Annotated in this window: 41 protein-coding genes, 1 tRNA gene and 4 pseudogenes (1 of these 46 running past the window's edge); 22 read left to right on the forward strand and 24 right to left on the reverse strand. The window is 70.5% G+C overall.

Annotated features, from left to right (window positions below):
• Positions 1 to 120 precede the first annotated feature (120 nt).
• Positions 121 to 678, forward strand: coding sequence for an Lrp/AsnC family transcriptional regulator (locus MMA15_RS13405; RefSeq protein ID WP_241059759.1), 558 nt, complete (start codon positions 121 to 123; stop codon positions 676 to 678).
• Positions 679 to 888: 210 nt separating this feature from the next.
• Positions 889 to 2,571, forward strand: coding sequence for an FAD-binding oxidoreductase (locus tag MMA15_RS13410; protein ID WP_241059760.1), 1,683 nt, complete (start codon positions 889 to 891; stop codon positions 2,569 to 2,571).
• Positions 2,572 to 2,670: 99 nt separating this feature from the next.
• On the opposite strand, the gene MMA15_RS13415 is transcribed toward MMA15_RS13410, so the two are convergent.
• Positions 2,671 to 3,264 (reverse strand): TetR/AcrR family transcriptional regulator, encoded by a 594-nt coding sequence (locus MMA15_RS13415; RefSeq protein ID WP_241059761.1) that lies wholly within the window; start codon positions 3,262 to 3,264, stop codon positions 2,671 to 2,673.
• Between the two features lie 357 nt (positions 3,265 to 3,621).
• Here MMA15_RS13415 and paaN point away from each other — a divergent pair.
• Positions 3,622 to 5,347, forward strand: a pseudogene (gene paaN / locus MMA15_RS13420) (phenylacetic acid degradation protein PaaN).
• Between the two features lie 308 nt (positions 5,348 to 5,655).
• On the opposite strand, the gene MMA15_RS13425 reads toward paaN, so the two are convergent.
• Entirely contained in the window at positions 5,656 to 7,326 is a 1,671-nt protein-coding gene (locus MMA15_RS13425) for a protein kinase domain-containing protein (RefSeq protein WP_241059762.1), read from the reverse strand.
• A 519-nt stretch (positions 7,327 to 7,845) separates the two neighbouring features.
• Between MMA15_RS13425 and MMA15_RS13430 the strand changes: the two genes are divergently transcribed.
• Positions 7,846 to 9,429 carry a protein kinase domain-containing protein gene (locus MMA15_RS13430; RefSeq protein WP_241059763.1) on the forward strand — a complete coding sequence of 528 codons (1,584 nt, stop codon included), beginning with the start codon at positions 7,846 to 7,848 and terminating at the stop codon, positions 9,427 to 9,429.
• Between the two features lie 249 nt (positions 9,430 to 9,678).
• Here MMA15_RS13430 and MMA15_RS13435 read toward each other — a convergent pair whose 3' ends face one another.
• Positions 9,679 to 10,374, reverse strand: a complete 696-nt coding sequence (locus MMA15_RS13435; RefSeq protein WP_241059764.1) for a response regulator — start codon at positions 10,372 to 10,374, stop codon at positions 9,679 to 9,681.
• 401 nt (positions 10,375 to 10,775) lie between these two features.
• Between MMA15_RS13435 and pdhA the strand changes: the two genes are divergently transcribed.
• From pdhA to MMA15_RS13450, 3 genes are read left to right on the forward strand one after another with little or no spacing between them, the layout of a single operon-like run.
• The gene (gene pdhA, locus MMA15_RS13440) at positions 10,776 to 12,287 is read left to right on the forward strand and encodes a pyruvate dehydrogenase (acetyl-transferring) E1 component subunit alpha (RefSeq protein ID WP_241059765.1); all 1,512 of its coding nucleotides are present in this window, start codon (positions 10,776 to 10,778) and stop codon (positions 12,285 to 12,287) included.
• 1 nt (position 12,288) lies between these two features.
• The gene (locus tag MMA15_RS13445) at positions 12,289 to 13,317 is read left to right on the forward strand and encodes an alpha-ketoacid dehydrogenase subunit beta (protein ID WP_241059767.1); all 1,029 of its coding nucleotides are present in this window, start codon (positions 12,289 to 12,291) and stop codon (positions 13,315 to 13,317) included.
• A gap of 14 nt (positions 13,318 to 13,331) precedes the next feature.
• A complete protein-coding gene (locus MMA15_RS13450; RefSeq protein WP_241059769.1) occupies positions 13,332 to 14,876 on the forward strand; it encodes a dihydrolipoamide acetyltransferase family protein in 1,545 nt (514 codons plus the stop codon).
• A 181-nt stretch (positions 14,877 to 15,057) separates the two neighbouring features.
• Here the strand turns inward: MMA15_RS13450 and MMA15_RS13455 are convergent, their stop codons facing one another.
• Positions 15,058 to 15,600, reverse strand: a complete 543-nt coding sequence (locus MMA15_RS13455) for a GNAT family N-acetyltransferase (protein WP_241059771.1) — start codon at positions 15,598 to 15,600, stop codon at positions 15,058 to 15,060.
• Positions 15,601 to 15,767: 167 nt separating this feature from the next.
• On the opposite strand from MMA15_RS13455, the pseudogene MMA15_RS13460 reads away from it, so the two are divergent.
• Both MMA15_RS13460 and MMA15_RS13465 read left to right on the forward strand, forming a co-directional pair.
• Positions 15,768 to 16,512 (forward strand): annotated as a pseudogene (locus MMA15_RS13460) (GntR family transcriptional regulator).
• A complete protein-coding gene (locus MMA15_RS13465) occupies positions 16,509 to 17,822 on the forward strand; it encodes an MFS transporter (RefSeq protein WP_241059773.1) in 1,314 nt (437 codons plus the stop codon). The pseudogene MMA15_RS13460 and the gene MMA15_RS13465 overlap by 4 nt, the downstream one beginning before the upstream one ends.
• A gap of 140 nt (positions 17,823 to 17,962) precedes the next feature.
• Here MMA15_RS13465 and MMA15_RS13470 read toward each other — a convergent pair whose 3' ends face one another.
• The 5 genes from MMA15_RS13470 to MMA15_RS13490 form a co-directional block, all read right to left on the reverse strand.
• Positions 17,963 to 18,793 (reverse strand): maleylpyruvate isomerase family mycothiol-dependent enzyme, encoded by an 831-nt coding sequence (locus MMA15_RS13470; RefSeq protein WP_241059774.1) that lies wholly within the window; start codon positions 18,791 to 18,793, stop codon positions 17,963 to 17,965.
• A gap of 418 nt (positions 18,794 to 19,211) precedes the next feature.
• Positions 19,212 to 19,694: an LURP-one-related/scramblase family protein gene (locus tag MMA15_RS13475; protein ID WP_241059775.1), complete on the reverse strand. Its 483-nt coding sequence runs from the start codon at positions 19,692 to 19,694 to the stop codon at positions 19,212 to 19,214.
• A gap of 196 nt (positions 19,695 to 19,890) precedes the next feature.
• Positions 19,891 to 20,118, reverse strand: a complete 228-nt coding sequence (locus tag MMA15_RS13480; protein ID WP_241059777.1) for a hypothetical protein — start codon at positions 20,116 to 20,118, stop codon at positions 19,891 to 19,893.
• Positions 20,119 to 20,392: 274 nt separating this feature from the next.
• A complete protein-coding gene (locus MMA15_RS13485) occupies positions 20,393 to 21,772 on the reverse strand; it encodes a M18 family aminopeptidase (RefSeq protein ID WP_241059779.1) in 1,380 nt (459 codons plus the stop codon).
• Between the two features lie 168 nt (positions 21,773 to 21,940).
• On the reverse strand, positions 21,941 to 23,779 hold the full coding sequence (locus MMA15_RS13490) for an acyl-CoA dehydrogenase (protein ID WP_241059781.1): 1,839 nt from the start codon (positions 23,777 to 23,779) through the stop codon (positions 21,941 to 21,943).
• A gap of 143 nt (positions 23,780 to 23,922) precedes the next feature.
• Here MMA15_RS13490 and MMA15_RS13495 point away from each other — a divergent pair, with 143 nt between their 5' ends.
• On the forward strand, positions 23,923 to 24,456 hold the full coding sequence (locus MMA15_RS13495; protein ID WP_241059783.1) for an SseB family protein: 534 nt from the start codon (positions 23,923 to 23,925) through the stop codon (positions 24,454 to 24,456).
• A gap of 48 nt (positions 24,457 to 24,504) precedes the next feature.
• Here the strand turns inward: MMA15_RS13495 and MMA15_RS13500 are convergent, their stop codons facing one another.
• Positions 24,505 to 26,850 (reverse strand): ATP-binding SpoIIE family protein phosphatase, encoded by a 2,346-nt coding sequence (locus MMA15_RS13500; RefSeq protein WP_241059785.1) that lies wholly within the window; start codon positions 26,848 to 26,850, stop codon positions 24,505 to 24,507.
• A 150-nt stretch (positions 26,851 to 27,000) separates the two neighbouring features.
• Between MMA15_RS13500 and aspS the strand changes: the two genes are divergently transcribed.
• A complete protein-coding gene (gene aspS, locus MMA15_RS13505; protein WP_241059787.1) occupies positions 27,001 to 28,764 on the forward strand; it encodes an aspartate--tRNA ligase in 1,764 nt (587 codons plus the stop codon).
• Positions 28,765 to 28,981: 217 nt separating this feature from the next.
• On the opposite strand, the gene MMA15_RS13510 is transcribed toward aspS, so the two are convergent.
• The 3 genes from MMA15_RS13510 to MMA15_RS13520 all read right to left on the reverse strand — a co-directional run bounded on the left by MMA15_RS13510 (position 28,982) and on the right by MMA15_RS13520 (position 31,006).
• The gene (locus tag MMA15_RS13510; protein WP_241059789.1) at positions 28,982 to 29,323 is read right to left on the reverse strand and encodes a rhodanese-like domain-containing protein; all 342 of its coding nucleotides are present in this window, start codon (positions 29,321 to 29,323) and stop codon (positions 28,982 to 28,984) included.
• A 32-nt stretch (positions 29,324 to 29,355) separates the two neighbouring features.
• A complete protein-coding gene (locus MMA15_RS13515; RefSeq protein ID WP_241059791.1) occupies positions 29,356 to 30,447 on the reverse strand; it encodes a J domain-containing protein in 1,092 nt (363 codons plus the stop codon).
• A gap of 160 nt (positions 30,448 to 30,607) precedes the next feature.
• Positions 30,608 to 31,006 (reverse strand): winged helix-turn-helix transcriptional regulator, encoded by a 399-nt coding sequence (locus MMA15_RS13520; RefSeq protein ID WP_241059792.1) that lies wholly within the window; start codon positions 31,004 to 31,006, stop codon positions 30,608 to 30,610.
• Positions 31,007 to 31,118: 112 nt separating this feature from the next.
• Here MMA15_RS13520 and MMA15_RS13525 point away from each other — a divergent pair, with 112 nt between their 5' ends.
• Entirely contained in the window at positions 31,119 to 31,778 is a 660-nt protein-coding gene (locus tag MMA15_RS13525) for an FMN-dependent NADH-azoreductase (protein WP_241059795.1), read from the forward strand.
• A gap of 21 nt (positions 31,779 to 31,799) precedes the next feature.
• Here MMA15_RS13525 and MMA15_RS13530 read toward each other — a convergent pair whose 3' ends face one another.
• The 4 genes from MMA15_RS13530 to MMA15_RS13545 form a co-directional block, all read right to left on the reverse strand.
• Positions 31,800 to 35,777 (reverse strand): hydantoinase B/oxoprolinase family protein, encoded by a 3,978-nt coding sequence (locus tag MMA15_RS13530; protein ID WP_241059796.1) that lies wholly within the window; start codon positions 35,775 to 35,777, stop codon positions 31,800 to 31,802.
• A gap of 362 nt (positions 35,778 to 36,139) precedes the next feature.
• Positions 36,140 to 36,841: a DUF1775 domain-containing protein gene (locus MMA15_RS13535; protein WP_241059797.1), complete on the reverse strand. Its 702-nt coding sequence runs from the start codon at positions 36,839 to 36,841 to the stop codon at positions 36,140 to 36,142.
• 53 nt (positions 36,842 to 36,894) lie between these two features.
• Complete coding sequence (locus MMA15_RS13540) at positions 36,895 to 37,596, reverse strand: hypothetical protein (protein WP_241059799.1); 702 nt, start codon at positions 37,594 to 37,596, stop codon at positions 36,895 to 36,897.
• 59 nt (positions 37,597 to 37,655) lie between these two features.
• Positions 37,656 to 38,012: an ArsR/SmtB family transcription factor gene (locus tag MMA15_RS13545; RefSeq protein WP_241059801.1), complete on the reverse strand. Its 357-nt coding sequence runs from the start codon at positions 38,010 to 38,012 to the stop codon at positions 37,656 to 37,658.
• 72 nt (positions 38,013 to 38,084) lie between these two features.
• On the opposite strand from MMA15_RS13545, the gene MMA15_RS13550 reads away from it, so the two are divergent.
• Positions 38,085 to 39,293 carry a cation diffusion facilitator family transporter gene (locus tag MMA15_RS13550; RefSeq protein WP_241059803.1) on the forward strand — a complete coding sequence of 403 codons (1,209 nt, stop codon included), beginning with the start codon at positions 38,085 to 38,087 and terminating at the stop codon, positions 39,291 to 39,293.
• 391 nt (positions 39,294 to 39,684) lie between these two features.
• Here the strand turns inward: MMA15_RS13550 and MMA15_RS13555 are convergent, their stop codons facing one another.
• From MMA15_RS13555 to MMA15_RS13570, 4 genes are all read right to left on the reverse strand, one after another.
• Entirely contained in the window at positions 39,685 to 40,251 is a 567-nt protein-coding gene (locus MMA15_RS13555; RefSeq protein WP_241059805.1) for an MTB12 C-terminal domain-containing protein, read from the reverse strand.
• A 399-nt stretch (positions 40,252 to 40,650) separates the two neighbouring features.
• The gene (locus MMA15_RS13560; RefSeq protein ID WP_241059807.1) at positions 40,651 to 41,151 is read right to left on the reverse strand and encodes a DUF4396 domain-containing protein; all 501 of its coding nucleotides are present in this window, start codon (positions 41,149 to 41,151) and stop codon (positions 40,651 to 40,653) included.
• 420 nt (positions 41,152 to 41,571) lie between these two features.
• A complete protein-coding gene (locus MMA15_RS13565; RefSeq protein ID WP_241059808.1) occupies positions 41,572 to 42,072 on the reverse strand; it encodes an anthrone oxygenase family protein in 501 nt (166 codons plus the stop codon).
• Between the two features lie 533 nt (positions 42,073 to 42,605).
• Positions 42,606 to 42,755, reverse strand: a complete 150-nt coding sequence (locus MMA15_RS13570; RefSeq protein ID WP_241059810.1) for a hypothetical protein — start codon at positions 42,753 to 42,755, stop codon at positions 42,606 to 42,608.
• A gap of 900 nt (positions 42,756 to 43,655) precedes the next feature.
• Between MMA15_RS13570 and MMA15_RS13575 the strand changes: the two genes are divergently transcribed.
• Together MMA15_RS13575 and MMA15_RS13580 are read left to right on the forward strand one after the other, a co-directional pair.
• A complete protein-coding gene (locus tag MMA15_RS13575) occupies positions 43,656 to 44,807 on the forward strand; it encodes a PLP-dependent cysteine synthase family protein (RefSeq protein WP_241059812.1) in 1,152 nt (383 codons plus the stop codon).
• Positions 44,808 to 44,829: 22 nt separating this feature from the next.
• The gene (locus MMA15_RS13580; RefSeq protein WP_241059814.1) at positions 44,830 to 46,140 is read left to right on the forward strand and encodes an MFS transporter; all 1,311 of its coding nucleotides are present in this window, start codon (positions 44,830 to 44,832) and stop codon (positions 46,138 to 46,140) included.
• Positions 46,141 to 46,582: 442 nt separating this feature from the next.
• Here the strand turns inward: MMA15_RS13580 and MMA15_RS13585 are convergent.
• Positions 46,583 to 46,666 (reverse strand) — tRNA-Leu (locus tag MMA15_RS13585).
• A gap of 374 nt (positions 46,667 to 47,040) precedes the next feature.
• Between MMA15_RS13585 and MMA15_RS13590 the strand changes: the two genes are divergently transcribed.
• From MMA15_RS13590 to pknB, 7 genes and pseudogenes are all read left to right on the forward strand, one after another.
• Positions 47,041 to 47,859, forward strand: a complete 819-nt coding sequence (locus MMA15_RS13590; protein ID WP_241059816.1) for an FHA domain-containing protein — start codon at positions 47,041 to 47,043, stop codon at positions 47,857 to 47,859.
• Positions 47,860 to 47,868: 9 nt separating this feature from the next.
• Positions 47,869 to 48,377 (forward strand): annotated as a pseudogene (locus MMA15_RS13595) (FHA domain-containing protein FhaB/FipA).
• A gap of 68 nt (positions 48,378 to 48,445) precedes the next feature.
• A pseudogene (locus MMA15_RS13600) lies at positions 48,446 to 49,980 on the forward strand (Stp1/IreP family PP2C-type Ser/Thr phosphatase).
• 16 nt (positions 49,981 to 49,996) lie between these two features.
• On the forward strand, positions 49,997 to 51,391 hold the full coding sequence (locus MMA15_RS13605; protein WP_241059818.1) for an FtsW/RodA/SpoVE family cell cycle protein: 1,395 nt from the start codon (positions 49,997 to 49,999) through the stop codon (positions 51,389 to 51,391).
• Positions 51,388 to 51,561, forward strand: coding sequence for a hypothetical protein (locus MMA15_RS13610; RefSeq protein WP_241059820.1), 174 nt, complete (start codon positions 51,388 to 51,390; stop codon positions 51,559 to 51,561). Before MMA15_RS13605 ends, MMA15_RS13610 begins: the two co-directional genes overlap by 4 nt.
• On the forward strand, positions 51,558 to 53,024 hold the full coding sequence (locus tag MMA15_RS13615) for a peptidoglycan D,D-transpeptidase FtsI family protein (protein ID WP_241059822.1): 1,467 nt from the start codon (positions 51,558 to 51,560) through the stop codon (positions 53,022 to 53,024). The genes MMA15_RS13610 and MMA15_RS13615 overlap by 4 nt, the downstream gene beginning before the upstream one ends.
• A 223-nt stretch (positions 53,025 to 53,247) precedes the next feature.
• Positions 53,248 to 55,254 (forward strand): Stk1 family PASTA domain-containing Ser/Thr kinase, encoded by a 2,007-nt coding sequence (gene pknB / locus MMA15_RS13620; RefSeq protein WP_241059823.1) that lies wholly within the window; start codon positions 53,248 to 53,250, stop codon positions 55,252 to 55,254.
• Positions 55,255 to 55,515: 261 nt separating this feature from the next.
• Here the strand turns inward: pknB and MMA15_RS13625 are convergent, their stop codons facing one another.
• Together MMA15_RS13625 and MMA15_RS27900 are read right to left on the reverse strand one after the other, a co-directional pair.
• Positions 55,516 to 56,283 (reverse strand): class E sortase, encoded by a 768-nt coding sequence (locus MMA15_RS13625; protein WP_308290539.1) that lies wholly within the window; start codon positions 56,281 to 56,283, stop codon positions 55,516 to 55,518.
• Between the two features lie 28 nt (positions 56,284 to 56,311).
• A protein-coding gene (locus MMA15_RS27900) for a class E sortase (protein ID WP_277400227.1) crosses the window boundary here: on the reverse strand, positions 56,312 to 57,671 show its 3' portion. 1,049 nt of this gene lie beyond the right edge of the window; only the last 1,360 of its 2,409 coding nucleotides appear in the window; its start codon lies beyond the right edge, outside the window; the stop codon is at positions 56,312 to 56,314.

The raw sequence follows: 57,671 nt of genomic DNA on the forward strand, positions 1-57,671 counted from the left end.
CCCCTACCGATTGTTCGGTTGTCGGCACAGTTTGGCTACAGGCGGCGAGAGCCTGTGGACAAGTTGAGCGATCGTGCGTTCGATGGGAGCAAGACGTCCAGCGAGGGGAGGCCAGAGGGCATGCCGGACGGACAGATTGCCGAATCGTCCAGCGAACCCGGCGCCCCCGGCGAAGAGGGGGCGGAGACGGCGGAGGGCGCCGCTCCGAGGCCCCTGGACCACCGCCCTCCTGCCCGTCCCCTCGACCCCGTCGACAGGGACATCCTGCGTCTGCTGCGGTCGGACGGCCGCATGTCGGTACGCGCACTGGCCGAACAGGTCCACATCTCCCGCGCCAACGCCTACTCCCGCATCAACCGTCTCGTCGACGACGGCGTCATCCGGGGCTTCAGCGCACGCATCGACGAGGAACGGGCGGGGCAGGGCGCCTCCGCGTACATCACGCTCAAGATCGTCCAGGACTCCTGGCGCAGCGTCCGCGAGAAGCTGCTGCAACTGCCCGGCGCGGCCCATATGGCCCTGGTCAGCGGCGACTTCGACGTACTGCTGCTGGTGCACACCGCGGACAACCAGTCGCTGCGCGACCTGGTGCTCACGCGAATCCACTCCATCCCGGAGGTGATCAGCACCCGCACGCTGCTGGTCTTCGAGGAGACGCATCTCGAACCCGACATCTGACCCCCGCCCCGGGGTCCGCGGGGGCGCATCCGGGAGCGCGCCCGACGGTGTCCGACGGGCGTCCGCGGACTTCCGTACCCGCGTACGGACACGGGCCCGCCCCGCCCGTACTCGGACATGGACACAGGCACGGAAAGAAGCACAGGCCCAGGCCCGGACACACGCTCAGGCCCGGACACACGCTCAGGCCCGGACACGAAAGGCTCCCCCATGACGGACACCCGGCACGCCCCGCGCCGCAAGAGCGCCACCGCCAGGTCCTGGTGGGGCTGGGGCCGTACGGACCAGGCGCTCCCGGACGGCGAGTGCGCCGCCCTCGCCTCGCTGATCCCCGGCCTCCCGGCCGAGCCGCTGCCCGTCCCGGATCTCGGCGGCATCGATCTCGCGCCGCCCCGGATCGCACCGCCCGGCTCACTCGCCCCGCTGTTCTCCCACGACCCGGAGGAACGCGCCGCCCACACCTACGGCAAGGCCTACCGGGACGTCGTACGCGCCCTGCACGGCGATCTGGCCGCCGCCCCCGACCTCGTGGCCTTCCCCCGCACCGAGACGGAGCTGGTGGACCTGCTCGACTGGGCGGCCACGGCGAACGTCGCCGCGATCCCCTTCGGGGGCGGCAGCTCGGTCGTCGGCGGCGTCGAGTACCGCGGCGGCGGCCACGCCGCCGTCCTCTCCCTCGACCTCTCCGCGATGGACCGGGTGCTGGAGGTCGACACCGCGAGCAGGGCCGCCCGTATCCAGGCCGGTGTCCTGGGGCCCGACCTGGAGGAGCAACTACGTGCCCACGGCGGAGGGCTGACGCTGCGGCACTTCCCGCAGAGCTTCGAGTTCTCCACGCTCGGCGGCTGGCTGGCCACCCGCGCGGGCGGCCACTACGCGACGCTGCACACGCACATCGACGACTTCGTGGAGTCGATGCGCGTCGTCACCCCCGCCGGGACGTCGGAGTCCTGGCGGCTGCCCGGCTCGGGCGCCGGCCCGTCCCCGGACCGGCTCTTCCTCGGCTCCGAGGGGACGCTGGGAGTGATCACCGAGGCGTGGATGCGGCTTCAGGACCGTCCGGTGCACAAGGCGTCGGCCGCCGTCCGCTTCACGGACTTCGCGGCGGCTGCCGAGGCCGTACGGGCGGTCTCCCAGTCCGGGCTGCACCCGGCCAACTGCCGCCTGCTGGACCCGGGCGAGGCCGCACTCTCCGGCGCCGCGCACCACGGGGAGAGCGTGCTGGTGCTGGGCGTGGAGTCGGCGCACCGCCCGGTGGACGGGCAGCTCGCCGAACTGCTCGCGCTGGCCGCCGACTTGGGCGGCAGCGTCCCCGCGCCGAGCGGGCCGGATGCGCCGGATACACCGGCGACGGGCCAGAGCGGTGACGGCAGCGCGGCGGCTGGAAGCGGCGACGCCGTGGGCGCCTGGCGCTCCGCCTTCCTGCGCATGCCCTATGTGCGGGACGGGCTGGCGCGGATGAGCGCGATCACCGAGACGTTCGAGACGGCCTGCACCTGGGACCGCTTCCCGGCCCTCTACGAGGAGGTACGGACCGGCATCGGCGCCGCCGTCGAGGAGATCACCGGCAGCGCGGGGCTCGTCAACTGCCGCCTGACGCACGTCTATCCGGACGGCCCGGCCCCGTACTTCACGGTGATCGCCGCCGGGCGACGAGGCCGGGAGGCGGCCATGTGGGACGAGATCAAGACCGCCGCGATGGAGATCCTCGCCCGGCACGGCGCCACGGTCACCCACCATCACGCCGTCGGCAGGGACCACCGGCCCGGCTACGACCGGCAGCGTCCGGAGCCCTTCGCGCTCGCACTGCGGGCGGCAAAGTCGGCGCTCGACCCGCGTGGCATCCTCAATCCGGGCGTACTCGTCGATCCGCTGCCGGGGCCCACGGGCTGAGCCGTACGGGCGGGTGCGGGCGTCACGTGATCGGCACGGGCGACGGCGGGACGGCGACGGCGAGGTGCCGGACGGTGCCTGCCCCTCCCCGCGGGCGGTTCAGTTGCGCAGGCCCGCGAACGCGGTGCGTACGACGGCCTCCGCGACCTCGTCGCTGGTGGCGGCGCCGCCGCGCCCCGCACGCGAGGGCCGGTACCACTCCACGATGGAGTTGATCATGCCGAAGAGCAGCCTGGTCGCCAGCCGCACGTCGACGTCGGCCCGCAGATCGCCGTCCGCCACGGCCTGCTTCAGCAGCTCCGAGACCCGCTGGTCGAACTCGCGGCGACGGGCCATCGCCCACCGCTCGGTGTCGGTGTTGCCCCGCACACGCAGCAGCAGCGTCACATACGGCAGCTCAGCCATCAGCACCTCGACCGTGCGCCGGGTGACGTGCTCCAGCCGGTCGATCGCTCGGCCCTCGCGGGCACGGGGCTCGTCGAGGACGCCGAAGAGCCCGCTGAGCGCGCGGCTTATGGCCCGGCGCAGCAGCTCCTCCTTGCCCCTTACGTGGTGGTAGATCGACGACTTGGAGATGCCGGCGGCCTGAGACAGATGCTCCATCGACGTGCCGTCGTAACCGCGCTCGATGAACACCTCCACGGCCACTTTCAGCAGCGAATCTGGCGTGTAGGTGTCGCGCTTGACCGGCATGCGGCCGATGCTATCGGCGTTTTCCACAGGCTCACCGTCCCCCTTGCACCGACCGATCGTTCGGTAGCAGTATCTACCTGTCGCCGCGCTGACGACAGCCCGCGCAGCCGTGCGGGACCGCACAGCTTCCCAGATCGTGCAGTGGTACGGGGCCGCACGTCCGGCGCCCGCCCGGGCATCGGGCCGGGCGGGCCGGGCAGGGCGGGACAGCGCGGCGCGGCACAGCGTCAGCAAGCCACCATGCCCAGCCCGACGAGGAGTTGGTCTTCCGTGACCGCACCAGTGACCCCGTCCGCGAGCACGTCAGCGACATCGTCCGCGAGCACGCAGGGGCCGGCCGGGGAGGCCGCGCTCCCCGTGGCCCGGCTGATCGAGAGGCATCGGCCCACGCTCGACCGTGCGCTTGAGGCGATCCGCACCCGGGAGTACTGGTCGCCCCACCCCGAGCACCCCAAGGCGTACGGGGAGGATTCGGGCATCGCCGGTTCGCTGAGCGCCGGGCAGGGCCAGGCCGCCTTCGACGCGCTGCGCGGCAGCCGGTTCGAGATCGAGGGCCAGCCGGGCGCCGCGGGCCCCAGCGGCGGCTGGACGGCGACCGAAGTCTCGCCGTACGGCCTGGAGTTGGGCATCGAGTATCCGCGCCCCGACATCGATGTGCTGCTGCCCGAGATGCGCAAGGCGATGCCCGCGTGGCGCGAGGCGGGGCCCGAGGCGAGGGCGGCGGTGTGCCTGGAGATCCTGGCCCGTATCAGCGCCCGTACGCATGAGTTCGCCCACGCGGTGATGCACACCAGCGGGCAGGCGTTCATGATGGCGTTCCAGGCCGGTGGCCCGCATGCGCAGGACCGCGGGATGGAGGCCGTGGCCTACGCCTTCGCGGAGCAGGTGCGCACCCCGGAGGCCGCCGACTGGTCCAAGCCGCAGGGCAAGCGCGATCCGCTGGAGCTGGGCAAGCGGTTCACGGCGGTCGGCCGCGGCGTATCGCTGCTGATCGGCTGCAACACCTTCCCGACGTGGAACGGCTATCCGGGCTTCTTCGCCTCCCTCGCCACCGGCAATCCGGTGCTGGTCAAGCCCCATCCGCGTGCGGTGCTGCCGCTGGCGCTGACGGTGCGCATCGCCCGTGAGGTGCTGACGGAGGCGGGCTTCGAGGCGAATCTCGTCGCGCTGGCCGCCGAGCGCGAAGGCGAGGGCATCGCGAAGGAGCTGGCCGTACGCCCGGAGATCCGCATCATCGACTACACGGGCTCCACGGCCTTCGGCGACTGGCTGGAGAGCAACGCCCGCCAGGCCCGCGTCTTCACGGAGAAGGCGGGGGTCAACACCGTGATCGTCGACTCGACGGACGATTACAAGGGCATGCTCGGCAATCTCGCCTTCTCGCTGTCGCTCTACAGCGGCCAGATGTGCACCACCCCGCAGAATCTGCTGATCCCAAGGAACGGCATCAGCACGGACGCGGGGAGAGAAGTCCTACGACGAGGTGGTCGCCGATCTGGCCACCGCCGTGGGCAAGTTGCTGGGCGACGACGCCCGCGCGAACGCCATCCTGGGCGCCATCGTCAACGAACAGGTGCGTGAGCGCGTGGAGTCGGCGGGCTCGACGGGCGAAGTGGCCCTGGAATCCCGGGCGGTGGAGCATCCCGACTTCCCCGGCGCGACGGTGCGTACGCCCGTGATCGTCAAGCTGGAGTCGGCGAAGCCGGAGTCCGAGGCCGTGTGCTTCTCCGAGTGCTTCGGGCCGGTCTCCTTCGCGGTCGCCGTGGACTCCACCGCCGACGCCGTGGCGCTGCTGCGCAGGACCGTACGGGAGAAGGGCGCGATGACGGTCGGCGCGTATACGACGTCACCGGCCGCCGAGCGCCTGATCGAGGAGGCGTGCCTGGACGAGTGCGCGCAGCTCTCGCTCAACCTCACCGGAGGGGTGTATGTGAACCAGACCGCCGCGTTCTCCGACTTCCACGGCTCGGGCGGCAATCCGGCTGCGAACGCCGCGCTGTGCGACGGTGCGTTCGTCGCCGACCGCTTCCGCACGGTGGAGGTGCGCCGGCCCGCGCAGCCCGCGGCGTCCACCGAGGACTGACACGGCCCCGGGCGATCGCCGCCCGCCAACGTCGACGTCCACGTGCACGCCCGCGCCCGCGCCCGCGCACCGATGAAAACCCGTGGACGACACCCAGTGGACGACAGCCCAGGGACGACAGCCCAGGGACGACGACCCGGCGACAAAAACGGGGCGCCCAACGCGTGCGGTGCGCGTCGGGCGCCCCTGTCTCGGAGACCGGACCAACAGGCCGGTCGGAGGCGGCCGTTCGGCGGCCTCGGCAGGCGGCCGGGCGTCCCGTCGGCCGCGGCGACCGGAAACGCTACGGCCGGGACCGGGCGATGCCGTCAGTCGGCGGGCTTACCGGTGGAGACGGTCAGGTCGATCTTGTCCTTCTCCGGGTCCAGATACTCGATGCCATCGGGGGACTGCTCAAGAACCATGTTCTTGCCCCAGATGTTCTCGTCCTCGTGTGAGATCTCCCCGAGCTTCCAGCCCGCGGCCTTGATGCACTTCTTCACCGAGTCAAGGTTCTTGTAGGTGAAGTCCGGCACGATCTTCTTGCCCGCGTCCGAGTAGCTGTCGGACGCGTCGGTGCAGCGCGTGGTCTCGATCGTCTTGGACTTGTCCTCGGGCTTGAAGCCGCTTACGCCCTCGTCCTCGCCCTCTTCCTCGCTGGTCTCGGGCGCGGGCGCCTCGGTCTCCGGCACCGCCGTGGCAGAGGGCTTGTCGTCCGCCTTCTTGTCTCCGGGGTTCGTCAGCACGAACGCGATGATCACCGCCGTGATCGCCACTAGCACGGCGACCGCCGAGCCCACGATCACTGGGGTGTTGCTCTTACGGCCGCCGCCTCCGCCGGAGGGCTGCGGCGACAGCGTGTACGGCGGCGGGGTGTGCTGGCCCTGGCCCGGCTGCGCCCCGTAAGGCGACGGCGCTCCCGGCGGGTACTGGCCCATCGGCCCGGTGGCGGGCGGCGGAGGCGTCGACGGCCCGAAGCCGTACTGCGGCTGGTACTGCTGCTGCCCCGGCGGCGGCCCGCCCTCCCCGACCTGCGGGAAGACCGCCTGCCCGACGCCGGCGCCGCTCTGCGCGGGCGCCCCGCCCGGGACGATGGACGGGGAGGCACCGGCGGCCGCAGCCTGCCCCGCGACCCGCGTGCACTCGCCGAGCATCGTCTCCGCGGAGGGGAAGCGCTCGTTGGGGTTCTTCCGCAGCGTCCGCGCCACCAGCGCGTCGACGGCGGGCGTCAGCGACTGGTTGATCGCCGACGGCGTGGGCGCCTCCTCCTGGACATGTGCGTATGCGATGGCCAGCGGGGAGTCGGCGTCGAACGGCAGCCGCCCGGTGAGGAGTTCGAAGAGCATGATGCCGACCGAGTAGAGGTCGGAACGGGCGTCGACGCCGCGCCCCAGCGCCTGCTCGGGCGAGAGGTACTGGGGGGTGCCCACGACCATGCCGGTCTGCGTCATCGACGTGACCCCGGACTGCATGGCACGTGCGATGCCGAAGTCCATGACCTTGACGACACCACGCTTGGTGATCATCACGTTGCCGGGTTTGATGTCCCGGTGCACCAGCCCCATCTCATGGCTGACCTCGAGAGCCGCCAGCACATCGCCGGTGATCTTCAGCGCCTTCTCGGCGGGCATCGCGCCGAACTGCGCGATGTCCTCGTCCAGTACGGAGCGCAGCGGCTTGCCCTCGACGTACTCCATGACGATGTACGGCACCATCGAGCCGTCTATCTCGTCCTCGCCGGAGTCGAAGACCGAGACGATGTTGGTGTGTGTGAGCTTCGCGACAGCCTGTGCCTCGCGGCGGAAGCGCTCACGGAAGGACTGCTCGCGTCCCAGCTCGGTGTGGAGGGTCTTGACCGCGACCTTGCGGTCGAGAACGGAGTCGTAAGCGAGATAGACCGAGGCCATGCCGGCGCCGAGCAGGCTCTGCAACTGGAAACGGCCGCCTCCGACCGTGCGGCCCGCGTACTCCGCGGATGCCTGTCCGCCGTCGTCACTCATCTCTGACTGCTCCCCCTCGGCGGCATGCCCCCGCACAGTTCTTGTTTCAGGGCAGATTTTCAGCCCCGGAAGCTCACTGATTCTCGATGACCCAGACACCGGTCCCTACGGTCCCGGTACGCGCTCAAGTCTGCCGGAGGGCTCTCCTACGTCAAGCGCAGTGCCCGTTCCGTAACCCGATGCGCAACCTGTGACCGCAACTGTGGCGGCTCAACCGCTCCGTAACCGTTGCGGACTCTTGTGCCTCTGGCCCCCTTGTGCACCACCCGGCACGGGCGTGACGCGGGGGCGCCTTTCAGCCTGTCCCACGAGGCCCCGGGGCCGTCGCCTGCGAACTTGCCAGCCGGGCACCGCAGCCGATTGGATGGCTGATCCGTCCCCATCCATGCGACTCCCGCGAGCCTGTAGCCTCCAAAGCGATACGGGCCGACTCCGGGGCGTCCGGCATGAGCCGAGAGTCAGGGGGTAGGCACCGCGCGACCCACGGCATGACGGCATTTCGATCCACGGCGAGGACAGATGGCACAGACGCAGGCCGGCGGGGGTCCCTCCGACCCCGACGCCATGGGCGGCTCCATGGCCGAATCGCCGGAGCTGTGGGGCAACAACGGCCTCGTCGGCGACGGCCGTTACCGCCTCACGCACCGCCTCGGCCGTGGCGGCATGGCGGAGGTCTTCGCCGCCGAGGATCTGCGTCTGGGCCGTACGGTCGCGGTGAAGCTGCTGCGTTCCGACCTCGCCGAGGACCCGGTCTCCAAGGCCCGCTTCACGCGCGAGGCACAGTCCGTCGCGGGCCTCAACCACCACGCGGTCGTCGCGGTCTACGACTCCGGCGAGGAGACGATCGGCGGCAACGTCACTCCGTACATCGTGATGGAGCTGGTCGAGGGCCGTACGATCCGCGACCTGCTGATGAACGCCGAGGCGCCGCCGCCCGACCAGGCGCTGATCATCGTCTCCGGCGTCCTGGAGGCCCTGGCCTACAGCCATCAGCACGGCATCGTGCACCGCGACATCAAGCCCGCGAACGTCATCATCACCAACACCGGCGCGGTGAAGGTGATGGACTTCGGCATCGCCCGCGCCCTGCACGGCGCCTCCAACACCATGACGCAGACCGGCATGGTGATGGGCACACCGCAGTACCTCTCCCCGGAGCAGGCGCTCGGCAAGACCGTCGACATCCGCTCCGACCTCTACGCCACGGGCTGCCTCCTCTACGAACTGCTCACGCTCAGACCGCCGTTCACGGGTGAGACCCCGCTGTCGGTCGTCTATCAGCATGTGCAGGACGAGGCCGCGCCCCCTTCGGAGTCCTCCGAGACCGTGCCGCCCGAGCTCGACGGCCTGGTGATGCGGGCGCTCGCGAAGGACCCGGACGACCGCTTCCAGAGCGCGGAGGAGATGCGCGGCCTCGCGCAGTACGCGCTGCGGATGCTGCACGAGCAGGGCAGCCACACCGGCGGCGCATGGAACACCGGCCCTGTGGCTCACGCGGGCGCCTCCACCCCGGCGATGGGCGTCCCCGGCCTCGACGCCCGCCAGCACCCGGCGCACGGAGAGACCTCGCAGCTCGCACCGCCGATGCTGATGGGCGCACCCGACCGCGACGACGGCGGCTTCGAGGGCGGACCGCACCGTAACGGCCGTGGCGGCGGCGGGCTGAAGTACGCCTTCATCGCGTTCGTCGCCGTGATCGCGGTGGCCGCCGGGATCTACTTCGCGGCGACGTACGACGGCAGCGAAGGCGACAACGACACCAAGCCGGACTCCTCCACGTCGGAGCCGAAGGACAAGAAGACCAAGGAGAAGCCGACCCCGACGCCGACGGAGACCGAGCAGGAGCCCGGTACGACCACGGGCGACACCGGCGAGGAGACGCCGAGCGAGACGCCGTCGCAGACGACGCCCAGCGAGACCGAGAGTTCGCCGTCGGACGAGCCGACGGGCTCGCCGAGCGAGACGGAGACCGGCGGCGGCCAGGGCGGCAACACCGGCGGCAACACCGGCGGGCCGACGAACACGCCCACCCAGTCGCCGTCCGGCGACATCGGCGGCGCGGAGACCGGCGGCGAGGGTGGTCCCGGAGGGCCCGAGGAGTGACCGGACGGTCCAAGCCGGTGATCTGAGCACGCCCCGTGACCTGAGCACACCGCGCCAGCCCGAGCCGGGCAGTCCCGGCCCGGTCGGTGATCTGAGCACGAGCCGGAGCGTCCGAGCCGGTGGCCCGAACGGCCGCGTCCGCACCGGGACTTGAGCCTCGGCCGGGGGCCGGGTGCTACGGGCCGCACATGCCGCACCGGGCGCGCGGTGGCTGCGTAGCCGCGCACACCGCACGGACTCTCGGCGGACTCACAGCCCCTGCGGCTCGTCCGTACCTTCCTGCCCCGCCCTCATCCGGGCCACATACGCCGCCGCCTGCGTCCTGCGCTCCATGCCGAGCTTCGACAGAAGCTGCGACACATAGTTCTTGATCGTCTTCTCGGCCAGGTTCAGCTCCTCGCCGATGGCGCGGTTGGTCATGCCCGCTCCGATCAGATCGAGGATGATCCGCTCCTGCGCGGTGAGCGACGCCAGCTTGTCGTCGCCGCTGCCGCCGCCCTCCCGTACGCCCCCGCGGCGCAGCCGCTCCACCACCCGCCGGGCGGCGTCCGGGCCGAGCAGCGCCTTCCCCGCTGCGGCGTCCCGCACGGCCGACTGGAGTTCCTTGCCCCGGATGCCCTTCAGCACGTAGCCGGACGCGCCTGCCAGTACGGCGTGCACGAGCGCCTCCTCGTCCGAGAAGGAGGTGAGGATCAGGCAGGCGATCTCGGGGGCGCGTGAGCGCAGCTCCCGGCAGACCTCGATGCCGCTGCCGTCCGGCAGGCGCACGTCCAGTACGGCGACGTCGGGAGCCGCGTCGGGAATGAGGTCGAGCGCGTCCGCGGCGTTGTCCGTCTCGCCGATCACCTCGATGTCGGGTTCCGCCGACAGCATCTCGTGCACCCCCCGGCGGATCACCTCGTGATCATCGAGCAGGAAGACAGTGATTTGGGTGCTTTCTTCCATTTTTTCAGTCTCACACACTGGTCACGGCTCCGCCCTTCCCGCACTCTGGAGCCGCGGGATACCGTGCATGGGGCCTCCCCACGCCGAAGGCGTAGGGGAAGGCTCTGCGAGGCCCGCGAGGCTGTGACCAGTGATGTCCCCGATCTTTCGGCTTGCTCGGACCGCCGAGTCCCTTTAGTTGGAAATCCGAGCAAAGTTGCAGGTCAGGGGCGCTTCATGCATGTATGGAGTCCTGGAACCGCTTCAGCGGGCCTCAACCGAGACATCGTCACCGTCCGGTTGCCGTCCGTGCCGCACCCACCCCGTGCGCCGTACGGGACCGGTCGAGCCTCCCTCCGCCTCCGGGCGGGGGACCCCCAGGCCGCCGGCGACCCCGGGGGCCGGACAGAAGAGGAGCACACGTGACCGTGGAGAGCACTGCGCGCAGCACGTCGCGCCGCAGCGGCACCGGAGGCAAGCGCGCCACCAAGAAGTCGGCGCCGTCGCAGGGCGGCACCGGCAGCGCGACCAGCACGAGCAGCACAAGCACTACGAGCAGTACGGGCAGTACGGGCAGTACGGGCAGTACGGGCAGTACGGGCACTGCGAACGGCAGGTCGGCCAAGTCGCCCAAGAGCACGGAGCGTTCGAAGCCCGCGAAGGCCGCGAAGAGCGCGAAGACGTCCAAGACGGCCACGAGCGCGAAGAAGCCGGCCAAGTCCGCGAAGACTGCCAAGTCGGCCGCCAAGGCGTCCCGTTCCGCGAAACCGCAGCCCGGTCGGAAGCGGAAGACGGGCGCCACCGCAGCGGCATCGCACGCGAACGGCACCGCCGGCACCGAACTCGTACAGCTTCTGACGCCTGAGGGCGAGCGCGTCGAACACCCCGACTACGCCATAGATCTGACGGCGGAGGAACTGCGCGGCCTGTACCGCGACATGGTCCTCACCCGCCGCTTCGACAGCGAGGCGACGTCCCTCCAGCGCCAGGGCGAACTCGGCCTGTGGGCCTCCCTGTTGGGCCAGGAGGCGGCGCAGATCGGCTCCGGGCGCGCGCTGCGCGACGACGACTACGTCTTCCCCACCTACCGCGAGCACGGCGTCGCCTGGTGCCGCGGCGTGGACCCGACGAAGCTGCTGGGCATGTTCCGCGGCGTGAACAACGGCGGCTGGGACCCGACGACCAACAACTTCCACCTGTACACGATCGTCATCGGCTCCCAGGCCCTGCACGCCACCGGCTATGCGATGGGCGTCAACCTCGACGGCGCCGACTCGGCCGTCGTCGCCTACTTCGGCGACGGGGCCTCCTCGCAGGGCGACGTGGCGGAGGCGTTCACCTTCTCCGCGGTCTACAACGCCCCGGTCGTCTTCTTCTGCCAGAACAACCAGTGGGCCATCTCCGAGCCCGCCGAACGCCAGTCCCGCGTGCCCATCTACCAGCGCGCGGCGGGCTTCGGCTTCCCCGGCGTACGCGTCGACGGCAACGACGTACTGGCCTGTCTCGCTGTCACCCGCGCCGCAGTCGAGCGTGCGCGCAACGGCGAAGGGCCCATGCTGGTCGAGGCGTTCACCTACCGCATGGGCGCGCACACCACCTCCGACGACCCGACCCGCTACCGCCGCGACGAGGAGCGCGCGGAGTGGGAGGCGAAGGACCCCATCGCCCGGCTGCGGACGTATCTGGAGAAGGACGGGCTCGCCGACGAGGCGTTCTTCGCCTCCATCGACGAGGAGAGCGAGGCCATGGGCAAGCATGTGCGGGAGGCCATCCGCACCATGCCCGACCCGGACACCATGGCGATCTTCGAGAACGTCTACGCGGACGGCCACGCGCTCGTGGACGAGGAACGCGCCCAGTTCGCCGAGTACCTCGCGTCGTTCGCCGACTCACCAGATCCAGTCACAGCCGACTCCGCAGGGGAGGGCCGCTGACATGGCCGCCGCTACATCCACCGCCGCTGCCGCCACCGCGTCCGGCACCCCGGACGTACGGAAGATGCCCATCGCCAAGGCGCTCAACGAATCCCTGCGCACGGCGATGGAGAACGACCCGAAGGTCCTCGTCATGGGGGAGGACGTCGGCAAGCTCGGCGGCGTCTTCCGCATCACGGACGGCCTCCAGAAGGACTTCGGCGAGCAGCGGGTCATCGACACCCCGCTCGCCGAGTCCGGGATCGTGGGCACCGCGATCGGGCTCGCGCTGCGGGGCTACCGTCCCGTCGTGGAGATCCAGTTCGACGGTTTCGTCTTCCCGGCGTACGACCAGATCGTCACGCAGCTCGCGAAGATGCACGCCCGCGCCCTGGGCAAGATCAAGCTGCCCGTCGTCATCCGCATCCCGTACGCGGGCGGCATCGGAGCCGTCGAGCACCACAGCGAGTCGCCCGAGGCGCTGTTCGCACATGTCGCGGGTCTCAAGTGCGTCTCGCCGTCGAACGCTTCGGACGCGTACTGGATGATGCGCCAGTCCATCGAGAGCGACGACCCGGTCGTCTTCTTCGAGCCCAAGCGCCGCTACTGGGACAAGGGCGAGGTGGACACCACCGCGATCCCCGCGCCCCTGCACGCGGCACGCGTCGCCCGACAGGGCACCGATCTGACGCTGGCGGCCTACGGGCCGATGGTGAAGACGTGCCTGGAGGCGGCCACCGCGGCGCAGGAGGAGGGCCGTTCGCTCGAAGTGGTCGACATGCGCTCGATGTCGCCCATCGACTTCGACACCCTCCAGAAGTCGGTCGAGAGGACCGGAAGGCTTGTGGTGGTGCACGAGGCACCCGTATTCCTGGGGACCGGCTCGGAGGTGGCCGCCAGGATCACGGAGCGCTGCTTCTACCACCTGGAGGCCCCGGTGCTGCGCGTGGGCGGGTTCCATGCGCCGTATCCGCCGGCCCGGTTGGAGGACGAGTACCTTCCGGGTCTCGACCGGGTGCTCGATGCCGTCGACCGTGCGCTGGCGTACTGAGGAGAGTCGTGACGATGACTGAGAGCGCGACCCGCATCCGCGAGTTCAAGATGCCCGATGTGGGTGAGGGTCTGACGGAGGCAGAGATCCTCAAGTGGTACGTCCAGGCCGGTGACACGGTGACGGACGGCCAGGTCGTCTGCGAGGTCGAGACGGCCAAGGCGGCGGTCGAACTGCCCATCCCCTTCAACGGTGCCGTGCACGAGCTGCGCTTCGCCGAGGGCACCACCGTCGACGTCGGCACCGCGATCATCGCCGTCGACACCGACCCTTCGGCCGGTCCGCTCGGCGGTGAGGGCGGCGCGGAGGCCGCACCACCGGCCGGTGCCCCCGTGGGCGGGGCGGAAGGCGAAGGGGAGACAGCGGAAGCCGGCGAGGGCGAGAAGCGGCAGCCCGTGCTGGTCGGCTACGGCGTCGCGGAGTCCTCCACGAAGCGCCGCCCTCGCAAGGGGCAGCCCGCGCCGGACGCCGCGCGCAACGGTGACGGCGGCACACAGCCCGTGCGGGAGGCCGTGCAGGAGTCCGTACAGGGCGCAGTGCAGGGCGAGTTGAACGGTCACCGCGGCGACGCGGGTCACGCCGCCGCCACATCCGGTGCGGCTCCCGCCCCCGGCACCGGCACGCCCGGCCGCCCCCTGGCCAAGCCCCCGGTGCGCAAGCTCGCCAAGGACCTGGGCATCGACCTGGCGACCGTGGTGCCGACCGGCCCGGACGGCGTCATCACGCGTGAGGACGTCCACGCAGCCGCCGCGCCCGCCGCGGCACGCGTTCCCGCGCCCGCGGCTCCCGCGCCGCCGGCCGCTCCGCCCGCCCCCGCGCGGACGGACACCACGGCAGGCACCGCGGCAGGCGCCGGGGAGCGCGAGACGCGTATCCCGGTGCGCGGCGTACGCAAGGCCACCGCCCAGGCCATGGTCGGCAGCGCCTTCACCGCGCCGCACGTCACGGAGTTCGTGACCGTCGACGTGACCCGCACGATGAAGCTCGTACGGGAGCTGAAGCAGGACCCGGACATGCGGGGGCTGCGCATCAACCCGCTGCTGCTGGTCGCCAAGGCGTTCCTGGTCTCCCTGCGCCGCCATCCGGAGGCCAACGCCGCCTGGGACGAGGAGAATCAGGAGATCGTCCAGAAGCACTACGTCAATCTGGGCATCGCTGCGGCCACACCGCGGGGCCTGATCGTCCCGAACATCAAGGACGCCCACGCCAAGACCCTTCCCGAACTGGCGGAGGCGCTGGCCGAGTTGGTGTCCACCGCACGGGAGGGCAAGACCAGCCCGGCGGCGATGCAGGGCGGCACGGTGACCATCACCAACGTCGGCGTCTTCGGCGTCGACACGGGCACGCCGATCCTCAACCCAGGTGAGTCCGCCATCCTCGCCTTCGGCCAGGTACGGCAGCAGCCCTGGGTGCACAAGGGCAAGGTCAAGCCGCGTGATGTCACGACGCTGGCGCTCGCCTTCGACCACCGGCTGATCGATGGCGAACTGGGCTCGAAGGTCCTCGCGGACGTGGCGGCGGTGCTGGAGCACCCCAAGCGTCTGATGACCTGGACCTGACGGCTCTCCGGCCTCCGGCCGCCGGCCGCGGCCTCCGCCCTCGGTGCCGGGCCCCTCGACGGGGGGCCCGGCACCGGCGCGTTGGGCACCGGCGCGTCGGGCAGCGGCGCGTTCGAAGCCTCGCGGTCCTCGCGGTCCCATGTGCGCGCCGCGCACCCCGCGCCCGCGCTATCCGCGTGCGCTAGTCCCGCGAATCCTGCTTCCACTCCCGGGCGAGGAGCCCGAGCAGCACCTCGTCAAGGAACTCGCCCATCACCCAGGCCGCCGAGCGCAGCACGCCCTCCCGTACGAAGCCGTTGCGCTCGGCGGAGCGCAGCATCGCGTGGTTGTCCGAGAGCGTCTCGATCTGCAACCGCTGGAGGCCGCGTACGACGAAGCCGTAGTGGCACAGCACCGCGACCACGTCGGTGCCGTAGCCCTTGCCGCGGGAGGCGGGGCGCAGTCCCAGCCCGATGTGCGCGGACCGGTTGTGGGTGTCGATGTTCCACAGCACCGCGCTGCCGACGAGCGTGCCGTCGTCCAACTGCACCACGGAGAACGGGACATGCCCCTGCTCCTTGTCGTCCACCACGAAGTGCGAGTTCTTCGATCCGAGTGCGATCGGCCGCCATGGTCCGCTCCCGGCCCGCGAGGCGTTGACCACGTCGTCGTGGAGTTCGTCTTGGAGTATCGGGATGTCGTCCTCGTGCCTGGCCCTGAGCCCGACCTTGCCGCCCCTCAGCATGTGGGCTTCCTATCCGACGGTCCGGGACGGCGGCAAACCAATTTGCCGCCCGTCCCGGCCGTCCCGGCCGCACCGGCCATCGGGTCGTCAGGGTCGGTGCTCCGGCAGCCGCGTCCACATCGCGGACGCGGACAACCACGCATCTGTGTTGTATCTAAGCTGTGCACATGTCCGTTTCCGCCGATCTCCCCACCGCAGCGACCACATCCCAGACCGCCGCAGAGAGCCCGAGTTCGGCCGCCGCTTCGGCCGTCGGGCCCACCGCCGGCGCCCGCCGTCAGCCCGCCGCCGACCGCGTCTACGCACACGTCAAAGAGGCCGTGCTGGACCGCCGTTACGAGGGCGGCATGCTCCTCACCGAGGGCGAACTCGCCGACGCCGTGGGCGTATCGCGTACACCCGTGAGGGAGGCGCTGCTGCGCCTGGAGGTCGAGGGGCTGATCAAGCTCTACCCCAAGAAGGGCGCGCTGGTGCTGCCGGTGTCGGCCCAGGAGATCACCGATGTGGTGGAGACGCGGCTGCTCGTCGAGCAGCACGCCGTGCGCAAGTCCTCGGAGCCGGTACGTGCCGGGCTGATCGCGCGGCTGGAGGAGCTGCTGGAGGAGCAGCGGGCACATGCCGCCGCCCGGCGATCTCACCGCGTTCGCGCTCAGCGACCGCTGCTTCCACGCGGAGATCGTCAAGAGCACCGGCAACGCGATCCTCACCCGCCTCTACGACCAACTCCGCGACCGGCAGCTACGGATGGGCGTCGCCATGATGCACGCGCAGCCGGACAGGATCGCCAAGAGCATCGCCGAACACGCGGAGATCATGGAGGCCGTGCGCACGGGCGACGCGGACGCCGCCGCCGAGGCGGTACGCCGCCATGTGACGTGGGTGCACGACCTCGTACACGGCGGTGTGCGGTGAGCGCACCGGCCTCCGCGGGCGTCACGGTCCACAGCGAACCGCCCGGCGGCCCCCGCGCCGCCGCCGTCTGGGGCCTGGGCGTCACCGTCTACTTCGTAGCCATCACCTACCGCACGAGCCTCGGCGTGGCCGCCCTCGACGCCGCCGAGCGCTTCGACATCAACTCCTCGGCGCTGTCGACCTTCTCCATCCTCCAACTGCTCGTCTACGCGGGGATGCAGATACCGGTCGGGCTGCTGGTGGACAGGCTGGGCACGAAGAAGGTGCTGACGCTGGGCGTGGTGCTGTTCACCGCGGGCCAGTTCGGCTTCGCCTTCTCCCACTCCTATGCCGCCGCCCTCGCATGCCGTGCGCTGCTCGGCTGCGGCGACGCGATGACGTTCATCAGCGTTCTGCGGCTGGGCGCGCGCTGGTTCCCGGCCAGGCGCGGTCCCGTCATCGCGCAGATCGCGGGCCTCATCGGCATGGCGGGCAACCTCGTCACGACGCTCGTACTGGCACGGCTGCTCGACGCGTTCGGCTGGACGGCGACGTTCGCGGGCAGCGCGCTGGGCGGCGTGCTGCTGGGCGTGCTGGTCGTGCTGTTCCTCAAGGACCGTCCGGAGGGGAGCCCCGCGGTCCCCGCCCCGCATCCGGGCGGCGGCTATGTGCGGCGCCAGATACTGCGTGCCTGGCGGGAGCCGGGCACCCGGCTGGGCATGTGGGTGCACTTCACGACGCAGTTCCCCGGCATGGTCTTCCTGCTGCTGTGGGGGATGCCCTTCCTCGTCGAGGGGCAGGGCCTCGACCGTGCCACCGCGGGCGAACTGCTCACACTGGTCGTGGTGTCGAACATGGCGGTCGGCCTGGTCTACGGGCAGTTGATCTCCCGGCACCACGCCGCCCGCGCCCCGCTGGCGCTCGGCACGGTGGCGACGACGGCGGCCGTCTGGGCCGCGGTGCTGCTCTGGCCCGGACACGCACCCATGTGGCTGCTGGCGCTGCTGTGCGCGGTGCTGGGCGCATGCGGCCCGGCGTCCATGATCGGCTTCGACTTCGCCCGTCCCGCCAATCCGCCTGAGCGTCAGGGCACGGCCTCGGGGATCGTCAACATGGGTGGTTTCACCGCCTCGATGACGACGCTGCTGGCGGTCGGCGTCCTGCTGGACGTCACAGGCGGCAGCTTCCGCGCCGGCTTCGCGAGCATCTTCGTACTGGAGGCGCTGGGGCTCGTGCAGATCCTGCGGCTGCGTAAGAGGGCGCACAGGCGTGAGCGTGAGCGCGTGGTCGCGAGCCGGGTCGAGGCGGTGCACGTCCCCGTCTCCCGCTGACAAGCAGACGAGGACTCAGGGACGTACGGGTGCACGGCGTGCCGGCCTGCCGGGCTACTGCCGTGTCCGCGGGGCGAGTCGGCCGGGGCGGGCGCGGCGCGGCAGCACACGCACCGCGCCCCCGCCCACACGGCCGCTCGTCACGGCGTGACGGAGAAGTTCTCCAGGATCGCCTTCGCCAGCTTCGCGTCGCCCTCGACCTTCACCTGGTCCGCGACCGCGTCCGCACGCACCCGCCCGGCCGCGAGCCGCAGATAGGTCTCCCAGTCCAGCGACAGCGTGACCGTGGGCCCCAGGGACGGGCTGCCGTCGACCGTGCCGCGCCCGTCCGCGTCCACGCGCACCGTCCGCATGAACTCCATCGGGCCGCTCACGTCGAAGACGACCGCCGTGTGCTTGGGTGCGCCCGCCTTCTTGGCGACCACCTTCGGCAGCCCGAGGATCATCAGGTCCCGTGCCACCGTCGCACCGCCGGAGTCGAGATTGCCCGGCTTGCCCAGTGCCCGGCGAAGGTCCTGTTCGTGCACCCACACGTCGAACGCACGGAGGCGGAGCTGCTGTTCGAGGGGGATCTTCGAGCCACCCGGCATGATGTCCCGTACCTCGGCGTCCGGTGCGCGCTTCTCGTTACGAAGCTGCCGGGAGCGGCGGATGATCGTGTACTCCAGCTCGCTCGTCATCTCCGGGCCCGTGTGGTGCCGCCGCACATCGACCTGGATCTCCATGTGGCGGCTGGGCTCGTCTACGACATGGCGCAGATCGCGCGGCAGGGTGTGGATCGGCCTTGGATCGCCGAGCAGTTCACACTCCATGCCGATGATGTGGGAGACCACGTCACGGACCGACCACCCGGGGCAGGCGGTGCGCCGGTTCCACTCGCCCTCGGCGAGCGGCCTCACCAGTTCGGATATCGCTTCGATGGACTCGGTCCAGGCGTCGACGTATGGCTGAAGGCTTGGGTGGTCGGTCACGAGACCCCTCGGGCGGTACGGACGTTCGTGGGCTTCGGTGCGTCTTCGATGCGTCTTCGATGCGTGCGGTGCTCTCAAGTTACGCTGCGCGAGGCTGGCACGGCAGTGCTTTCGGGGCACGATGCTAGGCCCATTCGCACCCCTTTTGCGCACCGGCGGTGGTACGGTGCGCGCCTGTTCGGCACGAAAGCGGATCTAAGCACGCACACCGGTCGAACCACCGGCTGGATTCGCCCCGCTCGTACGCCCGTTCACGGCTTCTGACGCGAGCCGCCCGCGCACACGCGGCAGTTGACGTCCGCCCCCGCCAACCGGGCGCCCGCACCCCGTCGTTGCGGCAGGCCGACGGCCCGTGGCCGGTCCGGCCCACGACGGTGTCCTACGGCCGCTGCCCGCCGTCGTCCGCCTCGGCCCGTCGTCAGTCGTGGTGCGTCAGCGCGTCCACGCACACCGCCAGCGCCAGCACCAACGGCACGTCGGCGCCCGGCTGTTCGATGTCCACGGCGTAGGTCTCGCGCACGCGGAACCACTTGCGCGAGATGCGCGCCAGCCGCTCGCCGCCGAGTTCGATGTCGTACTCCTTGTCGAGCACGCTTCCGTGCACCGACAGCGCGGAGCCGTCGGCGAGCGTCGCCCTGAAGCGGTTGCGCAGTGGCGTGAAGCGCTTCTTGCGCACCGTCGCGAGCCGCTCGCCGTCGCGCTCGATCCACATCGTCCCCCAGAGGCTGACCATCTTCCGCCGTACGACGGCGACGATCTCGCCCTGCGGGTCCTTGAGTTCGAAGGTCTGCCGGACGCGCAGCGCCTTGCCGTCGACGAGGAACGAGTGCTCGCCGTACTCGTCGTCGATCCAGTAGTCGTCGCCGATGCCGAAGACCCGTTCGCGTACGAGATATCTCATGCACGTAGCCCTTCCCCGGCGGCAGCACGTCGGACCGCCCCACCGGTCTCCCTCACACGACGGACGGCCGCGGCCCCCGCTCCGGGCGCTCCGCTCTGCGGGCGCTCCGGGCGGACGGCCGCGGCCGCTCGTCGGCCCTGCGGCGTTCCACGCGCTCCAGGCGATCCACGGAGTGCGCGGCGCTCCACGGCCTCCTTCAGCTCAGGTGGTGACGTTCCTCCTCGACGACCACCGGTGCCGCCGGGTGCGGCGGCTGCGTCTTGCGGCGCTTGAAGATGCTGACGTAGACGGAGAGCCCGATCAGCCCGACGGCCATCAGGACGAGACCCACGACATCGAGGTTGACGACGTCGGTGTTCCAGTCGACGGCCAAGGTGAGGATGGCCCCCACGGCCAGCATGCCGATGCAGAAGACGATGCCCATGGATTCCTCCGATTGGCGTTGTCCTGCTTGTACGGCTCTCGTACGGAGTCCGGGTGCCCCGGGGCTCGGCCGTCAATCAGGGGGCACGGCAAGGGGCTTGGCGACGGCGCCTGGAAACGCGCCTGGCAACGGGCACGGGAACAGGCACGGGCACGGCCACGGCACCGGGGGGCAACACGGCACGAGACGGGGGCCGTTGAGCGCCCCCGAACCCGTCCTGCCCCCGCCCGGTCCTCAGCCCGGCCCTCAGTCCGGCCCTCAGTCCGTCAACGCATCAGCTCCTCAGGAACGCGCTCAGGCAACGCGTCAGCAGCAACGGGTCCTCCACGCCGCACAGTTCACGCGCCGAGTGCATCGACAGGATCGCCACACCCACGTCAACGGTCGAAATCCCGTGCCTGGCGGCCGTGATGGGCCCGATCGTCGTCCCGCACGGCATCTCGTTGTTCGACACGAACGACTGCCACGGCACGCCCGCCCGCTCGCACGCCGCCGCGAAGACCGCGCGGCCCGAACCGTCCGTCGCATAGCGCTGATTGACGTTGACCTTGAGGATCGGGCCGCCGTTGGGCCTCGGCAGATGGCCCGGGTCGTGGCGCTCGGCGTAGTTGGGGTGCACCGCGTGACCGGTGTCGGAGGAGAGGCACACGCTTCCCGCGTACGCCCGTGCCCGGTCCTCGTAGCCGCCGCCGCGTGCGTAGACCGAACGCTCCAGCACGGAGCCGAGCAGCGGCCCGTCGGCGCCGGTGTCGGACTGGCTGCCGTTCTCCTCGTGGTCGAAGGCCGCCAGCACGGGAATCGCGGGAAGCTCCTCGCCCCCGTCCCCGGCCATGGCCGCCTCGGCCAGCGCCACCGAACCGGCGTGCACCGACAGCAGGTTGTCCATGCGCGGCCCCGCCAGCAGCTCCTCGTCCCGCCCCAGATACGCGGGGGGCTCCACGCTGTGCGCCATCAGGTCCCAGCCGGTGACCTCCTCGGGGGCCACGCCCGCCTCCTGTGCGACGAAACGGATCAGATCGCCCTCGTGGGGCGTGCCGAGGCCCCACACGGGGGTCATGTGCCGCTGCCTGTCGAGCTTGAGGCCCTCGTTGGCCTTCCGGTCGAGGTGGATGGCGAGCTGCGGCACCCGCAGCAGCGGCCGGTGTACGTCCACGAGCCGCGTGGACCCGTCGCGCAGCGAGAGGCGCCCCGCGAGGCCGAGGTCCCTGTCGAGCCAGGTGTTGAGAAGCGTCCCGCCGTAGATCTCCACGGCGATCTGCCGCCAGCCGTCGGACCCTGTGTCCGGCACCGGTTTGACGCGCAGATTGGGCGAGTCGGTGTGTGCGCCGACGATCCGGTACGGGGCGGCGGGCCCGGCGCCCGCGGGCACGTACCACGCGATGAGCGCGCCGCCGCGCTGCACGTAGTAGCCACGGCCGGAGGGGGCGCCCGCGCCGCCCACGGGGCCACCGCCCACGGACGTGCCACCGGCGGCGGCCGCGTCCCAGGGCTCCGTCTCGTCGAGCTGCCGGAAGCCCGCCTTCTCCAGCAACTCCGCCGCGCTGCGCACCGCGTGGTACGGCGTGGGCGAGTCCGAGAGGAAGCCGATCAGGCTGTCGGTGTGGGCCCGGCCCGCATGCTGAGGCGGCGCGGGGCTCTGGGAGCGTGGGGTCATAAGGTCAGCATACGAAGGCGAAACGTCCTTCTCCCGGCCTGCGTGGGAGGAGAAGGACGTTCCGCATGGGGGGATCGGGGGCTGGCAACGGGCCGGTGCACGGACCGGCACTCAGGCCGGTTCGCGCACCGGTATGCGTCCCGGTGCGCGAGCCCGTGTGTCAGCCGGTCAGAACGCCGCCTCGTCGAGCTCCATCACGGACGAGTCGACCTTCTCGGCCAGCGCGCGTTCGACGGCCACGGAGGGCAGCACGTTCGCGGCAAAGAACTTCGCCGCCGCGATCTTGCCCTCGTAGAACGCCTCGTCCTTCGTGGAGAGCGACGCCGAGGCGTCGGCCAGCTTCTCCGCCGCCACCGTCGCGCCGCGCAGCAGCAGATAGCCGATGACGACGTCGCCGGAGGACAGGAGGAAGCGGGTGGTGTTGAGGCCGACCTTGTAGATCGACTTCACGTCCTTCTCGGTGGCCGCCAGGTCGGTCAGCATGGCGCCGACCATGGCCTCCAACTCGACCGCCGCGCGGGAGAGTTCCTCGCGTGCGGGGGCCAGCTCCTCGCCGCCCTTCGCCTCGGCCAGGAACTTCTTGATCTCCTCCGAGAGCGTGGTGAGCGCCTGGCCCTGGTCGCGTACGACCTTGCGGAAGAAGAAGTCCTGGCCCTGGATCGCGGTGGTGCCCTCGTAGAGGGTGTCGATCTTGGCGTCGCGGATGTACTGCTCGATCGGGTACTCCTGGAGGTACCCCGAGCCGCCGAGCGTCTGGAGCGACTGCGCGAGCTGCTCGTAGGACTTCTCCGAGCCGTAGCCCTTGACGATCGGCAGGAGCAGGTCGTTGAGGCGCTGCGCCGCCGAGGCGTCCTCGCCCCGGTACTCCTTGACCATGATCTCGTCCTGCACGGACGCGGTGTAGAGGACCAGCGCCCGCATGCCCTCCGCGTACGCCTTCTGCGTCAGCAGCGAGCGGCGCACGTCGGGGTGGTGGGTGATGGTCACGCGCGGCGCGGTCTTGTCGGTGAACTGCGCCAGGTCGGCGCCCTGCACGCGCTCCTTGGCGTACTCCAGGGCGTTGAGGTAGCCGGTGGAGAGCGTCGCGATGGCCTTCGTGCCGACCATCATCCGCGCGAACTCGATCACCTTGAACATCTGGCGGATGCCGTCGTGCTTCTCGCCGAGCAGCCAGCCCTTGGCGGGCTCGTTGGCGCCGAAGGTCATCTCGCAGGTGTTGGAGACCTTCAGGCCCATCTTGTGCTCGACGTTGGTGGCGTAGACGCCGTTGCGCTCGCCGAGTTCGCCGCTGTCCCAGTCGAAGTCGTACTTCGGCACGAGGAAGAGCGACAGTCCCTTGGTGCCGGGGCCGTGGCCCTCGGGGCGGGCGAGTACGAAGTGCACGATGTTGTCGGAGAGGTCGTGCTCACCGGAGGTGATGAAGCGCTTGACGCCCTCGATGTGCCAGCTTCCGTCGTCCTGCTTCACGGCCTTGGTGCGGCCGGCGCCGACGTCCGAGCCGGCGTCCGGCTCGGTGAGCACCATCGTGGAGCCCCACTGCTTGTCGACCATCAACTGGGCGATCTTGAGCTGCTCTTCGGTGCCCTCCTCGTGGATGACACCGGCGAACGCGGGGCCCGACGCGTACATCCACACCGCCGGGTTGGAGCCGAGCACGGTCTCGGCGAAGCTCCACAGCAGCGAGCGCGGGGCGGTGGTGCCGCCGATCTGCTCCGGGGTGCCCAGGCGCCACCACTCGGCGTCCATGTAGGCCTGGTAGCTCTTCTTGAACGCCTCAGGAACGGGAGCGGTGTTGGTCTCCGGGTCGAAGACCGGCGGATTGCGGTCGGAGTCCTCATAGGACTCGGCGAGTTCGTTCTCGGCGAGGCGCGCGATCTCGGTCAGCACGCTCTTCGCGGTGTCCACGTCCATCTCCGCGAACGGTCCGGTGCCGTACACCGTGTCGCGGCCGAGCACCTCGAAGAGGTTGAACTCGATGTCGCGGAGATTCGACTTGTAGTGCCCCATGGCAACGGCTCCGTGTGGTCTCACTCGACGGACAGGAAGTCAGGCTGTGTCTAGGGATAGTGCGTCTAGGCAAGATGATGCTACCCGTCGGTAATAACTAGCAAGCCCTAACCGCCCATCTGTGACTCGTTACTCTTTCTCCCATGTACGGCTACGACCAGACAGCGTCCGCGGGACAGGGCTACCCGCACGCCGGGCAGCAGTACGGCCACCAGCAGCACGCCCATCAGCAGCAGTACGCCCAGCAGGCGCCGCCGCCTCCCTACGGGCAGCAGGGCCAGCCGGGCAACGGGCAGCCGCTCTACCCCGAGCCGTCGTCGCCGCCGTCACTCCGCGAGACCGTGCGCGCCTTCACCACGGGCACGATCACCTCCGAGGACTTCCAGTCGATCTTCTCGACGTCCAAGGTCTACTGCCCGCGCGGCGAGACCCCCGGGTTCCTCGCGCTGCACGACACCCAGCAGCCGGTCATCCCGATGTTCACCACGCTCAAGGAGCTGCGCCGCTACGCCGGCAAGGAGTCCCGCTACTTCGTGATCACGGGCGCCGAGGTGCTGGACCTGCTTCCCTCCGGCTACGGCTTCGTACTGGACATGGAGGGCGACCACCGCGTGGTCTTCGACGCCAAGGCGGTCGAGGAGATGGTCGACTTCGCGATGCGCCGGATGTACGGATAGCCGGCGGCCCGGCAGGCCGGGCGTACAAGCCGCAGTAGGGCGCCGGGCTCACGCCCAGGCCGGTGCCGAGACGTTCTCGCGCATCTCGAACCAGATGCTCTTCCCCTCGCCCCGCGGGTCCACCCCCCACGACCCCGCCAGCATCTCCATCATCATCAACCCCCGCCCCGACGAGGCCAGTTCGCCGGGAGTGCGGCGGTGCGGCAGCGCGTCGCTGGTGTCGGAGACCTCCACCCGCAGCAGCCTGTTGCCGCGAGCGCCGCTGCACTCGGCCACCATCACGGCGTCGCCCTCGGTGTGCACCAGTACGTTCGTGAGCATCTCGGAGAGCATCAGCACGGCACCGTCGATCTGGTCCTCGCTCTCCCAGTCGAAGAGCATGTTCTGAAGCTGATGCCGCGCCTCCCCGATGCGGTCCGGCTCGGCCTGGGCGACGGTGAACGTCGTACGCCGTGAGACGCCCGCGGCGGCGACGGCACGCTCGGCCGCGTACGCCGGATCGGGGGTGAGCAGCAGCAGCGCCACATCGTCCTCGCGGCGGTCGGCCAGCGGCCCCGCGGCCTCTCCGGAGAGCGGACGCACCGCCGACTGCACGAGCGCCTCAGCGAACTCCTCCAGATCGTTGGGCGTGCCCTTGCCCCGCTGCGACTGCTCGCGGAAGACCGCCTGGATGCGGCGCCAGCCGGTCTCCATGGTGTGCCCGCCGACCTCGATCAGCCCGTCCGTGCACGCCAGCAGGGTCTCGCCGGGCTCCAGCAGCAGCCGCGTCGTCGGATACTCCGTGCCCGGGTCGATGCCGAGCGGCAGACCGCCCGCCGTGGCCCTGATCAGCATCGTGCCGTCCGCGAGCCAGATCGCCGGGTCCGGGTGCCCGGCGCGGGCGATGTCGAGGGTTCCGGCGACGGGGTCGGCCTCCATGTACAGGCAGGTGGCGAAGCGTTCGTCGTCGGACGTGTCCTCGCCGTACGCCTCACGACGCTGCTGCCGCTGCTGCGGCTCCTCCTCCGCGCCGCCCGTCATCACCTCCGGCCGCCCGATGCCCGCCAGATAGCGCGAGGCACGGGCCAGCACCGCGTCCGGGCGGTGCCCTTCGGCCGCGTAGGCCCGCAGCGCGATGCGCAACTGCGCCATGATCCCGGCCGCTCGCACGTCGTGGCCCTGTACGTCGCCGATCACCAGCGCCGTACGGCCCGCCGGCAGCGGGATCACGTCGTACCAGTCGCCGCCGACCTCCATGCCGCCGCCCGACGGCATATAGCGGGCCGCCAGCTTCATGCCCTCCATGCCCGGCTTACGGGTGGGCCGCAGCGTCCGCTGGAGCCCGGAGGAGAGTTGCAGCTCCATCTCGTGCATGGACGTACGGGAGAGAGCCTGCGCCAGCATCCGCGCGAGATTCGTCAGCAGCGACCGATGCTCGGGCGTGAAGTCGATCGGCTCGGCGAAGGCCACCATCCACGCCCCGAGGGTGCGTTTGGAGATCACGAGCGGAAGGAACGCCCAGCCCTTGTTGCCGACGAGTACGACCTGGGGCCAGGCGGCGGGGAACTCACGCCGGTAGTCGTCAGGAGAGGGCAGATACACCGGGCGCCCGGTACGCACCACCGCCGCAGCCGGATGGTCCGACTCCACGGACATCTCCATGAAGGGCAGCAGATGCTGGGGCACGGGCCGCTGCGCGAGCGGCCCCACGAGGACCAGCCCGCCGCGTTCGAGACTCCAGACCGCCAGGGCCCGCGGCTTGAGCCCGGGAATCACCAGCGAGCCCGCGATCCGCAGCACCTCCGCGGTCGTACGTGCCTCCGCGAGTGCGCGCCCCGTGTAGAGCAGGAACGCCTCCCGGCTCTGCGTCTGGCTCTCCTCGGACGGCGGCTCCTCGGCCGCGGACTCCGGGATCTCCGCGATGGTCCCGATGAGCGAGAGGGCGCCCTCCTCCTCAACGGGCATCATCCGGGTCCGCACGCTGCGCACGACGTCGCCGTTCTCGTCGACGATGCGCAACACGGCCTCGACGAGCGTCCACTCGGCGAGCGCGAGCGTGGCCGTGGCCGTCAGATCGACGTAGTCGGAGAAGTGGATGCGGGAGCGGATGGACGGCTCCGGCAGCGTCATCGTCTCTTCCCACGGGCGGGGGCCGGCGCCCGCGCCCGGTTCGCCCCAAGTCCCGGCAGCCGTCCCGGCCGTCTCGTAGGGGGCCTCGTAAGGCGTCTCGGAAGGGGCCTCGGAGGTGGGGCCCGCGACGGTGAGGGGCCGCTCCTCGCCGTTCTCCGCCCGCCACCGCCTGAAGGGAACGCCGAGGAGCTGTGCGGTCCGCACGTCCACAGTGGAGGCACCGGTCGCGCTGTCCCACCGCCACAGCCCGGTACGGGTGGCCTTCAGCACGTCCTCGGTGTGCATTGTCCTACTTTATGTGCTTTCCGGAAATCGGGGCGAGCGGGGCTGACCCAGGGCGGTAGTCTGAAGGGCCGACCTCCCCCATAGCCTCCGGCATGGGGGTGCCCCCAGAAGACCGGCCCAAGTGCTGCCGACCCGACGACTGGATGACTGATGCACCGGTACCGTTCCCACACCTGCGGCGAGCTCCGTGCTCCGGACGTCGGGAACGACGTCCGGCTCAGTGGCTGGCTGCACAACAGGCGGAACCTGGGCGGCATCCTCTTCATCGATCTCCGTGACCACTACGGCATCGTCCAACTCGTCGTGCGCCCCGAGCAGACCGCCGTGCACGAGCGCCTCAGCTCGCTGTCGAAGGAGTCCGTCGTACGCGTCGACGGCAAGGTCAGCGCACGCGGCGCCGACAACGTCAACCCCGAGCTGCCGACCGGCGAGATCGAGGTCGAGGTCGCCGAGGTCGAGGTGCTCGGCGCCTCCGGCCAGATCCCCTTCACCGTCAACGCCGACGACGGCGTCAACGAGGAGCGGCGCCTCGAATACCGCTTCCTCGACCTGCGCCGCGAGCGCATGCACCGCAACATCGTGCTGCGCAGCCAGGTCATCGCGAAGATCCGCGAGAAGATGGTCGCCCAGGGCTTCAACGAGCTGGCCACGCCCATCCTTTCGGCCACCTCCCCCGAAGGCGCCCGCGACTTCCTCGTACCGTCGCGGCTGCACGCCGGGAAGTTCTACGCGCTGCCGCAGGCGCCGCAGCAGTTCAAGCAGTTGCTGATGATCGCGGGCTTCGACCGCTACTTCCAGATCGCGCCCTGCTTCCGCGACGAGGACGCCCGCGCCGACCGCTCGCCCGGCGAGTTCTACCAGCTCGACATGGAGATGAGTTTCGTCGAGCAGGAGGACGTCTTCGAGGTCATCGAGAAGGTGATGACCGAACTCTTCCAGGAGCTGGGCGGCGGCCGGACCTGCACCTCTCCCTTCCCGCGCATTCCGTTCCGCGAGGCGATGCTCAAGTACGGCTCGGACAAGCCGGATCTGCGCGCGCAGCTCGAACTCGTCGACGTATCGGACGTGTTCAAGGGCTCCGGCTTCAAGGCGTTCGCGGGCAAGCACGTACGGGCGCTGGCCGTGCCCGGCACCGCCGACCAGCCGCGGCGATTCTTCGACCAGATGGGCGAGTTCGCAGTCGAACAGGGCGCGAAGGGCCTGGCATGGGTCCGTGTCGGCGAGGACCGCACGCTCACCGGACCCATCGCCAAGTTCCTCGACGACAGCGACGTCTCGCAGTTGCTCACGGCGCTCAAGGCGGAGCCGGGCACGGCGGTCTTCTTCGGCGCCGGGGAGTTCGACGAGGTCTCGAAGATCATGGGCGCGGTCCGTGTCGAAGCGGCCAAGCGCACCGGCCACTTCGAGGAAGGCGTCTTCCGCTTCTGCTGGATCGTGGACTTCCCGATGTACGAGCGGGACGAGGAGACCGGCGCCGTCGAGTTCTCCCACAACCCCTTCTCCATGCCGCAGGGCGGCCTCGAAGCGCTGCGGACCCAGGACCCGCTGGACATCCTGGCCTGGCAGTACGACATCGTCTGCAACGGCCTGGAACTCTCCTCGGGCGCCATCCGTAACCACGAACCGGACATCATGTTCAAGGCGTTCGAGATCGCGGGCTACTCCAAGGACGACGTCGAACGGGACTTCGGCGGCATGCTCCGTGCGTTCCGCTTCGGCGCCCCGCCGCACGGCGGCATCGCCCCGGGCGTCGACCGCATCGTGATGCTGCTCGCGGATGAGCCCAACATCCGCGAGACGATCGCGTTCCCGCTCAACGGCAACGCACAGGACCTGCTGATGGGCGCCCCGAGCGAGGTCGACGAGTCCCGGCTGAAGGAGCTGCACCTGTCGGTGCGCAAGCCGAAGCTCTAGCCCTCGGCGGGCTGCCTGCCGAACGTCGAACCCCCGGGCGCTGCCCGGGGGTTCGCCTGTGCAGGTGCCCGGAAGAGCTGACGGATCCGGTTCGTTTTGCGAGGGGGCTGGTGATCCAGGGCGCCGCAGCGCGCGGGTCGTTCGGGGCCGGCGGTCGTCAGGGCCCAGAGCCCGTTGCTCGACTGCATCCGGTGCTCAACGGCGCCCGGCGCAGGGCTCAGAGCACGTACGCGCTATCGCTCTCCGCCGTGAGCGGACGTCCCGCTCCCTCCCAGGCGAGCATGCCGCCGTCCACGTTGACCGCGTCCACGCCCTGCTGCCGTAGATACTGCGCCACCTGCGCCGAGCGCCCGCCGACGCGGCAGACCACATAGACCCGCTCGCCCTCACCGGCCCGCTCGGTCAACTCGCCCTGCCTGCCTACGAATTCACTCATCGGGATGTGCAGCGCGCCCTCCGCGTGCCCGGCCGCCCACTCGTCGTTCTCCCGCACGTCGAGCAACAGGGCGTCCGACGGCACCGACGCGGCGTCGACCTGCGGCAACTGACCCAACTCCATGGCGTAATGCTCTCTTTCGGCTGTCGGCCCACTCAGACGTCTTCGCTACCGGCTTCGGCGGCGCTCCTCGCGCCGGTACCACCGGTCGCATCCGCCGCATCGGTCCCGGCGACCGCGTCGGCGTCCACGGCGGCCCCTTGTGTCCCCTCGGCGGCGCCGGAGTCCCGTACCTGTATCAGCCGCGCGAGTTCGCGCTCCCGCTCGGCGACCTGCTCCAGGAGCTGCTCGGCGATCTCCTCCAGCAGCGCGTCGGGGTCGTCGGGCGCCATCCGCAGCATCGCGCCGATCGCGCTCTTCTCCATCTCCTCGACCATCGCGACGAGCACTTCCTTGCGCTCGGCCAGCCACTCGAGGCGTGCGTAGAGAAGCTCGCTCTGCGGGACCTGCGGCTCCGGTTCCTGCTCGCGGGGGCCGTTGGTCCACTCCTCCAGCAGGTCGTGCAGGGCGTCCGCGTCGCCTTCCGCGTAGGCCTTGTTGACGCGTACGAGGAACTCCTCGCGGCGCTGCCGCTCCGCGTCCTCCTGCGCCAGATCGGGGTGTGCCTTGCGCACCAGCTCGCGGTAGGCCCTGCGGGCCTCCTCGCTGGGGCGTACGCGGCTGGGCGGCTGCACGTTCTGCCCGGTGAGCATCGCCGTCGCCTCCGGAGGCAGCCCCTCGGAGTCGATCCAGCCGTGGAACAGCTCCTCGACCCTGGGCATCGGCAGCACGGCGGCGCGTGCCTCCTGCGCCTTGCGCAGGTCCTCGGGGTCGCCGCTGATCGCCGCGGTCACTTCGAGGATGGAGGCGTCCAGCTCGTCCAGGCGCGCGTACATCGGGCCCAGGCGCTGATGGTGCAGTCGCGAGAAGTTCTCGATCTCGACCCGGAACGTCTCCACCGCGATCTCGAACTCGATCAGCGCCGTCTCGGCCGCCTTCACGGCCTGCTCAAGACGGTCCGTGCCGGGCTCCGCCCCAGGCGCTGCCCCGGACTCCACGGCCTCCGTCGCCTCCGGACCCCCGGCGGCCTCGGCGTCGGCCGGGCCCTTCCGGCCCGCCTGCCCCGGCTCTCCGGACTCGTCCAGCTGCTCCGGCCGCTCGGGCGGCTGCTCCGGCTCTTCGGCTTCCGCTTCCGGGTTCGCTTTCATCGGGCCCACCCTACGGAAGCCCCGCGGGCCTGTCCCAGCTCGCCCATAAGGATCAAGCCCGGTACGCGTCCGAAGGGCGTCGAAGGGCGTCGAACGGTCTGGAGAAGGGCGTGGGAAGGGCCTCGGAAACGTCGAGGGCCTCGGCGGGCGGCTTCGAGGGTCAGGCCCTGAACTGCGAGGGGCAGCCCGGCGCCTCGTCCGGGAGGTGCGAGTCCGCCCAGCGCGTCAGCTCCGTCATGGCGGGCTTCAGCGCCAGACCGGCGTCCGTGAGCTTGTAGCTGACCCTGAGCGGAGGGCCTTCCTCCACGGTCCGTACGACGAGGCCCAGCGACGCCAGCTCCGTGAGCCGGTCCGAGAGCATCCGCTCGCTGATCCCCGGCACCGCACGCCGTAGCTGTGCGAAGTGGCCCGGCCCGTTCATCAGCGCCGCGAGAACGAGCCCGGTCCAGCGCTTGCCCAGCACCTGGAACACACGCGTGATGCCGCTCTCGGGCTCGCTGCACCCGCCGGCGGCGGTGAACGTGCCCTGCTTCTGCGTCCGTTCCCGGGGCTCTGCCATGGCTCAAGCGTACTGCGCCACCACAAGGGAGTGCAGAAAAGTAAGTAGCTATGCTATCAATAGGTACGTACTCGAAAGCACCTCCTTACGCGCCACCACCAAGGAGCACCCCATGGCCACGCTGCTTCACCTCGACTCCTCCGTCTTCCCGCAGGACGGCTCCGTCTCGCGCGACGTCGCCGCCTCCTTCCGCAGGGCCTGGGAGGCGGAGCACCCGGACGGGACGGTCGTACACCGCGATCTGGCCGCCGACCCGCTGCCGCACCTCGACCTGCCGGGCGCCTCCGCGGCCTTCGTCCCGGCGGAGTCCCGTACGCCCGAGCAGGCGTCGGCGTTCGCGCTGCGCGACAGGCTGGCCCGTGAACTGGAGGAGGCGGACGCCGTGTTGATCGGCGCCCCCATGTACAACTGGGCGGTCCCCTCGACCCTCAAGGCGTGGCTCGACCACGTGATCATCAACGGGCGCACCGCGGGCGTCGACTCCCCGTCCGCCGCGGGCACCCCCACGGTCGTCGTGGCCAGCCGCGGCGGCGGCTACGGGCCCGGAACGCCGCGCGAGAGCTGGGAGTTCGTGCAGAGCTACCTCAGCAAGGTGCTCGGCGAGGCCATGGGTCTGAGCGTCGAGTTCGTCGTACCCGAACTCACGCTGGCCGCCCGCACCCCCGGCATGGAGTCGCTGATCGAACTCGCGGAGGCGTCGCGTGCCAGGGCCCACGAGGAGGCGGGCGCCCACGGCAAGACCCTCGCGGCGAAGCTGGCGTCGGCGGCCTGACGCCCGCCTCGCACTGCCGGGCTACGAGGGCGCGGCACGCCCGCCCGCCGGGCCACCCGCGCCCTCGGCCGTATCGCCCTCGCCTTCGCGCGTATCGCCCTCGCGTTCGCGCGTACGGAAGCCGGGGCCGGAACGGGAATCGGCACCGGAGCCGGAGTCGGAGCGGGAGCCGGTGTCAGAAACGGAGCCGGAGCCGTTGTCAGAAACGGAGCCCCGGTCCGCACGATCGCCCGCCGCACGCGGCGCCCCGTAGCCGCCGCCCCCCGGTGTCTCCACCACCAGCACGTCCTCCGGCCCGGCCTGGGCCGTGTCGAACGCGCCCATGACGACGGTGCTGCCGTCCGCGCGCTCGATGCGGTTCGAGCCCAGCGCGCCGGGGGCGCCCCCGGCCATCCCGTACGGAGGCACCCTGCGATGACCGGACAGCGTGCTCACGGTCATCGGCTCACGGAAGCGGAGCCTGCGCACCGCGCCGTCGCCGCCGCGCCACCGTCCCGCTCCGCCGCTGCCGTGCCGTACGGCGAAGTCCTCGACGAGGACCGGCAGTTGCCACTCCAGGACCTCCGGGTCGGTGAGCCGGGAGTTGGTCATGTGCGTCTGCACCACGGACGCGCCGTCGAAGCCCTCGCCCGCGCCGGAGCCGGAGGCGACGGTCTCGTAGTACTGGTGCCGGTCGTTGCCGAACGTGACGTTGTTCATCGTCCCGGAGCCCTCCGCCTGCACGCCCATGGCCGCGTAGAGCGCACCGGTGATCGCCTGCGACGTCTCCACGTTGCCCGCCACCACCGCGGCGGGGTGGACCGGAGCCAGCATCGAACCTTCCGGCACGACGATCCTCAGCGGTCGCAGACAGCCGTCGTTGAGCGGGATCTCGTCCGCGACGAGCGTGCGGAACACGTACAGCACGGCTGCCGTCACCACGGACGACGGAGCGTTGAGATTGGAGTCCCGCTGTGCGGAGGTGCCCGTGAAGTCGACCGTCGCGCAACGCCGTTCGCGGTCCACCGAGACCCGTACGGCGATCACGGCGCCCGAGTCCGTCTCGTAGCGGTACTCGCCGTCCTCCAGCGCGTCGACGACCTTCCGTACGGCCTCCTCCGCGTTGTCCTGGACGTGGCCCATATACGCCTGCACGACGTCCAGCCCGAAGTGGCCGATCATCCTTCCGACCTCCTCGACTCCCTTGCGGTTGGCGGCGATCTGGGCGCGCAGGTCGGCGATGTTGGTGTGCGGATCGCGGGAGGGATAGGGCGCCCGGGTGAGCAGACGGAGGGTCTCCTCCTCGCGGAGCCTGCCGTTCTCGGCCAGCAGCCAGTCGTCGAAGAGGACGCCCTCCTCGTGGATCTCGCGGCTTTCCGCGGGCATCGATCCGGGGGTCAGTCCGCCGATCTCGGCGTGGTGCCCGCGTGAGGCGACGAAGAACAGAATCCTCGGCCGCGCCGGGTCGCCGTCGCCGCTTACGTCGCGCCCGTCGTCCGCTTCGGCGCGAGCCTCGCCGTCGTACTCGAAGGCCGGTGTCACCACGGTGACGTCCGGGAGGTGAGTGCCGCCGTTGTACGGGTCGTTGACCGCGTATGCGTCGCCCGGCTTCATGGTTCCCGCGCGCCGCCTGATCACCTCCTTGACCGTGCTGCCCATGGAACCGAGGTGTACGGGGATGTGCGGCGCGTTGGCTACGAGGTCGCCGTCCGGGCCGAAGAGCGCACACGAGAAGTCGAGCCGTTCCTTGATGTTGACGGACTGCGCGGTCGACTCCAGCCGTGCGCCCATCTGTTCGGCGATCGACATGAAGAGGTTGTTGAAGACCTCCAGCAGCACGGGGTCGGCGCCGGTACCGGCCTCGGGCCCCGCGGGCGCCGCCACCCGGTGCACGACCAGATGCCCGGCGTCCGTCATGTCCGCGCGCCAGCCCGGGTCGACGACGGTCGTGGAGTCCGGCTCGGTGATGATCGCCGGGCCGGCCACCGAGTCGCCGGTGCACAGCGACTCCCGGCGGTGCAGCGGCACTTGGCGCCACGCCCGGCTCGACGGGGAGCTGCCCGTCCAGAGCGGCGCGGTCTCCGCCTGGGACTCCCCGCCCGGTGCCCGGCCCGGCTCCGCGCCCGCTGCCCGGACCGCGCCACCGCCGTCGGCCGCGCCACCGCCGTCGGCCGCGCCCGACCTAGCGCCCGCCGCGCCGAGTTCACCCGGCCCCTGCTGCCGCGTGACACCGACCGCCTCCACCGATACGGCCTCCACCACCACGGGACGGTCCATGAGGAACGAGTACGTCGCCCGGTGCCTCGCCTCGAAGTCCTCCAGCATGGCGCCGTGCGCGGCCAGTTCCACGGGCACCGTGGTGTCGGTCCCGTCGTAGCGGAGCTGGGCGCGCCGCGTCACACGGATCTGCTCCTCTCGTACGTCCTGATCGAGGAGTTCGGAGCGCGCGGCCGACTCCAACTCGGCCGCGACCGCCTCGATGCGGCCCATGTGCCCTTCCGCGAGCGTGAGTTCGACGGACTGCTCACGCATCGCGGTGGTGTCCGCGAGGCCCATGCCGAGCGCCGAGAGCACCCCCGCCATCGGCGGCACCAGCACGGTACGGATTCCGAGCGAGTCGGCGACGGCACAAGCGTGCTGCGCCCCCGCACCCCCGAAGGTGGTCAGCGCGTACCGCGTGACGTCGTGGCCCTTCTGTACGGAGATCCGCTTGATCGCGGCGGCGACGTTCGCCACGGCGATCTCCAGATAGCCCTCGGCGACCTGCTCGGGGGAGCGGTCGTCGCCCGTACGTTCGTGGATCTCCCGCGCAAGGTCAGCGAACCGCCTCCGTACGGTCCCGGCGTCCAAGGGCTGGTCGCCGCCGGGCCCGAAGACGTGCGGGAAGCGGGCGGGCTGGATGCGGCCGAGCATCACATTGGCGTCGGTGACGGTCAGCGGCCCTCCCGCCCGGTACGAGGCGGGGCCGGGGTGTGCCCCGGCGGAGTCGGGCCCCACCCGGTAGCGGCTGCCGTCGAAGTGCAGCACCGAGCCGCCGCCGGCGGCGACCGTGTGGATGTCGAGCATCGGGGCCTGCAACCGCACGCCGCCGACCTGCGACGTGAACACCCGCTCGTAGCCGCCCGCGTAGTGCGAGACGTCGGTGGACGTGCCGCCCATGTCGAAGCCGATCACGTGGTCGAAGCCCGCCGCCTGCGACATCCGCGCCATGCCGACGATTCCGCCCGCCGGTCCGGAGAGGATCGCGTCCTTGCCGCGGAAGTGGCCCGCCTCGGCGAGGCCGCCGTTGGACTGCATGAACATCAGCCGCACGCCGCGCAGTCGACCCGCGACCTGCTGTACGTAGCGGCGCAGCACCGGCGAGAGATAGGCGTCGGTGACCGCGGTGTCGCCGCGCGGCACCAGCTTCATCAGGGGGCTGACCTCGCTGGACAGCGACACCTGCGGGAAGCCCGTGCGCTCGGCGAGTTCGCCGACGGCGATCTCGTGCGCCGGATGGAGATGGCTGTGCAGACAGACCACGGCCACGGCACGTACTCCGTCGTCGTAGGCGCGCCGCAGGAGCGGGGCGAGCGCGTCGAGGTCGGGGGCCCGCAGCACGGTGCCGTCGGCGGTGATCCGCTCGTCCACCTCGATCACCCGCTCGTACAGCGCCGAGGGCAGCGTGATCCTCCGGTCGAAGATGCGCGGGCGGTTCTGGTAGCCGATGCGCAGCGCGTCACGGAAGCCGCGGGTGATCAACAAGGCGGTGCGCTCGCCCTTTCGTTCCAGCAGGGCGTTGGTCGCCACGGTGGTCCCCATCCGCACCGCCTCGACGTCGGCGGCGGTGGCGCTCCGGCCTTCCGGCAGGCCGAGCAGCGCATGGATTCCGGCCACCGCGGCGTCGCTGTAGCGGGCCGGGTTCTCCGACAGCAGCTTGTGCGTGAGGAGTCCGCCGTCCGGTCGCCGGGCGACGATGTCGGTGAACGTGCCACCGCGATCGACCCAGAACTGCCACCGTCCACCAGCGCCGTCGCTCACGTCCGCTCCGTTCTGTCCCCGGCGGGCGTGTGCGCCCGCGGCCCGTACGACAGACCATACTGCGACACATCGGGATGAAACGGGCCGCTGAGGCCGAGGGGGCCGCAGCGCACTGCGCTCTTCCGAACGTGACGGCGGCGCTACTGGAGCCCTGGCGACGCTTCTCTCGGCGGTCGTCGGATCACTGCCGCTGCTCTACGTCGTCACCGTCCCGGTGCGCACGGCCGCTACACCGTTGCCAGACGTTGCCACGCCGCCAGACGCTGTGCCCCGCGTGATCGACTCGCGCCGCCGCAGCCGGAGATCATCACACGGGAGCTCGGGCACGGAACGAAACCCGTCCGCGCCCCACGCGGCTGCCGCTAGTCGCCGGAGCCGGCGCCCTTGCGCGTCAGGAGCACTCCTGCCGCGCTGAGTACGGCGAGGACGCCGGCCACGATGACGAACCAGACCGCGGTGGGAAGCCCGCCGTCGTCCTTCGGAGCCGCCGCGTCGTCGGCCTGCTCGGGAGACGGCTCGGCACTCTCGCCGCCGGAGGACTCCGGTGACCGCGTGGCCTCGCCTGACTCGGCGGGGGCCAGCTTCAGCACCGGTGCGGGCGTCTCCGGTTCCGGCTCGCCCTGCTGCGGCAGTTCGATCCACCGGTCGGTGCGGCCGTCGTCGTAGCTCTGGAGTGTCTTGAACGCCAGTTCCTCGGTGTCCGGCAGCCGGCGTACGGAGATCGAATAGACGGCGTTCCGCCCTACCTCGACCTCGGGCCCCTCCACGGTGTATCCGTCGCCGGAAGCCTTGAACTTCCAGTCGTCAGGGCCGTCTTCGTAGGTGACGTCCTTGGCGTCGATGCCTTCGGGCAGTGTCACCTCCAGCTTGGTGATTCCTGCGCTGTCGGACTCCGATTCGGCCTCGAAGGAGATGGTGACGTCCTTCGCGAGCGCGCGGGCGCCTTCGGACTCGACTTCGACATGTGCGGCGGCCGGGCCCGCGCCGGCTATCACGAGGACGGTCGTGGCCGCCGCCGCGAGGCCCACGCGCCCCGCGAGGGCCGCCTGAGACGTTCGGGACATGGTGATGCTCCAAGCATGTGGTGGAAGCGGGTGGCACCGGCCGCCCCATGGGTTCAGGCGATCTCGGACCCGTGCGGGGGCCCGCGACGTACCACCACATCCGCGAGCAGCGAGGGCTTCGCCGTCGACCGCTCCCGGCTCATGCCCGGTCGCGGAGCCGGTTCGGGCCGGCATCCGGCCGAAGTCCAGGCCCAGGCTGAGAACATGCGGCCGATCCCGGCCACGACGAGCGCGACGGCGCCGGCGCCGCCGTCCGCCACGGACCAGCACACGACGTCGGCGCGGTGCATCACGACGGCGATGACAAGCGCGACCAGTACATGCGCGACCGTCATCGCCGCCGAGTGCTGAATCCGTACGTGCCACGCCTCGTGCCCGGCGAGCAGTCCGCCGCCGTCCGCCGCGGACGCCGAATGGTGACCGTGACCGCGGGCGCTCGCGACGGGGGCAGGGTGCGTGACATGGAGCCCGCCGAGCACTTCGTGCAGCACCGCCTGCGCGGTCAGGCACGCAACGGTGACCACCGTGAGGGAACGCGGGCGCCGCGCGCCGAACAGGCCGACGGCGAAGAGCAGTCCGCCTGCCGCAACGACCCGCGGCCACGACACCGTCTGCCCGGACAGCAGACGGTGGGATGCCACCCCCAGCGCCAGGCCGACCAGGGCGAACAGTCCCGCCCGTACGGCAGCCGGCGGAGCCTCGCCCGGCGGGTCACCGTCCTGCCGGGCGGAAGTTCCTCGACGTGTGAGCGGCATGGCGGCCCATCATCGGCCATGACCCCCGGTACCGGAAGGCGAACCGATCGGCCCGCCGGTCAGTCGTGGGACGGCAGCCGCCCGATCCGGTGGTCGGCGACGCCGAGCGCCTCGTCCACCAGCCGCCGCAGGTGCCCATGACGCAACGCGTACACCACACGCCGTCCCTCCTTGCGCGTGGTCACCAGCCCCGCCAGACGCAGCCGGGCCAGGTGCTGACTGGCCGAGGTCCTGCTCGCCCCGCACGCCTGCGTCAGCGTGCCGACGTCCGCCTCTCCCTCTCCCAGGCGCCGCAACAGGGCCAGCCGTGTGCGGTCGGCCAGGAGCCCGAGCACCTCGGCAGCGACCGTGAGGCGCTCGCCGTCTCCCGGCTGCTGCGAACCCTGCGCTGCTGATAGATGCATGCGTGCGCTCATACGCACATAATGGTCCGACGGCACCGCGCTGTCCACGACGGCCGCGCGACCCGAGCAGCAGGAGACGACCTCGTGACCGGACACCACCCCAAGGGCAGCCACGGACACCGCGACGCATCGCCCGGCAGGCACCACGGGCCCGGGAACACCCCGCACGCCCACGGCCACGGAGACGGGGACGGGGACGGTCACGGCGGCGCACACGGAGCCGCCCGCGGTCACGGAGACGGGAAGGTTCACGGAGACGGGAACGGCCACGGAGACGGGAACGGCCACGACCGCGGACACAGCCGTCGGGCCCGAATCCGTCACCGGGCGTCCCATCTGCTGACCCCGCACGGCCACGAGTCCGCCGACAAGGTCGACGCGGCGATGGAGACCTCGCGGGAGGGCATGCGCACGCTGTGGCTGTCGCTCGCCGCCCTCGGACTGACCACCGTGATCCAGGCCCTCGTCGTGGCGCTGTCCGGTTCGGTGGCCCTGCTCGGCGACACCGTCCACAACGCGGCCGACGCCCTCACCGCCCTGCCGCTGGGCGTCGCCTTCGTCCTCGGCAGGCGCGCGGCGAACCGGCGCTACCCCTACGGTTACGGGCGGGCGGAGGACCTGGCGGGCATCGTCATCGTGATCACCATCGCCGCCTCGGCTGCGCTGGCGGCGTACGAATCCATCGACCGGCTGCTGCACCCGCGCGAGATCACTCACCTGTGGGCCGTTGCCGCCGCGGCGGTGACCGGTTTCGTCGGCAACGAGTGGGTGGCCCGCTACCGCATTCGCACCGGCCGCAGGATCGGCTCCGCGGCGCTCGTCGCCGACGGGCTGCACGCCCGTACCGACGGCTTCACCTCCCTCGCCGTCCTGCTCGGCGCCGGGGGTGCCGCGATCGGCTGGGGAGCGGCCGACGCCGTCGTCGGACTGCTCATCACCCTCGCCATCCTCGCCGTCCTCAAGGACGCCGCCCGCGAGGTCTTCCGCCGTCTGATGGACTCCGTGGACCCCCGGCTGATCGAAGCCGCCGAGGAGGCTCTGCACCGCGTCGAAGGCGTACGGGACACCGGGCAGGTCCGCATGCGCTGGATCGGCCACGCCCTACGCGCCGAGGCGGACATCGTGGTCGACCCGCACCTGACCGTGGTCCAGGCACACCGGCTCTCCGTGGCGGCCGAGCACGCCCTCATCCACGCGGTCCCCAGGCTGACCGCCGCGACCGTCCACACCGACCACGTCCCCGACGGCGACGCGGACCCCCACGCGCTCCTCGCCCACCACGCCCCAAGCTGACGCGCGCCCCTCAGGCCACCCGCCGCCGCTCCACGGACGCGGCGCGGTCAGAAGTTCTCCGCGAGCCACGCTCCCAGCCACAGGGCGGCGGCAAGCACCGCGAGTGTGCCGATCGCCCGGGTGATGCCGCGGCGTTTCATCCGCATCTCGTCCGTCCTCACCGGGGGGCATGCGGCTCTTACCGACGTTACGTACCGTCTCCACAGGCGCCTGTCCATACAGGAGAGCCGGGCGACGACAAGGGCCCGGGATCGCGGGAACGACGGCGCACATCGGCACGGCGGCACGGAGCACCAGGGCTCCACGGGCGAGGGCCGGTGAGAGGGGCCGGGCTTCGGCGTCTTTCCGTCTTTCCGTCCGCAGCCTGGCAGTTGAGGACTCCGAGGGGCGCTCAGTCGCACTCCGCGGAGCGGGGCACATCGTTGCCGAACTCGGTGAGCGCGCACATGGTCTCCAGTGAGACCTTCCAGGTGCCGTCCTGACGCACGGCACTGCCCTCCTCGGACGACTTCACCACTTCGCCACCGCGCATCAAGGTGTAGGTGAACTCCGCCTCGGTCGCGGAGTCGTAGCTCGTCCCCTCGACGCGTGAGCGCAACCGCTCAGCGCCCTCATCGTGAGCGAAGGCTTCGATCATCAGCGCCTGCGTCTGCCCGTCCTCCACCGCGGCCACCTTCTCCTTCACGCTCCGGTCCGGGGAGAAGAGGGTCTCCCAGTTCTCGGTGAGCTGAGCCGTGGCACGTGCCGTGTCCTCGGGAGCGGTGGCCGTCGTCGAGGGCGCCGAGGGCGATGAGGAGCTGGACGCACTGCTGCGGGGAGGGGACGGCGCCGACGCGCGGGACGACGGGGACGAGCTCGGCTTCCTCGGGGGCTTCTCGTCCCCGGAGCAGCCTGCGCACAGCACAAGCACGACGGTGAGAGCGACGGCGCCCGCACTGCGCGGAATCGCCTCGGACATGGCACTCCCCTCGCAGGATCACCGTGCAGATCTACCCGCCGTCGCACTACGCATGTGCGCCGTCGACATGACAGCAAGGGCGGAACAACCCGGGGTCGGATGCTCCCGACCGGCCAAGTGATCACGGCACTCAGACCGTGGAGCTCCCCGCCCGGCCGGGTCGCCGGGCGGAGCCACGCATCGCACGGGAAACTCGTGGACCTTCCGGGAGCCCGTACTCGACGCCCCCGTACGGCCGTTGAACGACCTGCACTCCGAACTTAGGGGAACGCTCAGGCAGTTGGCCCGGCCCACCGGCTACCTGGCGCCGACCCTAGAGCAGCGGTACGGCTGTCCACTGGTCTCCGGCTCGCAGTGCCGCGCACAGCGCGGGGTGCGGGCCGCTCCCGGGCTGGTTGGTCAGTGGTAGGCGTGAACGACGGCGTGCCCCTTGCCTCGCCCGATCATCCACTTGTTGACGGGCGTGGTGATCACGAAAGCGACCGCGAAGCCCCCGAGGAGCGAGGACCAGAACAGTCCGTCGGACAGGTGGGCGTCCAAGGCCCCGGGAGTCACAGCGATGATCCCGTTGTCCACCAGCTCCATGACGGCGATGGAGACGGTGTCGGCGGCGAGCGCCACACGGACGGCCGCCTTGAAGCTCACGCCTGCTCTGCGGACCGCGTACAAGGTGAAGGAGTAGCCGAAGACGAACGCCAGGGCGATCGCCAGGACCATCGTGGGAACGTTGCCCCACAGCAGGGCGGTACCGACAGCCATACCGACGATCTCGCCGATGGCGCAGCCCGTCAGGCAGTGCAGTGTCGCCTGCGAAGCGGTCCGCCAGGAGGAGCCCGCCCTCGCGTGCCCGGAGGGCTCGTGACCGGCGTGCGGAGCCTGGGTGTGACGGTTTGCATTCATGAGGTCCTCCGTCGGACATGTGCCGATGCCTGTCGTACACCACGGCAACGATATACCCCCGAGGGGTATTCCCTTTCGCTCTCCGGGCGTCCCCGCCTCGTCAGAAGGGACCCGTGGGCTGCTGCGGTGCCGTCGCCCCTCCGACCGCGCCCTGGTGACGATCAGGTCCGATCTCTTCCGGGACTTCGTGTACGACTGGGCCTTGGCGTACGACTGGGGCCTTGGCGTACAACGTGGCGGCGCTTCCGCCGGGCGGCGGCCGGGCTGCTGAACCCGTCGATCGCCGGAGACGCGAGGGCCTTGTCAGCGGCGCTCGCCGTCGGCGACCGCCTGCGGCCGTGACGCCTCCGCCCCGTGACTTATGCGGAAGCCGGAGGCGCAGTGGCAGGCGCCTGGCACGCGCTCCGCCCCGTCGCCGGTTCACACCAGCGCGACGACCAGAACGACGACGCCGACGACCGACAGCACGGCGCGCACGGCGTGCCCGGACTCCCAACGGGTACGCAGCGTGGTCCACTCCACGGGGCCCTCTCCTGCCGGCTCCCGGCGCCGCGCCGCGAACGAGAAGAAGCGCCTGCTGAACCGGTCGAGGTCCTCGCCCGCCAGCCAGAACCCGTTCACGGGGTGCACTCGCAGCCAGTAGACCGCCTGCATCCCGACGAGGGCCGCGAGCCCGGTCGCGCGCAACGTGAAGTCCGCGCTCGCCGCCTCGGTCAGCGCCAGAGCGACCGCGGCCATGATGACGGCCGGCACCTCGCTCATGCCCGCGACGGTGAATCCCGGGGAGTAGATCCGCTGGACTGCGAAGTAGTGATCGCGGTCCAGACGCAGCTTGCCGGGCAGTTCCAGCGCGTGGGCAAGAGCAGGAGCCATCACCACAGCCGCCGACAGCGCGGCAACAGCCCCGACCACATCCGTCATGACGCCGTCCTCCCGTGTCTTCCCGGACTGCTGACTCCCGGCACGGGTCCGGGTTGTCGCGGGCCGGTCGGCGAAACCTGCCGCGGCGGCCCAAGCGCAGGCGGCGACCGCCACCCCTGACGCCTGGCTCCCGCCCGCGCCGCTGCGAGACGAACGCTCTCGGTGAGCGATGCCAAGTTGCCGGAGCGGGCGACTACTTCGGCCAGGGGCCGCGCAACCGGAGGGGACGCGGCGGCGCCACATCACCGTGGGAGTGCCGCTGGCGTGACGGCGCGGGCGCCGGACCGGACTCCTGCCGATTCCTGTTCACGCTGCGTTCTCGAGGTGCTTCTGTCTCCGCGTCAGGGACACGTTAGGATCACGCCATGGTTACGGCCCGGTCGCTGCGCGGTGTGCCGCGAGTCCGCTGGTCAGCGGGGTCACGGCGTCTGCTGTTGGTGGCCATGCTGCTGTTCGGCCTTCTCTACGGGCACGGGGTCAGCGCTGAGGGCGTCGTCGGCCATCTCTCTCCCGCAAGTGCGGCGGCCGCCGCGTCAGTTGACGCGCATGAGCCCGGCGGCGCTGTGGACGACGGCCATGCGAAGCCGGGGGCGACCACCGGCCAGGACGACCACGAGCATGACCCCTCGCACCCCATGCAGGAGTGCGTGCCGGGCCAGCCGCAGCCGGGTCCGGGAGTGCATGCCCCTTGCCTCTCCCCGCGCCTGGAAGGAACTGCCTTCTCCACGCAGCCCTCTTGGGCGCCTGCCCGACGTGGGGGCGTCTCTGCTCACCCGTGGCCGCGGGACATCACGGCATCAGCCGTGATGCGGATGTAGCCTCCGGCGGTTCTCCGCGGGGCGCCGTGCCCGAAGCCTGTCGACTGCCGTCAACCGGGTCGTGGCACACGCGAGTTCACACCATGCGGCCGCCCGCCGCTCATGCGGCACCGGCTGTCCCGGCGCCCCCGTCCTTTCGCCATGTATCCCGTCGTCTTCCAGCCCCCGGGGCGGGAGACGGTCGCTTCGCGGAGGCACTGTGCCGTTCCCCCTCGATGCCCGCAGGGCTCACCCTGCCCTGGCTTGGCGTCGCCGCCTTCTCGCTCTTCTCCTGAGCGGTCTGTTCCTGGCGGCCTTCGACTGCGGAGTCCTCCTCCACGGTCCCGAGCACTCCCATGGCCCGGGCCATGGGAGTTCCCCTGCGGCCACTGCCGAAGTCTCAAGCGGCGATGTGGCCGCGGCCCATAAGGCGCCCCCCTTCGGGGAGTCCTGCTCGCTGCTCGGAGCCGACGACGAGGAGGGTCGCAACGAAGCCCGGCCGGGCCCGCCGACGCTGACTGCTCCTCCGGCCGCGGCGGCACGGGTCGCCGCCGCCGTCACTCCGAGCACGACGCGGCCACCGCCCGCGGACATCGCCGACCACGCTCGCTCCGGCCGTTCCAGACTCACCGCCGTGTGCAGGTGGCGGATTTAGGCCGGCTTCGACGCAGCCGCACGAGGCGACTGCCGCGTGCCGCCGTGAAGGGACACAGCCTCCTGGCCGTGCCCCCGGCGGCCGGTGCGCGAGATGAGCACCCGATGCCCATCATCGAATGAGAGCGGAACATGCCTTCCCAGACCACTGACATCACACCCCCCGCCCGCTCTGCCCTCTCCGGGCTTGTCGGCAACACCCCCGTCCTTCACATCTCCGAGCCGCTCGCCTGTGGCGGGCGCGGATTCTGGGCGAAGCTGGAGGGCTTCAACCCCGGAGGGATCAAGGACCGTCCTGCCCTGCACATGGTCGAGCGCGCCCGTGCACGAGGCGATCTGCGTCCCGGCGCCCGCATCGTCGAATCCACCAGCGGCACCCTCGGCTTGGGCCTCGCCCTTGCCGGCATGGTCTACGGACACCCCGTCACGCTGGTCACCGACCCGGGTCTGGAAGCCTCCATGACGCGGCTGTTGACCGCCTACGGAGCCCGGGTCGACGTCGTCGGCGAGCCGCATCCCACCGGCGGGTGGCAGCAGGCCCGCCGGGACCGCGTGGACCGACTGCGCTCGCAGCACCCGCAGTCGTGGTGCCCGGACCAGTACAACAACCCCGACAACACCTCCGCCTACACGCCCCTCGCGCTGGAGATGGCCTCCGAGCTGGGTCACATCGACGTGCTGGTGTGCAGCGTGGGAACAGGCGGCCACTCCGCGGGCGTCTCCCGCGTGCTGCAACAGCTCTACCCGGGGCTGAAGTTGGTCGGCGTGGACACCATCGGTTCGACGATCTTCGGGCAGGCCGCCCGGCCGCGGCTGATGCGCGGCCTGGGTTCCAGCATCTACCCTCGCAACGTCGCCTACGACCGCTTCAGCGAAGTGCACTGGGTGGCCCCGGGCGAGGCGGTGTGGACCTGCCGCCAACTGGCCAACTCCCACTACGCCACCGGCGGCTGGAGCGTCGGCGCGGTCGCCCTGGTCGCCGGGTGGCTGGCCCGTACGCTGCCCGCCCGGACCAGGATCGCGGCGATCTTCCCCGACGGCCCGCAGCGCTATCTGGGGACGGTCTTCGACGACGACTACTGCGCCGCCCACGGACTGCTCGACGAGCCCCCCGCACCCGAGCCGGAGGTGATCGGCCGCCCGGACGAGAAGGACGTCACCCGCTGGTCCCGGTGTACCACCGTCGTCGACCCCCTGGCTCTCTCCCCCAGGCCCCAGCGGGGGGCCAGGGCGTCGGCCTGCGCCCGGAAGCGGCCGCACACGAGCCCGAAGACGCCGACGTGACGGGACCGGAGGAGGAGGGCCGATGAGGGGCGTCATCGCGCAGACCCGCTCCTACGAGCGCAGCACGCAACTGCTGATGGCCAACCAGTTCACCATCAACTTCGGCTTCTACATGCTGATGCCGTACCTGGCCTCGCACCTGTCGGGAACGCTCGGCCTGGCCGGGTGGCTGGTCGGACTCGTCCTGGGCATCCGGAATTTCAGCCAGCAAGGCATGTTCCTCGTGGGCGGCACTCTGGCCGATCGGCTCGGCTACAAGCCGCTGATCGTCGCCGGCTGCGTACTGCGCACCCTCGGCTTCGCCACCCTGGGCCTGGTGGACTCCGTGCCCGCCCTCCTGGCGGCGTCGGCGGCGACAGGACTGGCCGGGGCGCTGTTCAATCCGGCCGTCCGCGCGTACCTCGTCGCGGATGCCGGGCCGCGGCGGATCGAAGCCTTCGCGCTGTTCAACATCTACTACCAGGCCGGAATCCTGCTCGGCCCGATGGTGGGCATGCTGCTGACCGGCATCGACTTCCGGGTCACCTGCCTGGTCTCCGCCGGGATCTTCACCTTGCTGAGCATCGTGCAGATCCGGGCGCTGCCCGCCCGCCGGGGCAACGACGCGAAGGACAGCCACGGCGGACGGCAGGAGAGCGTGCTGGCCCAGTGGCGCAGCATCGTGGCCAATCCTTCGTTCCTGCTCTTCTCCACCGCCATGATCGGCTTCTACGTCATGCAGTTCCAGGTCTATCTCGCACTGCCGCTCGAGGTACGGCGGCTGGGAGGCCAGGGAGCGTTCGGCACCGCCGCGGTGGCGTTGCTCTTCGCCGTCTCCGGACTGAGCACCATCCTCGGCCAGACCAGGATCACCGCATGGTGCAAGACGCGGATGGCGCCGGGCCAGGCCCTCACCCTGGGGCTGCTGACGATGGGGGCGGCGTTCGTCCCGCTGCTGGCGGCGACGGCGATTCCCGTGCCGGACGGCGGAGTCGGCCGCTGGCTGCTGGCGGCGGTGCCCCCGACCCTCGCCGCCTGGCTGCTGGCCATCGGGACGATGATCGCCTATCCCTTCGAGATGGACACCATCGTCCGCCTCTGCAGGGACCGGCTCGTAGCGACCCATTACGGGCTCTACAACACCATCTGCGGCATCGGGATCACGCTCGGGAATCTACTGACCGGAGGGGCGCTGGACGCCGCCCGCGCGGCCGGTATCGCCGCGATCCCCTGGGCCGCGCTGCTCGCGGTCGGCGTCGCCTGCGGCGCGGCCCTGTACGGACTGCACCGCTCAGGCCGCCTCGCGACCCCTGCGGCAGCCGTACCGCCCGAACCCGCGGCCACGTCCTCGTAGACCGGCAGGGATGAGGGGGCGGGCGGTGCGATCACCGCCCGCCCCTGGGACGCATCTTCCGGGCACCTATCGCGCGCCGTCCCGTACCAGGGTCACGACCCGTACGAGCCTCCTCATCGCAACTGGTGGAGTCACCACCGACCCGTGAAGAGGCCGCACGCCTTGAAGCCCGGCCCGGCCCCGAGGAGTTGACCGGACGTGAACACCGACCGGCTACCCGGCACTCACCCCGGCCTGATCAACTCCGGCCGCAGCAACTGAAGATCATCAAGCGGGGCCCGCGCTGAGGACATCGTCCCAGCACGGGCCCTTATGGGTAGAAAAGGCCGATACGTGGCATATCGCGCAGCTCAAAGGACGGTTGACGCCTCGCTCAACGAGAAACGGGCCCCTGCCAATGATTTCGTCACTGGCAGAGACCCGTTCCGTCGGTGTCTCTCTGTGCGCGAGGGGGGAGTTGAACCCCCACGTCCTTTCGGACACTGGAACCTGAATCCAGCGCGTCTGCCTATTCCGCCACCCGCGCATCGGGTGCCTCCCACCTGAGCGGGAGAGCGGTCGACGGGGCTCCGCGGAGCGCCTGCCGACGTCCAAAAGATTAGCACGCTGGCCGTGGTGGCTTCACATCCGTATCAGCGCCGCAGGTGTGTGCGCGACTACGGGACACTGGCTTCGGGGAGACCGCGATCCATGCGAGGGTGTGACGGCGTGCGGGCGGAAGCACGCGGGATGTGAGAGGTGACACTCCTGCGTCGGGCCCCACAGGGGAACCACCCGCTACCGCCGCGCGTGGATACGATCAGTAAGCAGTACCGGACCGACGTACGAACAGAGCACGGGCGCCCCCGGGTGACACTGGAGGCGCACTAGAGCCGAGGGCATCTGGGAAGGAGGTGCAACGTGGGAGTTCTGAAGCGCTTCGAGCAGCGGCTCGAGGGTCTGGTCAACGGCACCTTCGCGAAGGTGTTCAAGTCCGAAGTCCAGCCTGTGGAGATTGCCGGCGCCCTCCAGCGTGAGTGCGACAACAACGCGACGATCTGGAACCGCGACCGCACGGTCGTGCCCAACGACTTCATCGTCGAACTGAGCGCACCCGACTACGAGCGCCTCAGCCCGTACTCCGGCCAACTGGGCGACGAACTGGGCGGAATGGTACGCGACTACGCGAAGCAGCAGCGCTACACCTTCATGGGATCGGTCAAGGTCCACCTGGAGAAGGCCGACGAACTCGACACGGGGCTCTACCGCGTACGCAGCCGCACCCTCGCCTCCAGCGCCTCGCAGCAGCCGCAGCGCGCGGGCGGCGCACCCAACAACGCCTATGGCGGCCAAGGCGGTTACCCGCCGGGCCCCGGGCCTTCCGGCGCACCGCCGATGCCCGCGGGGCCGCCTCCCGGTTACGCCCCCGGCTCCGGCGGCGGCGCGATGCCCCGTGCGGAGACGAGGCGTTGGATCGAGATCAACGGCAACCGCCACCAGATCTCCCGCCCCACGCTCGTTCTCGGCCGAAGCACCGAGGCCGACGTGCGGGTCGACGATCCCGGAGTCTCGCGCCGCCACTGCGAGATCCGTGCCGGAGACCCGGCCTCGATCCAGGATCTCGGATCCACCAACGGCATCGTGGTGGACGGACAGCACACCACTCGCGCTACGCTCCGCGACGGCTCACGCATCGTCGTGGGCAGCACCACGATCATTTACCGGCAAGCCGAAGGGTGAAGCGGGGGCATGTCAGAGCTGACCCTCACGGTCATGCGGCTGGGTTTTCTCGCCGTACTGTGGCTGTTCGTCATCGTGGCCGTGCAGGTCATCCGCAGCGATCTGTTCGGTACGCGCGTGACGCAGCGCGCGGCACGGCGGGCCGAGGGCCAGCGGCCCCAGCAGCGCCAGCAGCCCCCGAGGCAGCAGGGGGGCGCCGCGGCGGCGGCGGGCGCGGGCGGAACGCACCGAGCAAGCTCGTCGTCACAGAAGGGTCGTTGACCGGTACCACGGTCGCCCTCCAGGGGCAGACGATCACGCTCGGCCGTGCTCACGACTCCACAATCGTGCTGGATGACGACTACGCCTCCAGCAGGCATGCCAGGATCTACCCGGACCGTGACGGCCAGTGGATCGTCGAGGATCTCGGGTCCACCAACGGCACGTATCTCGACCGGACCCGACTCACCACACCGACGCCGATCCAGCCCGGAGCGCCGATCCGTATCGGCAAGACGGTCATCGAGCTGCGGAAGTAGTTACAGATCATGACGACCGGAGGGTGGGCACCGTGCGGATGTATCCGGAGCCGACGGGCGAGGTGCGCATGAGTCTGTCACTGCGCTTCGCCGCCGGATCTCACGACGGCATGATCCGGGACCACAACGAGGACTCCGGATACGCCGGCCCGCGCCTGCTCGCGGTCGCCGACGGCATGGGCGGGCAGGCCGCGGGAGAGGTCGCCAGCTCCGAGGTGATCTCCACCATCGTCCAACTCGACGAGGACATCCCCGGATCGGACATCCTCACCTCCCTCGGCGTCGCCGTGCAGCGCGCCAACGACCAACTGCGCGTCATGGTCGAGGAGGACCCGCAGCTCGAAGGCATGGGCACCACGCTCACCGCGCTGCTGTGGACCGGACGCACGCGCTCGGGCTCGTACACGTAGGGGACTCGCGCGCGTATCTGCTGCGCGACGGTCAGCTCACGCAGATCACCCAGGACCACACCTGGGTGCAGAAGCTCGTCGACGAGGGCCGGATCACCGAGGAGGAAGCCACCACCCACCCGCAGCGCTCACTGCTGATGCGCGCGCTGGGCAGCGGCGACCACGTCGAACCCGACCTGTCCATCAGGGAAGTGAGAGCCGGGGACCGCTACCTCATCTGCTCCGACGGGCTGCCCACGGTCGTCAGTCCGCAGACCATCGAGGAAGCCCTCGCCAGCTACCAGGGCCCGCAGGAGACCGTGCAGGAGCTGATCCAGCTCGCGCTGCGCGGCGGCGGCCCCGACAACATCACGTGCATCGTCGCGGACGTCGTCGACGTCGACGAGAACGACGCTCTCGGGCGGCAGTTGAACGACACCCCGGTCGTCGTCGGCGCGGTCGCAGAGTCGCAGACGCCGCTCGGCGGTGCCGGTGCGATGAGTACGCCCGCCGCGCGAGCCGCCGAACTCGGCCGCAGCGCGGGCCAGTCCGTGCCGCCGCAGAACCCCGGGGGCGAGGGCTTCGGGCCGCCCGGCAGCGGCAACCTGGCCGGTCCGCCCGGGGGCAGCTTCGGCACGTACACCGAGGACGACTTCGTCAAGCACGGCGGCGGCAGGAAGTGGCTGCGCCGGTCGGTGTGGATCGCGCTCGTCGCCATCGTCGTCGGCGGCGGCCTCTACGGCGGTTACCGCTGGACCCAGACCCAGTACTACGTCGGCGCCAACGACGACCACATCGCGCTCTACCGGGGCATCAGCCAGGAGTTGGCGGGCATCAGCCTGCACGAGGTCTACCAGGACCGCCCCGGAGTCGAACTCAAGTACCTGCCGGGCTACCAGCGCAACCAGGTGCGCGAGACCATCGCGGCCAGCAGCTCCGGCGAAGCACGCGACAAGGCCGACGAGTTGGAGGCTCAGGCCGAGGTCTGCCGGATCGTCGCCGAGCAGCGCGTCCAGCCCCCGGCCGACGAGGGCAAGAAGAAGGACGAGCCGGACAAGCAGGGCGACGCCGGCAAGAAGCCGTCAGAGGGCGCCGGTTCGGCCAACGAGCCCGGCGACGGCAAGGGCCAGGCGAGCGACTCCCCGTCGCCGTCGCCCAGCCCGAAGCTCTCGGAGAAGCAGCAGCAGCTCGCCAAGCAGTGCACCGCGCCGTAGGGGGGCTCCGGCAGCTATGAGCAGCAACATCATGACCAACACCGGCAGCAATACGACGGTCTCCCCGGGGGGCCTTCCCAGCCGCCGCAACACCGAGCTGGCGCTGCTGATCTTCGCCGTGCTCATCCCCGTCTTCGCCTACGCCAACGTCGGGCTCGCCAAGGACGGCGAACTCCCGGCCGGAATGCTGGGTTACGGCGCGGGCCTGTGCCTGCTCGCCGGCGTCGCGCACATGGTCGTCAGGCGCTGGGCCCCGTACGCGGACCCGCTGATGCTGCCGATCGCCACGCTGCTCAACGGCATGGGCCTCGTGCTGATCTACCGGCTCGACCTCGAACCGCTGCCGGGCGGCGCCGCGGCGCCCACGCAGCTCATGTGGTCGACGCTCGGCGTCGGGCTGTTCGTCGCGGTACTGGTCTTCCTCAAGGACCACCGCGTGCTCCAGCGCTACACGTACATCTCGATGGTGACGGCGCTGATCCTGCTGATCCTTCCCGTGTTCTTCCCGGCCCGCTTCGGCGCCCGGATCTGGATCACGATCCCCGGCGTCGGCTCGTTGCAGCCGGGCGAGTTCGCGAAGATCATCATCGCGGTCTTCTTCGCCGGCTACCTCATGGTCAAGCGCGACGCACTCGCGCTCGCCAGCCGCCGCTTCATGGGCCTGTATCTGCCGCGCGGCCGCGACTTGGGCCCGATCCTCGTGATCTGGGGACTGTCGGTCCTCATCCTCGTCTTCGAGACCGACCTCGGCACCTCGCTGCTGTTCTTCGGTCTCTTCGTCGTGATGCTCTACGTCGCCACGGAGCGCACGAGCTGGATCGTCTTCGGGCTCGGGCTGACCGTCGTGGGCGCCGTCGCCGTCGCCAGCTTCGAGCCGCATGTGCAAAGCCGCGTGGACGACTGGCTCGACCCCATGCAGGCGTTCCAGAACGGGTCGGAGCAGCCCGCGCAGGCGCTGTGGGCCTTCGGCTCCGGCGGAGTGCTCGGCTCCGGGCTCGGGCAGGGCTTCTCGCGGCTCATCGGCTTCGCCGCCAAGAGCGACTACATCTTCGCCACCGTCGGCGAGGAACTCGGCCTCGCCGGTGTGATGGCCATGCTGCTGCTGTACGGGCTGCTCGTGGAGCGCGGCATCCGCACCTCCCTCGCCGCCCGCGACCCCTTCGGCAAGCTTCTCGCCGTCGGCCTCTCCGCAGCCTTCGGCATCCAGGTCTTCGTCGTCGCGGGCGGCGTGATGGGCCTCATCCCGCTCACCGGTATGACGATGCCGTTCCTCGCGCAGGGCGGTTCGTCCGTCATCGCCAACTGGGCGCTCGTGGCGATCCTGTTGAAGATCAGCGACACGGCACGGCGGCCCGCCCCGGCACCGGCTCCCTCGCCGGACGCCGAGATGACCCAGGTGGTACGCCCATGAGCCCGGCCCCGGACGCGAGGACCGCCCCGTACACGAAGGCCGTGTTCAAGAAGGCCCCGTACGCCACCCCGTACGAGACGGCCCTCTCGGACATGACCCCCTCGGACATGACCGCCACGAACCCGACCGCGCACGTGAACCGGCTACCCGCACGAGGTGATGCACAGTGAACAAGCCACTGCGCCGGATCGCGATCTTCTGCGGCCTGCTGGTGCTCGCCCTGCTGGTACGCGACAACTGGATCCAGCTCGTCCAGGCCGACGAACTCAAGACCGATCCCAAGAACCGACGCGTCGCCATCGCGCGCTACTCCCAGCCGCGGGGCAACATCATCGTCGACGGCAAGTCGATCACCGGCTCGACCGACACCAAGAGCGGCGACTTCCGCTACAAGCGCACGTACAAGAACGGCCCGATGTGGTCGCCGGTCACCGGCTACGCCTCGCAGGCCTTCGGCGCGAACCAGCTCGAAGCCCTCAACGACGGCATCCTCACCGGCGACGACGACCGGCTCTTCTTCAACCGCACCATCGACATGCTCACGGGCAAGCCGCAGAAGGGCGGCAACGTCGTCACGACGCTCAACGCCAAGGCGCAGAAAGCCGCGTTCGAGGGCCTCGGCGACAAGAAGGGCGCCGTCGCGGCGATAAACCCCAAGACCGGCGCCATCCTCGCTCTCGCCAGCACCCCGTCCTACGACCCGTCCTCGATCGCCGGGAACGGAGACTCCGACACCGACGCGTGGTCGAAGCTCCAGAAGAACAAGAACGAGGACGAGCCGATGCTCAACAGGGCGCTGCGGCAGACCTATCCGCCCGGCTCCACCTTCAAGGTCGTAACGGCCGCCGCGGGTCTGGAGAGCGGCGAGTACGACCTGGACAAGGCGACCGACACCCCTGACCCGTACCAGCTCCCGGACTCGACGACCAAGCTCGGCAACGAGGGCAACATCCCCTGCGAGAACGCCACGGTGCGCAACGCGCTGCGCTTCTCCTGCAACACCGTCTTCGCGAAGATGAGCAACAGCATCGGCAACGAGGAAATGATCAAGACGGCGGACAAGTTCGGCTTCAACGACAAGGAGCTGGACACCCCCGTCCGTGCCGCCGAGAGCGTCTACCCCGAGGACAACAAGCCGCAGAACGCCATGGCCGGCATCGGCCAGGCCAGCAACCGCGCCACCCCTCTCCAGATGGCCATGGTCGCCTCCGCGGTCGCCAACAACGGCTCGCTGATGAAGCCGTACATGGTCGACCAGCTCGTCGCCCCGAACCTCAACGTCGTCGAGCAGCACAAGCCGACCGAGATGAGCCAGCCGGTCTCCTCCGAGAACGCACAGAAACTCCAGCAGGGCATGGAGACCGTGGTACAGAAGGGCACCGGCACCAGCGCGCAGATCCCGGGCGTCACCGTCGGCGGCAAGACGGGCACCGCCCAGCGCGGCGAGAACAACAGCGAGAACCCGTATGCGTGGTTCATCTCATACGCGAAGGACAAGAACGGTGAGGCTCCCGTGGCCGTGGCCGTCGTCATCGAGGGCTCCGACACTCTCCGCAGCGACATCGCGGGAGGCAAGCTCGCCGCCCCCGTCGCCAAGGACGTGATGAACGCAGTGCTCGAGGACCAGGGATGACGAATCCGACACCGGCCGACGCCCGTGCACACCGCGGTCCGGAAGTCCCCGCGGCGGCCCCGCGAGAGGTGACCGAAACTCCCGCGCGGGCACGGCAAATGGTGACGTCCGTCACCTCACTCACGACCGACCCGCACGTGTGGGCGGGTACCGTATCCCGAGCAGCACACCGCCGTGCCGTACGTCAGATACGGGCCCGGACGAACGGAGAGGGCTGGAGACTATGGAAGAGCCGCGTCGCCTCGGCGGCCGGTACGAGCTGGGCTCGGTGCTCGGCCGCGGCGGCATGGCCGAGGTGTACCTCGCCCATGACACGCGCCTGGGCAGGACCGTCGCGGTCAAGACGCTCCGCGTCGACCTGGCTCGTGACCCCTCGTTCCAGGCCCGCTTCCGCCGAGAGGCACAGTCGGCCGCGTCGCTGAACCACCCGGCCATCGTCGCTGTCTACGACACCGGCGAAGACTATGTGGACGGCGTCTCCATTCCGTACATCGTGATGGAGTACGTCGACGGCTCCACCCTCCGCGAACTGCTGCACTCCGGGCGCAAACTGCTGCCGGAGCGCGCGATGGAGATGTGCGTCGGCATCCTCCAGGCGCTGGAGTACTCGCACCGCAGCGGCATCGTCCACCGCGACATCAAGCCCGCCAACGTCATGCTCACCCGCACCGGCCAGGTCAAGGTCATGGACTTCGGCATCGCGCGTGCGATGGGCGACTCCGGCATGACGATGACGCAGACCGCCGCCGTCATCGGCACCGCCCAGTACCTCTCCCCGGAGCAGGCCAAGGGCGAACAGGTCGACTCCCGCTCGGACCTGTACTCCACGGGCTGCCTGGTCTACGAACTCCTCACCAATCGGCCGCCGTTCGTGGGCGACTCCCCCGTGGCCGTGGCCTATCAGCATGTGCGTGAGGATCCGCAGCCGCCGACCGTCTTCGATCCCGAGATCTCGCCCGACATGGACGCGATCGTGATGAAGGCGCTGATCAAGGACCCGGACTACCGGTACCAGAGCGCCGACGAGATGCGTGCCGACATCGAGGCGTGCCTCGACGGCCAGCCCGTCGCGGCGACCGCGGCCATGGGCGCCGTCGGCTACGGCGGCTACCCCGACGACCAGCCCACCACGGCGCTGCGTGCGCAGGACGCCCAGACCTCGATGATGCCGCCCGTCCGCGACGACAACGGCGGCTACTACGACGACGGCGGCAGGGGCGGCGGCCGGCGCCGGGGGCAGGACCGCAGCAACCTCTCCACCATCCTGCTCGTGCTCGCGGCGATCTTCATTCTCGTCGGAGCGATCTTCATCGGCAGGACGCTGTTCAGCAATCCCGGCGACACCACGAACGTGCCGAACCTCGCCGGGGAGAGCTACGCCCAGGCCAAGGAGCTGGCGGCGAACGGCGGCTTCAAGGTCACCAAGGGCGGCAGCAAGTTCTGCGATCAGAAGAAGAACACCGTCTGCGACACCGACCCCAAGCAGGGTTCGAAGATCGACAGGGGCGACACCGTCACCCTGAACATGTCCAAGGGCCCGCGTCCGGTGCAAGTCCCGGACGTGGAGGGGAAGTCGTTCCCCAACGCCAAGCAGGAGCTGGAGTCCGCCGGCTTCGAAGTGCGCCGCAAGAACCAGGAGTCCGACGAGACGCCGGGCACCGTACTGACGCAGAACCCGCCCGGCGGCGGCAAGGCGCCGAAGAAGTCGACGATAGTCCTGACCGTCGCGCAGGAGCAGACGACGGCCGTTCCCAACGTCGTTGGCCAGCAGTTCGACGCGGCACAGCAGTTGCTGGAGGACCGCGGCTTCGAGGTGGCACGCAAGGAGCAGGACGCCCCCGACAAGGCCGCGGGCGAGGTACTCGCCCAGGACCCGGCCGCCAACGAGGAGGCCAAGGCCGGCGACCAGGTCACGCTGACCGTGGCCAAGGCTCCCGACAACCAGCCCGCGACCGTCCCGGACGTCACCAACAAGCTTGTGGCGGACGCCCGTAAGACGCTGGAGGAGGCGGGCTTCCAGGTGCAGGTGCAGGGAGCGCCCGACGAGAACGACGCGACCGTCCTCACCACCAACCCGCCCGCCAACACCCAGGGCAAGAAGGGCGACACCGTCACCATCTTCGCCCAGCCGGGGAAGCCGGGCGACGACGGCGGTGACGACGGCGACGACGGGATCTTCGGAGGCCCGGACGGGCTGGCCCCCAGCAAGGGCACCAAGAGAAAGCACTAGTGGAGCGGCACCGGGGCCCGGCGCCTTACTGACACCGGGCACCGGGCGCCCCCGGCGCACTTGAACGCGCCCCCGCGGCATCGGCTGCTGGGGGCGCGTTCATGTGTGTACGGATGTCGTGCGTGTACGGATGTCGCGTGCGTACGGGTGTCAGTACGGATGTGGGGCGCGGCGGAGGCCGCCCGTCTTCTCGACTCAGGGCATCTCGACTCAGGGGCCTCTCAACTCATGTGTGCGCAGCCGCAGTTGACTGCCCGTCCGTCAGCGCAGTTCCTCCGGCGGCGTACGGTCCGCGTCCACGTCCACCGTGCGCTCCAGCTCCCCCCACACCACGTACCGGTACTTGGAGGTGAAGACCGGCGTGCACGTCGTCAGCGTGATGTAGCGACCGTCGGTCTTCTTGCCGGAGCCCTCGGGCACCGGATCGAGCACGTCCACGTTGTACTTCGACGTACGCGGCAGGATCGAGAAGACCTTGTAGACGAACCACGTGTTCTTCGTCTCGAAGACGATCGCGTCGCCCTTCTCGATCTTGTCGATCCTGTGGAACTTCGCGCCGTGCCCGTCGCGGTGGGCGGCCAGGGCGAAGTTGCCCGACTGGTCCTGCGGCATCGCCGAGCGGACCGGCTTCGTGTAGTACCCCGCCGCTCCCTTGTTCAGCTCCTTCGCGTCGGTGCCCTTCATCACCAGCACATCGTCCGGCGACATCGACGGCACATGGAGAAAGCCGATGCCGTCCTTGGTGTCGAGGGCGCCCGGAGTGCGGTCGCGCAGCCAGCTCTCACGGACCTTGTCGCCCGCGCGCTTGGAGTCCCGCTCGGCCAGCACGTTCGTCCACCACAGCGAGTAGACGACGAAGAGCGCGAGCACCACGCCCGCGGTGATGAGGAGTTCACCGGCGAAGCCGACAACGGCGGAGAGACGGCGACGGCGTGCGCGGCGTCCGCGCCGGGACGCCGGATGAGGCTGCGGGGAGGACGACTCGGCGCCGCCGGGCCCCCCGCCCCTGTCGTGTTCGGTCTGTGACACCGCTGTCCCGCCCCGTTTCTGCCGTCCCCTACTCGACCAGAGCGTCCGGTTTGCCCTTGCTGCGCGGACGCTCCTCGACCATTTTGCCCCAGACGATGAGCCGGTATTTCGACGTGAATTCGGGCGTGCACGTGGTCAACGTGACGTAGCGGCCCGGCTTTCGGAAACCGGAACCCTGCGGAACGGGCTCGATCACACTGGTGTTGGCGGGGGATGTGGACGGCAGCCGGTTGGCCATCTTGTACGTGTAGAACTTCGTCGCGGTCTCCACGACGATGTCGTCGCCCGCGACCAGGCGGTTGATGTAACGGAACGGCTCACCATGGGTGTTGCGGTGGCCGGCCAGTGCGAAGTTGCCCTTCTTGTCCCACGGCATCGCCGTCTTGAACGGCTGCTTGTCGTAGTGCCCGACGAGACCCTTGTCGAGCACCCTCGGCTTGGAGACCCCCTGGGCGATGGGGACCCTGACGTCCAGCTTGGGCAGGTAGAGGATCGCGAAGCCCTCGCCGGGCGCGAAGTCGTCCGCCCTGCGCTCCGGGTCCAGGCCGGACTTACCCTTTCCGCCCCCGCCCTTCCACTGGTCCTGGAGGGACTGCGCCGCACCACCGGCCTCCTGCCCGGCGAGTACGTTCGTCCACCAGAGCTGGTAGGCGACGAAGAGCAGCATCAGCACGCCTGCCGATATGAACACCTCGCCCAGGAAACGGCTCGCGATGATCGCGGGCCCCTCTCGGCGGGCACGCTCGGCACGCCTGGCCTCAAGCCGGGTCCCGGCGGTACGGGCGGGCTGCTGCGGGCTGCCGCCCTTGCCGCGGCGCTGCGCCGCACGACGCCGCGCGGCGCGCCCGCCGAACTCCCCCGAACCCGGCCGGACGAGACCGACGGTGCTCGTGTTCGTCTTGTCGTCGTCGCCTTCAACTGCCGTGGGCGAGCGCCCGGTTGAGGGGGAGGACGAGACTTCACGGCCGGTACGGGAGCCAGTGCGGGGGTCCATACGGGAGTCGGTACGGGAACCCGCCGCCGGGGCGTCCGTGTCGGCGGCGTGCGGTGCGACGGCGGACTCGTCCACGACGGGCATGGCCGCGGTCTCGGAGAGCGGTGCACTGCGACGGCGCTGTCCTGCGCGCGGCCCGTCGGTCTGCGGCGCCTGTGGCTGCGACCGGGACTGCGCACCAGGCCGCGCACCGTGCTGCGGTGTGTCTGCCCCGGGGGTCTGGGGCTGGGTCTGGGGCTGGGTCTGGGGCCGAGCTGCGGGGGCGGCGGCGCCGCGGTTCCAGGGGGAGGGCGCACGCCGCTGCCCGGTGACGGGCGGCCCGGCGGCCGTGCCCGCCGCGGCCTGCCACTGCTGCGGCCCCTCGGACCGGCTGCCCGCCTGCCCGGCTGTCGGA

Origin of the sequence: Streptomyces marispadix (genome assembly GCF_022524345.1) — a bacterium.
In the GTDB taxonomy this organism is placed as follows: Bacteria; Actinomycetota; Actinomycetes; order Streptomycetales; family Streptomycetaceae; genus Streptomyces; species Streptomyces marispadix.

What these genes read in the sequence shown, in the direction of transcription:
- MMA15_RS13570 (WP_241059810.1), bottom strand. Translation starts at nt 42,755, where the DNA reads ATGCACTCCCGGACCCGGCTGCGGCTGGCCCGGCACGCACTCCTGCAT.
- MMA15_RS13560 (WP_241059807.1), bottom strand. Translation starts at nt 41,151, where the DNA reads ATGAATGCAAACCGTCACACCCAGGCTCCGCACGCCGGTCACGAGCCC.
- MMA15_RS13405 (WP_241059759.1), top strand. Translation starts at nt 121, where the DNA reads ATGCCGGACGGACAGATTGCCGAATCGTCCAGCGAACCCGGCGCCCCC.
- MMA15_RS13485 (WP_241059779.1), bottom strand. Translation starts at nt 21,772, where the DNA reads ATGACCCCACGCTCCCAGAGCCCCGCGCCGCCTCAGCATGCGGGCCGG.
- MMA15_RS13580 (WP_241059814.1), top strand. Translation starts at nt 44,830, where the DNA reads ATGAGGGGCGTCATCGCGCAGACCCGCTCCTACGAGCGCAGCACGCAA.
- MMA15_RS13545 (WP_241059801.1), bottom strand. Translation starts at nt 38,012, where the DNA reads ATGAGCGCACGCATGCATCTATCAGCAGCGCAGGGTTCGCAGCAGCCG.
- MMA15_RS13535 (WP_241059797.1), bottom strand. Translation starts at nt 36,841, where the DNA reads ATGTCCCGAACGTCTCAGGCGGCCCTCGCGGGGCGCGTGGGCCTCGCG.
- MMA15_RS13410 (WP_241059760.1), top strand. Translation starts at nt 889, where the DNA reads ATGACGGACACCCGGCACGCCCCGCGCCGCAAGAGCGCCACCGCCAGG.
- MMA15_RS13475 (WP_241059775.1), bottom strand. Translation starts at nt 19,694, where the DNA reads ATGAGATATCTCGTACGCGAACGGGTCTTCGGCATCGGCGACGACTAC.
- MMA15_RS13415 (WP_241059761.1), bottom strand. Translation starts at nt 3,264, where the DNA reads ATGCCGGTCAAGCGCGACACCTACACGCCAGATTCGCTGCTGAAAGTG.
- MMA15_RS13480 (WP_241059777.1), bottom strand. Translation starts at nt 20,118, where the DNA reads ATGGGCATCGTCTTCTGCATCGGCATGCTGGCCGTGGGGGCCATCCTC.
- MMA15_RS13520 (WP_241059792.1), bottom strand. Translation starts at nt 31,006, where the DNA reads ATGGCAGAGCCCCGGGAACGGACGCAGAAGCAGGGCACGTTCACCGCC.
- MMA15_RS13430 (WP_241059763.1), top strand. Translation starts at nt 7,846, where the DNA reads ATGGCACAGACGCAGGCCGGCGGGGGTCCCTCCGACCCCGACGCCATG.
- MMA15_RS13455 (WP_241059771.1), bottom strand. Translation starts at nt 15,600, where the DNA reads ATGCTGAGGGGCGGCAAGGTCGGGCTCAGGGCCAGGCACGAGGACGAC.
- aspS (WP_241059787.1), top strand. Translation starts at nt 27,001, where the DNA reads ATGCACCGGTACCGTTCCCACACCTGCGGCGAGCTCCGTGCTCCGGAC.
- MMA15_RS13610 (WP_241059820.1), top strand. Translation starts at nt 51,388, where the DNA reads ATGAGCCCGGCCCCGGACGCGAGGACCGCCCCGTACACGAAGGCCGTG.
- MMA15_RS13510 (WP_241059789.1), bottom strand. Translation starts at nt 29,323, where the DNA reads ATGGAGTTGGGTCAGTTGCCGCAGGTCGACGCCGCGTCGGTGCCGTCG.
- MMA15_RS13565 (WP_241059808.1), bottom strand. Translation starts at nt 42,072, where the DNA reads ATGACGGATGTGGTCGGGGCTGTTGCCGCGCTGTCGGCGGCTGTGGTG.
- MMA15_RS13435 (WP_241059764.1), bottom strand. Translation starts at nt 10,374, where the DNA reads ATGGAAGAAAGCACCCAAATCACTGTCTTCCTGCTCGATGATCACGAG.
- MMA15_RS13555 (WP_241059805.1), bottom strand. Translation starts at nt 40,251, where the DNA reads ATGTCCGAGGCGATTCCGCGCAGTGCGGGCGCCGTCGCTCTCACCGTC.
- MMA15_RS13575 (WP_241059812.1), top strand. Translation starts at nt 43,656, where the DNA reads ATGCCTTCCCAGACCACTGACATCACACCCCCCGCCCGCTCTGCCCTC.
- MMA15_RS13495 (WP_241059783.1), top strand. Translation starts at nt 23,923, where the DNA reads ATGTACGGCTACGACCAGACAGCGTCCGCGGGACAGGGCTACCCGCAC.
- MMA15_RS13515 (WP_241059791.1), bottom strand. Translation starts at nt 30,447, where the DNA reads ATGAAAGCGAACCCGGAAGCGGAAGCCGAAGAGCCGGAGCAGCCGCCC.
- pknB (WP_241059823.1), top strand. Translation starts at nt 53,248, where the DNA reads ATGGAAGAGCCGCGTCGCCTCGGCGGCCGGTACGAGCTGGGCTCGGTG.
- MMA15_RS13490 (WP_241059781.1), bottom strand. Translation starts at nt 23,779, where the DNA reads ATGGGGCACTACAAGTCGAATCTCCGCGACATCGAGTTCAACCTCTTC.
- MMA15_RS13540 (WP_241059799.1), bottom strand. Translation starts at nt 37,596, where the DNA reads ATGCCGCTCACACGTCGAGGAACTTCCGCCCGGCAGGACGGTGACCCG.
- MMA15_RS13425 (WP_241059762.1), bottom strand. Translation starts at nt 7,326, where the DNA reads ATGAGTGACGACGGCGGACAGGCATCCGCGGAGTACGCGGGCCGCACG.
- MMA15_RS13500 (WP_241059785.1), bottom strand. Translation starts at nt 26,850, where the DNA reads ATGCACACCGAGGACGTGCTGAAGGCCACCCGTACCGGGCTGTGGCGG.
- MMA15_RS13605 (WP_241059818.1), top strand. Translation starts at nt 49,997, where the DNA reads ATGAGCAGCAACATCATGACCAACACCGGCAGCAATACGACGGTCTCC.
- MMA15_RS13450 (WP_241059769.1), top strand. Translation starts at nt 13,332, where the DNA reads ATGACTGAGAGCGCGACCCGCATCCGCGAGTTCAAGATGCCCGATGTG.
- MMA15_RS13445 (WP_241059767.1), top strand. Translation starts at nt 12,289, where the DNA reads ATGGCCGCCGCTACATCCACCGCCGCTGCCGCCACCGCGTCCGGCACC.
- MMA15_RS13525 (WP_241059795.1), top strand. Translation starts at nt 31,119, where the DNA reads ATGGCCACGCTGCTTCACCTCGACTCCTCCGTCTTCCCGCAGGACGGC.